This is a genomic window from Dermacoccus sp. SAI-028 (assembly GCF_004346775.1).
GTDB classification, from domain to species: Bacteria; Actinomycetota; Actinomycetes; order Actinomycetales; family Dermatophilaceae; genus Dermacoccus; species Dermacoccus nishinomiyaensis.
This window is the reverse complement of the sequence record NZ_SMFS01000001.1, coordinates 3,039,051-3,092,297: the sequence shown is the minus strand read 5'-3', so window position 1 is coordinate 3,092,297 and position 53,247 is coordinate 3,039,051. Positions and strand designations below refer to the sequence as shown.

Annotated in this window: 64 protein-coding genes and 1 pseudogene (2 of these 65 running past the window's edge); 24 read left to right on the top strand and 41 right to left on the bottom strand. The window is 66.6% G+C overall.

The genetic code is table 11. From position 1 onward, the window contains the following. Both EDC82_RS14160 and EDC82_RS14155 read left to right on the top strand, forming a co-directional pair. On the top strand, positions 1–794 hold the 3' portion of the coding sequence (locus EDC82_RS14160; protein WP_074041160.1) for a site-specific integrase. 493 nt of this gene lie to the left of the window's left edge; only the last 794 of its 1,287 coding nucleotides appear in the window; the start codon falls outside the window, past its left edge; it ends in the stop codon at positions 792–794. 19 nt (positions 795–813) lie between these two features. After that, positions 814–1,068 carry a helix-turn-helix domain-containing protein gene (locus EDC82_RS14155; protein WP_235006257.1) on the top strand — a complete coding sequence of 85 codons (255 nt, stop codon included), beginning with the start codon at positions 814–816 and terminating at the stop codon, positions 1,066–1,068. Between the two features lie 65 nt (positions 1,069–1,133). On the opposite strand, the gene EDC82_RS14150 is transcribed toward EDC82_RS14155, so the two are convergent. The 18 genes from EDC82_RS14150 to msrA (EDC82_RS14065) all read right to left on the bottom strand — a co-directional run bounded on the left by EDC82_RS14150 (position 1,134) and on the right by msrA (EDC82_RS14065) (position 17,887). After that, complete coding sequence (locus EDC82_RS14150) at positions 1,134–1,787, bottom strand: hypothetical protein (protein WP_235006256.1); 654 nt, start codon at positions 1,785–1,787, stop codon at positions 1,134–1,136. 21 nt (positions 1,788–1,808) lie between these two features. Beyond that, on the bottom strand, positions 1,809–2,318 hold the full coding sequence (locus EDC82_RS14145; protein WP_074041161.1) for a single-stranded DNA-binding protein: 510 nt from the start codon (positions 2,316–2,318) through the stop codon (positions 1,809–1,811). A 111-nt stretch (positions 2,319–2,429) separates the two neighbouring features. After that, positions 2,430–4,181 (bottom strand): type IV secretory system conjugative DNA transfer family protein, encoded by a 1,752-nt coding sequence (locus EDC82_RS14140; protein ID WP_074041162.1) that lies wholly within the window; start codon positions 4,179–4,181, stop codon positions 2,430–2,432. Continuing rightward, the gene (locus EDC82_RS14135) at positions 4,178–4,729 is read right to left on the bottom strand and encodes a hypothetical protein (protein ID WP_131941907.1); all 552 of its coding nucleotides are present in this window, start codon (positions 4,727–4,729) and stop codon (positions 4,178–4,180) included. Before EDC82_RS14135 ends, EDC82_RS14140 begins: the two co-directional genes overlap by 4 nt. After that, positions 4,726–6,216 (bottom strand): ATP-binding protein, encoded by a 1,491-nt coding sequence (locus EDC82_RS14130; RefSeq protein WP_074041163.1) that lies wholly within the window; start codon positions 6,214–6,216, stop codon positions 4,726–4,728. The genes EDC82_RS14135 and EDC82_RS14130 overlap by 4 nt, the downstream gene beginning before the upstream one ends. 72 nt (positions 6,217–6,288) lie before the next feature. Continuing rightward, entirely contained in the window at positions 6,289–7,758 is a 1,470-nt protein-coding gene (locus EDC82_RS14125) for an SCO6880 family protein (RefSeq protein ID WP_074041164.1), read from the bottom strand. Between the two features lie 3 nt (positions 7,759–7,761). Next, positions 7,762–9,231 (bottom strand): conjugal transfer protein TrbL, encoded by a 1,470-nt coding sequence (locus EDC82_RS14120; RefSeq protein WP_074041165.1) that lies wholly within the window; start codon positions 9,229–9,231, stop codon positions 7,762–7,764. Between the two features lie 43 nt (positions 9,232–9,274). Beyond that, positions 9,275–9,547 (bottom strand): DUF6112 family protein, encoded by a 273-nt coding sequence (locus tag EDC82_RS14115; RefSeq protein ID WP_074041176.1) that lies wholly within the window; start codon positions 9,545–9,547, stop codon positions 9,275–9,277. A gap of 213 nt (positions 9,548–9,760) precedes the next feature. Beyond that, positions 9,761–10,066, bottom strand: coding sequence for a DUF6112 family protein (locus EDC82_RS14110; RefSeq protein ID WP_074041166.1), 306 nt, complete (start codon positions 10,064–10,066; stop codon positions 9,761–9,763). A 6-nt stretch (positions 10,067–10,072) separates the two neighbouring features. After that, positions 10,073–11,692 (bottom strand): M23 family metallopeptidase, encoded by a 1,620-nt coding sequence (locus tag EDC82_RS14105; protein WP_235006255.1) that lies wholly within the window; start codon positions 11,690–11,692, stop codon positions 10,073–10,075. A gap of 15 nt (positions 11,693–11,707) precedes the next feature. Then, a complete protein-coding gene (locus EDC82_RS14100; RefSeq protein ID WP_074041167.1) occupies positions 11,708–12,397 on the bottom strand; it encodes a hypothetical protein in 690 nt (229 codons plus the stop codon). A gap of 84 nt (positions 12,398–12,481) precedes the next feature. Next, a complete protein-coding gene (locus tag EDC82_RS14095; RefSeq protein WP_160126274.1) occupies positions 12,482–13,624 on the bottom strand; it encodes a ParB N-terminal domain-containing protein in 1,143 nt (380 codons plus the stop codon). Between the two features lie 29 nt (positions 13,625–13,653). Further along, positions 13,654–14,457, bottom strand: a complete 804-nt coding sequence (locus EDC82_RS14090; protein WP_074041169.1) for a hypothetical protein — start codon at positions 14,455–14,457, stop codon at positions 13,654–13,656. Positions 14,458–15,040: 583 nt separating this feature from the next. Beyond that, complete coding sequence (locus EDC82_RS14085) at positions 15,041–15,814, bottom strand: AraC family transcriptional regulator (protein ID WP_160126273.1); 774 nt, start codon at positions 15,812–15,814, stop codon at positions 15,041–15,043. Positions 15,815–16,069: 255 nt separating this feature from the next. After that, positions 16,070–16,558, bottom strand: coding sequence for a carboxymuconolactone decarboxylase family protein (locus EDC82_RS14080; protein WP_074041171.1), 489 nt, complete (start codon positions 16,556–16,558; stop codon positions 16,070–16,072). Then, a complete protein-coding gene (locus EDC82_RS14075) occupies positions 16,558–16,938 on the bottom strand; it encodes a co-chaperone YbbN (protein WP_119217789.1) in 381 nt (126 codons plus the stop codon). The genes EDC82_RS14080 and EDC82_RS14075 overlap by 1 nt, the downstream gene beginning before the upstream one ends. Before the next feature lie 28 nt (positions 16,939–16,966). After that, positions 16,967–17,362, bottom strand: coding sequence for a GNAT family N-acetyltransferase (locus tag EDC82_RS14070; protein ID WP_083604036.1), 396 nt, complete (start codon positions 17,360–17,362; stop codon positions 16,967–16,969). 24 nt (positions 17,363–17,386) lie between these two features. Continuing rightward, a complete protein-coding gene (gene msrA / locus EDC82_RS14065) occupies positions 17,387–17,887 on the bottom strand; it encodes a peptide-methionine (S)-S-oxide reductase MsrA (RefSeq protein ID WP_074041179.1) in 501 nt (166 codons plus the stop codon). Positions 17,888–18,140: 253 nt separating this feature from the next. On the opposite strand from msrA (EDC82_RS14065), the gene EDC82_RS14060 reads away from it, so the two are divergent. The 4 genes from EDC82_RS14060 to EDC82_RS14045 are packed head-to-tail and all read left to right on the top strand — an operon-like array spanning position 18,141 to position 20,553. After that, positions 18,141–18,677, top strand: a complete 537-nt coding sequence (locus EDC82_RS14060) for a carboxymuconolactone decarboxylase family protein (RefSeq protein ID WP_235006254.1) — start codon at positions 18,141–18,143, stop codon at positions 18,675–18,677. Beyond that, positions 18,674–19,132: a DUF5709 domain-containing protein gene (locus EDC82_RS14055; RefSeq protein WP_074041172.1), complete on the top strand. Its 459-nt coding sequence runs from the start codon at positions 18,674–18,676 to the stop codon at positions 19,130–19,132. The genes EDC82_RS14060 and EDC82_RS14055 overlap by 4 nt, the downstream gene beginning before the upstream one ends. A 45-nt stretch (positions 19,133–19,177) precedes the next feature. Continuing rightward, a complete protein-coding gene (locus EDC82_RS14050) occupies positions 19,178–20,200 on the top strand; it encodes a helix-turn-helix domain-containing protein (RefSeq protein ID WP_131941905.1) in 1,023 nt (340 codons plus the stop codon). Next, positions 20,200–20,553 (top strand): hypothetical protein, encoded by a 354-nt coding sequence (locus EDC82_RS14045; RefSeq protein ID WP_074041318.1) that lies wholly within the window; start codon positions 20,200–20,202, stop codon positions 20,551–20,553. Before EDC82_RS14050 ends, EDC82_RS14045 begins: the two co-directional genes overlap by 1 nt. On the opposite strand, the gene EDC82_RS14040 is transcribed toward EDC82_RS14045, so the two are convergent. Then, on the bottom strand, positions 20,543–20,980 hold the full coding sequence (locus EDC82_RS14040; protein ID WP_074041316.1) for a MarR family winged helix-turn-helix transcriptional regulator: 438 nt from the start codon (positions 20,978–20,980) through the stop codon (positions 20,543–20,545). The two genes, EDC82_RS14045 and EDC82_RS14040, sit on opposite strands and share 11 nt — an antisense overlap. A gap of 77 nt (positions 20,981–21,057) precedes the next feature. Between EDC82_RS14040 and EDC82_RS14035 the strand changes: the two genes are divergently transcribed. The 6 genes from EDC82_RS14035 to EDC82_RS14010 all read left to right on the top strand — a co-directional run bounded on the left by EDC82_RS14035 (position 21,058) and on the right by EDC82_RS14010 (position 25,689). Continuing rightward, complete coding sequence (locus EDC82_RS14035) at positions 21,058–21,432, top strand: VOC family protein (protein ID WP_074041313.1); 375 nt, start codon at positions 21,058–21,060, stop codon at positions 21,430–21,432. 7 nt (positions 21,433–21,439) lie between these two features. Beyond that, the gene (locus EDC82_RS14030; RefSeq protein WP_074041311.1) at positions 21,440–22,303 is read left to right on the top strand and encodes a DNA-3-methyladenine glycosylase; all 864 of its coding nucleotides are present in this window, start codon (positions 21,440–21,442) and stop codon (positions 22,301–22,303) included. Positions 22,304–22,306: 3 nt separating this feature from the next. Beyond that, the gene (gene cysS, locus EDC82_RS14025; protein ID WP_074041310.1) at positions 22,307–23,755 is read left to right on the top strand and encodes a cysteine--tRNA ligase; all 1,449 of its coding nucleotides are present in this window, start codon (positions 22,307–22,309) and stop codon (positions 23,753–23,755) included. Between the two features lie 126 nt (positions 23,756–23,881). Then, positions 23,882–24,358 (top strand): peptide-methionine (R)-S-oxide reductase MsrB, encoded by a 477-nt coding sequence (msrB, locus tag EDC82_RS14020; RefSeq protein ID WP_020625393.1) that lies wholly within the window; start codon positions 23,882–23,884, stop codon positions 24,356–24,358. Beyond that, positions 24,355–24,918 (top strand): peptide-methionine (S)-S-oxide reductase MsrA, encoded by a 564-nt coding sequence (gene msrA / locus EDC82_RS14015; RefSeq protein WP_074041308.1) that lies wholly within the window; start codon positions 24,355–24,357, stop codon positions 24,916–24,918. Before msrB ends, msrA (EDC82_RS14015) begins: the two co-directional genes overlap by 4 nt. 84 nt (positions 24,919–25,002) lie before the next feature. After that, on the top strand, positions 25,003–25,689 hold the full coding sequence (locus tag EDC82_RS14010; protein WP_235006251.1) for an RraA family protein: 687 nt from the start codon (positions 25,003–25,005) through the stop codon (positions 25,687–25,689). Between the two features lie 2 nt (positions 25,690–25,691). Here the strand turns inward: EDC82_RS14010 and EDC82_RS14005 are convergent, their stop codons facing one another. Together EDC82_RS14005 and EDC82_RS14000 are read right to left on the bottom strand one after the other, a co-directional pair. Then, positions 25,692–26,444 carry a helix-turn-helix domain-containing protein gene (locus EDC82_RS14005; protein WP_131941903.1) on the bottom strand — a complete coding sequence of 251 codons (753 nt, stop codon included), beginning with the start codon at positions 26,442–26,444 and terminating at the stop codon, positions 25,692–25,694. Continuing rightward, positions 26,444–26,935, bottom strand: coding sequence for a hypothetical protein (locus tag EDC82_RS14000; RefSeq protein WP_074040882.1), 492 nt, complete (start codon positions 26,933–26,935; stop codon positions 26,444–26,446). Before EDC82_RS14000 ends, EDC82_RS14005 begins: the two co-directional genes overlap by 1 nt. Positions 26,936–27,426: 491 nt before the next feature. Between EDC82_RS14000 and EDC82_RS15325 the strand changes: the two are divergent. Continuing rightward, a pseudogene (locus tag EDC82_RS15325) lies at positions 27,427–27,477 on the top strand (hypothetical protein); the annotation flags it as partial. 121 nt (positions 27,478–27,598) lie between these two features. Continuing rightward, a complete protein-coding gene (locus tag EDC82_RS13995) occupies positions 27,599–27,979 on the top strand; it encodes a TetR family transcriptional regulator C-terminal domain-containing protein (protein WP_235006249.1) in 381 nt (126 codons plus the stop codon). Here EDC82_RS13995 and EDC82_RS13990 read toward each other — a convergent pair. From EDC82_RS13990 to EDC82_RS13980, 3 genes are read right to left on the bottom strand one after another with little or no spacing between them, the layout of a single operon-like run. Next, positions 27,949–28,236: a DUF6510 family protein gene (locus tag EDC82_RS13990; RefSeq protein WP_131941901.1), complete on the bottom strand. Its 288-nt coding sequence runs from the start codon at positions 28,234–28,236 to the stop codon at positions 27,949–27,951. The genes EDC82_RS13995 and EDC82_RS13990 overlap by 31 nt on opposite strands. Further along, positions 28,236–28,994 (bottom strand): FAD-binding oxidoreductase, encoded by a 759-nt coding sequence (locus tag EDC82_RS13985; RefSeq protein WP_074040881.1) that lies wholly within the window; start codon positions 28,992–28,994, stop codon positions 28,236–28,238. The genes EDC82_RS13990 and EDC82_RS13985 overlap by 1 nt, the downstream gene beginning before the upstream one ends. Further along, on the bottom strand, positions 28,994–29,587 hold the full coding sequence (locus EDC82_RS13980) for a molybdopterin-dependent oxidoreductase (protein WP_046454460.1): 594 nt from the start codon (positions 29,585–29,587) through the stop codon (positions 28,994–28,996). The genes EDC82_RS13985 and EDC82_RS13980 overlap by 1 nt, the downstream gene beginning before the upstream one ends. 211 nt (positions 29,588–29,798) lie before the next feature. Here EDC82_RS13980 and moaA point away from each other — a divergent pair, with 211 nt between their 5' ends. Further along, the gene (gene moaA, locus EDC82_RS13975; RefSeq protein WP_074040880.1) at positions 29,799–30,857 is read left to right on the top strand and encodes a GTP 3',8-cyclase MoaA; all 1,059 of its coding nucleotides are present in this window, start codon (positions 29,799–29,801) and stop codon (positions 30,855–30,857) included. A 2-nt stretch (positions 30,858–30,859) separates the two neighbouring features. Next, positions 30,860–31,096 (top strand): MoaD/ThiS family protein, encoded by a 237-nt coding sequence (locus EDC82_RS13970; RefSeq protein ID WP_074040879.1) that lies wholly within the window; start codon positions 30,860–30,862, stop codon positions 31,094–31,096. Between the two features lie 125 nt (positions 31,097–31,221). Here the strand turns inward: EDC82_RS13970 and EDC82_RS15095 are convergent, their stop codons facing one another. From EDC82_RS15095 to EDC82_RS13940, 6 genes are all read right to left on the bottom strand, one after another. Further along, complete coding sequence (locus EDC82_RS15095) at positions 31,222–31,734, bottom strand: hypothetical protein (protein WP_131941899.1); 513 nt, start codon at positions 31,732–31,734, stop codon at positions 31,222–31,224. A gap of 124 nt (positions 31,735–31,858) precedes the next feature. After that, positions 31,859–32,362, bottom strand: coding sequence for a peroxiredoxin (locus EDC82_RS13960; protein ID WP_074040877.1), 504 nt, complete (start codon positions 32,360–32,362; stop codon positions 31,859–31,861). Between the two features lie 136 nt (positions 32,363–32,498). Continuing rightward, a complete protein-coding gene (locus EDC82_RS13955) occupies positions 32,499–32,912 on the bottom strand; it encodes a molybdenum cofactor biosynthesis protein MoaE (protein WP_074040893.1) in 414 nt (137 codons plus the stop codon). Next, complete coding sequence (gene moaCB, locus EDC82_RS13950) at positions 32,905–33,861, bottom strand: bifunctional molybdenum cofactor biosynthesis protein MoaC/MoaB (RefSeq protein ID WP_074040876.1); 957 nt, start codon at positions 33,859–33,861, stop codon at positions 32,905–32,907. Before moaCB ends, EDC82_RS13955 begins: the two co-directional genes overlap by 8 nt. Next, entirely contained in the window at positions 33,858–35,048 is a 1,191-nt protein-coding gene (gene glp / locus EDC82_RS13945) for a gephyrin-like molybdotransferase Glp (RefSeq protein WP_074040875.1), read from the bottom strand. The genes moaCB and glp overlap by 4 nt, the downstream gene beginning before the upstream one ends. Before the next feature lies 1 nt (position 35,049). Then, positions 35,050–36,138, bottom strand: coding sequence for a ThiF family adenylyltransferase (locus EDC82_RS13940; RefSeq protein WP_074040874.1), 1,089 nt, complete (start codon positions 36,136–36,138; stop codon positions 35,050–35,052). 173 nt (positions 36,139–36,311) lie between these two features. Between EDC82_RS13940 and modA the strand changes: the two genes are divergently transcribed. Genes modA through EDC82_RS13920 form a run of 4 tightly spaced genes read left to right on the top strand, consistent with a single transcriptional unit; the run spans position 36,312 to position 39,168 of the window. Next, positions 36,312–37,100 (top strand): molybdate ABC transporter substrate-binding protein, encoded by a 789-nt coding sequence (gene modA / locus EDC82_RS13935; protein WP_074040873.1) that lies wholly within the window; start codon positions 36,312–36,314, stop codon positions 37,098–37,100. Next, complete coding sequence (locus tag EDC82_RS13930) at positions 37,078–37,884, top strand: ABC transporter permease (RefSeq protein ID WP_200829310.1); 807 nt, start codon at positions 37,078–37,080, stop codon at positions 37,882–37,884. Before modA ends, EDC82_RS13930 begins: the two co-directional genes overlap by 23 nt. Beyond that, on the top strand, positions 37,881–38,609 hold the full coding sequence (locus tag EDC82_RS13925; RefSeq protein ID WP_160126272.1) for an ABC transporter ATP-binding protein: 729 nt from the start codon (positions 37,881–37,883) through the stop codon (positions 38,607–38,609). Before EDC82_RS13930 ends, EDC82_RS13925 begins: the two co-directional genes overlap by 4 nt. After that, the gene (locus tag EDC82_RS13920; RefSeq protein ID WP_074040870.1) at positions 38,593–39,168 is read left to right on the top strand and encodes a hypothetical protein; all 576 of its coding nucleotides are present in this window, start codon (positions 38,593–38,595) and stop codon (positions 39,166–39,168) included. Before EDC82_RS13925 ends, EDC82_RS13920 begins: the two co-directional genes overlap by 17 nt. 43 nt (positions 39,169–39,211) lie before the next feature. On the opposite strand, the gene EDC82_RS13915 is transcribed toward EDC82_RS13920, so the two are convergent. Next, on the bottom strand, positions 39,212–39,586 hold the full coding sequence (locus EDC82_RS13915; RefSeq protein WP_074040869.1) for a helix-turn-helix domain-containing protein: 375 nt from the start codon (positions 39,584–39,586) through the stop codon (positions 39,212–39,214). A gap of 76 nt (positions 39,587–39,662) precedes the next feature. Here EDC82_RS13915 and EDC82_RS13910 point away from each other — a divergent pair, with 76 nt between their 5' ends. Then, a complete protein-coding gene (locus tag EDC82_RS13910) occupies positions 39,663–40,073 on the top strand; it encodes a RidA family protein (RefSeq protein WP_074040868.1) in 411 nt (136 codons plus the stop codon). A 79-nt stretch (positions 40,074–40,152) separates the two neighbouring features. On the opposite strand, the gene EDC82_RS13905 is transcribed toward EDC82_RS13910, so the two are convergent. The 6 genes from EDC82_RS13905 to EDC82_RS13880 all read right to left on the bottom strand — a co-directional run bounded on the left by EDC82_RS13905 (position 40,153) and on the right by EDC82_RS13880 (position 44,623). Beyond that, on the bottom strand, positions 40,153–40,638 hold the full coding sequence (locus tag EDC82_RS13905; protein WP_074040867.1) for a Dps family protein: 486 nt from the start codon (positions 40,636–40,638) through the stop codon (positions 40,153–40,155). Positions 40,639–40,685: 47 nt separating this feature from the next. Continuing rightward, complete coding sequence (locus EDC82_RS13900; protein WP_074040866.1) at positions 40,686–41,639, bottom strand: TIGR03571 family LLM class oxidoreductase; 954 nt, start codon at positions 41,637–41,639, stop codon at positions 40,686–40,688. 12 nt (positions 41,640–41,651) lie between these two features. Further along, entirely contained in the window at positions 41,652–42,293 is a 642-nt protein-coding gene (locus EDC82_RS13895) for an SDR family oxidoreductase (protein ID WP_074040865.1), read from the bottom strand. Between the two features lie 36 nt (positions 42,294–42,329). After that, complete coding sequence (locus EDC82_RS13890; RefSeq protein ID WP_074040892.1) at positions 42,330–43,313, bottom strand: MDR family oxidoreductase; 984 nt, start codon at positions 43,311–43,313, stop codon at positions 42,330–42,332. Then, positions 43,313–43,867, bottom strand: coding sequence for a TetR/AcrR family transcriptional regulator (locus EDC82_RS13885; protein ID WP_200829338.1), 555 nt, complete (start codon positions 43,865–43,867; stop codon positions 43,313–43,315). Before EDC82_RS13885 ends, EDC82_RS13890 begins: the two co-directional genes overlap by 1 nt. 198 nt (positions 43,868–44,065) lie before the next feature. Continuing rightward, entirely contained in the window at positions 44,066–44,623 is a 558-nt protein-coding gene (locus tag EDC82_RS13880) for a TetR family transcriptional regulator (protein ID WP_074040863.1), read from the bottom strand. A 141-nt stretch (positions 44,624–44,764) separates the two neighbouring features. Between EDC82_RS13880 and EDC82_RS13875 the strand changes: the two genes are divergently transcribed. Next, positions 44,765–45,598, top strand: coding sequence for an SDR family NAD(P)-dependent oxidoreductase (locus tag EDC82_RS13875; protein ID WP_074040862.1), 834 nt, complete (start codon positions 44,765–44,767; stop codon positions 45,596–45,598). A 91-nt stretch (positions 45,599–45,689) separates the two neighbouring features. Here EDC82_RS13875 and argS read toward each other — a convergent pair whose 3' ends face one another. The 4 genes from argS to EDC82_RS13850 all read right to left on the bottom strand — a co-directional run bounded on the left by argS (position 45,690) and on the right by EDC82_RS13850 (position 50,150). After that, positions 45,690–47,366 (bottom strand): arginine--tRNA ligase, encoded by a 1,677-nt coding sequence (gene argS / locus EDC82_RS13870; protein ID WP_074040890.1) that lies wholly within the window; start codon positions 47,364–47,366, stop codon positions 45,690–45,692. A gap of 569 nt (positions 47,367–47,935) precedes the next feature. After that, positions 47,936–48,370, bottom strand: a complete 435-nt coding sequence (locus EDC82_RS13860; protein WP_074040861.1) for a hypothetical protein — start codon at positions 48,368–48,370, stop codon at positions 47,936–47,938. Further along, complete coding sequence (locus EDC82_RS13855) at positions 48,367–49,095, bottom strand: DUF2637 domain-containing protein (protein ID WP_131941896.1); 729 nt, start codon at positions 49,093–49,095, stop codon at positions 48,367–48,369. Before EDC82_RS13855 ends, EDC82_RS13860 begins: the two co-directional genes overlap by 4 nt. Before the next feature lie 20 nt (positions 49,096–49,115). Next, positions 49,116–50,150 (bottom strand): ArdC-like ssDNA-binding domain-containing protein, encoded by a 1,035-nt coding sequence (locus EDC82_RS13850; RefSeq protein WP_235006247.1) that lies wholly within the window; start codon positions 50,148–50,150, stop codon positions 49,116–49,118. A gap of 619 nt (positions 50,151–50,769) precedes the next feature. Here EDC82_RS13850 and EDC82_RS13845 point away from each other — a divergent pair. Next, entirely contained in the window at positions 50,770–52,422 is a 1,653-nt protein-coding gene (locus EDC82_RS13845) for a ParB N-terminal domain-containing protein (protein ID WP_074040859.1), read from the top strand. Between the two features lie 97 nt (positions 52,423–52,519). Further along, positions 52,520–53,247, top strand: the 5' portion of a protein-coding gene (locus EDC82_RS13840; protein ID WP_074040858.1) for a DNA-processing protein DprA. Its footprint extends 157 nt past the window's final position; the window shows 728 of its 885 coding nt (coding positions 1–728); the start codon lies at positions 52,520–52,522; its stop codon lies off the right edge, out of view.

Here is a 53,247-nt window from a genome sequence, read left to right as displayed (position 1 = left end):
CGCCACTGAATCCGAGATCGAAGTTCAACGGCATCACGCGACCGGTGCTGATCGTCCTCATGATGATCCTCCGCCAGGCAGCTCGAGAAGGAGTTATCCCCGCTGCGCCGAACATCTCCATTCCGAAGCAGGAGCCCGTGCGGCACGACGCCGATCACGACGAGGACGAAGACGTCGCGAGTCCCGAGCAGGTCGAGGCTTTGTATGAGGCAACACCGGGGCACTGGGCGATCATGGTGCTCTTCGCGGCGTGGTGCCAGCTGCGGCGGGGGGAGTGCCTGGGCTTGCAGCGCAGGGACATCGAGTGGCACGACGACGGCACCGCGACCTTGCATGTGCGTCGGCAACTGAACGCGAACACCGGCGACTACTCGGAGAGGCTCAAGAGCGACGCCGGTAGGCGGACGCTCAGCATCCCGAAGCTCATGATCGACCGCCTCAAAGATCATCTGCGGGACAACGTCGCGGCCGAGGCCAAAGCGCCACTGATCCCCACCAACATCCGTGGCAGCGTCCCGCTGTCGAACACCCGATGGGGATACGTGTGGGCGGATGCTCGAGATGGTGTCGCTGACCTCCGGCCGCGATTCCGGTTCCACGATCTCCGTCACACGGGGCTGACGATCTTCGCCCAGGAGGGCGCAACACTCGCAGAGCTGATGCGCCGTGGCGGCCACGCCGATATCCGTGTCGTCCTCCGCTACCAGCACGCCACGATGGCCCGCGATCGTGAGCTCGCGGACCGTATGAGCGATCGCGTTCAGGAGCGGATCAACGCGGCCAGGACGGCATGAGAGTCGCCGTGGGACAGTCATGGACACCTATCAGGAGAAAGATTTCATCAACAAGGGAGGCACCACCATGGCCGTTCACGATCGTTCACAGTCCCCAGCGCTCAAGCTGATCTCGCTGGCCGTCGCCGCCGACACCTACGGAGTGTCGATCAAGACGCTGCGCCGCCGGATCTCGGATGGCACCGTGCACGGCTACCGGGTCGGCCGGCTGATCCGCGTCGACCCGGACGAACTCCGCGAGAAGCTGCTCATCGAGATCCCTTCAGCGAAGTAAGCGCAAGACCAAGAGTGGGGCGGGCCCGAAGAGGCCCGCCCCACTTGTTGCGGTTCACCGTCAACTCAGACCGGCAACGGCTCGTCCCGCAGGAACGCAGCTTCCGCTTCCGCGCGCCGGGTGACGTCTTCGACGACGAAGTCCACGAAGTCCTCGTCGCGGTCTGTGATGGGGGTCTCCTCACCTGCCGGGATGGGGTCTTCGCCGGGCCAGACGGTTTGCCGGGAGGGGCGGTCGCGGTCGAGGCGTGTGCCGGCGATCTGCACCCATTCGCGTAGCCGGGTCCGGGCGGCGGCGAAGTCGGTCATGAATGAGATGGGGCCGGCGGCGTCTTGTTCGGGGTCGTAGCAGCCCAGCCACCGGGTGTAGAGCGCGGACAGCTCCCACACGAGTTCACGGTGGCGGTGCCACATCGGTGGCACGATCTGTGCGGGCAGCGCGAACTCGTGTCGCAGCCAGTTGACCCATTCGTTGAGGTCGAGCCATTCGTGCTCAGCGTCGTCCGAGGACAGGGTGCGCCAGTTGATCGGGCGAGGCACGGGCGGGAGATCATCGCTCCCGCCCGTGCCCGCCTGGCTGCCGTCCCGTCTCTCGCCCTCGTCGAGCTCGTCGCCCTCGTCTTCGTCGAGTTCCTCGATGTCTGGTTCGTCGGACTCGGGCTCGAAGTCCACGTCCGGGTCGCCCAGTTCGGGATTCTGGGTCGGGTCGTTATCGGCCACGTCACTGTCCTCCGGTGGGGGTTATCGAGCGACGGCTTCCATCGCGGGCGCTTCGGCCTCCCGCGTGGTCGTGGGGGTGGGCGAGCCGAGTTGGGCTGCTCGGTCGGGCTCCTCACGCTCGGCCTCGCGTGTGACGTCGCGGTCGGCTTCGCGCTCGGCCTGGCGTTCGGCAGCAGGGCGGCGGTCGATCGTGAAGTCGGTGATGTTTGGGTCGGGGGCGATGCGCTTGGCGACGAACTGCTCGTCGGTTCGCTCTTCGCCGTTGACGTCGCGCGTGTACTCGCGGGTGTAACCCTGTGCGACGATGTCGTCGCCCTTGACGTACCTGTCCGCGGACATCTCGGCGGACTTCCCGAACTGGATCAGGTCGTGGTAGGTCGGGTCGAGCTTGCGGAAGGATCCGTCCTGCTGGGGCTCGTAGTGGTTGATGCCGACGCGGGCGTAGAAGCGTGCCTGCCCGGATTCGGAGAAGGTGAGGCGGGGATCGGCGGAGATGAAGCCGTTGATCGCCTGCGACGTCTTGATAGCCATGAGAGCTGAGGTCCTTCCTGATAACAATGAGCTGTCTGGTGCCCCCGCGGTTGAGTGGGAGGCACCAGACAGGTGCGCGGGTCAGACCCCAGACGACGGACAGAACCGGCTTCAGGACGTGTGCAGGAGCGCCTCGATCTCCTTCCGATCCGTCTTCAGCTGCGTGGCGTCCTTGCGGGCAGGCCAGGCGCGCAGGTCCGTGATGATGGGGCGGGCGGTTCGGAGCATCACGACCCCGATCCCGAACGGCAGCGTGCGGATCACGTCCGGAGGCATGATCGCCACCCGGCGGATCGAGCGTTGCGCGGAGCGGTGTCCTTGCTCCCCGATGGTGACGGAATCGGTGATCTCGTCCCTTTCCCCGATCAGCGCCGACAGGTCCTGCAAGTCCCGCGAGTTCGATGCGCCGCCGAGGATGACTTTCACGATCGATGCGTCCCACAGCGCGTTGGCGTTGTTCTCCCCCCACTTCTCCCGCGCCTGGGCGAGGGACTGCAGCACCGGCAGGGTGGTGATCCCCGTGCCACCGCCTTCGGCCATCAGCGTCGGCAGTGACGGCAGCGGGGCGAGGTTGCCGATCTCGTCGAGGGCGAGGAGCATCGGCGGGTCCAGCCGGGTGCCTGGTGAGGTGGCGGCGATCTTCCGGGCAGTCTCCACGAGGTCTTCGATGAACGCGGCCACCAGCGCCGAGGACGCCCCGGCCCCCGCACCGGTGGCGAGCAGGTAGAGGGTGCCGCGGTCCCGGATGAACGTCTCCGGGTCGAACCGGTCTCGCGGCCCCGGTGTCACCGCCGCCAGCACTCGCGGGTCGGCTAACGCGCTGAACGCGAGGGAGACGCCTTGCCAGATCGAATCGCGCGTCTTGGGGTCTGATTGCAGCATCGCATCCAGAGAGTCCGCCCAGCCTTGCGCTGCGTGCGGGTTGGACTGCAGGACGCGCACCGCGTCCGCGGCGGCGGCTGGGTTCAGCGCCCACTGGTACAAGGTGGCGGCGTCTCGCCCGTCCAGCGCAGCGGCGTGGAGGAGCCCTTGGATCGCGGCAGCGGTCTTTCCCTGCCAGAAGTCACCGCCGGACACGGAGCCGAAGTTCGTGGCCGTGGCGAGCCCGGTGGCGCGGATCATCGCTGTCAGGGGGTCCTCGCATCCGCGGACTGGGGACCACTTCATACCCGTGGGGAGTCCTTCAGCGAGATGCTGCGGATCGAACACCGCGACCGGCCCTACACGCTGTCGGGCCTTCAGCGTCGCGGTGAGGTTGTCGGGCCGGGTGGAGGTCGTGATGACGGCGCCGGGGGCGTCGAGGATCGCGTTGATCACGACGTGCAACCCTTTGCCCGACCGGGGCGGCCCGATCAGCAAGATGGAGTCCTCCACGGTCGCCCACACCTCCTGCCCTTTCGACCGACCGAGGAGGTATCCGACGTCCTCAGGGGCCGGGTCCTCCAGCGAGGGCCGGAACGTGCCTGCCCGTTTCGTGAGGGCTTTCGTCCCTGCGGCCTTGGCGACATCGCGTGCAGTGGCGATGCCTTGGAGCAGGCGCGGGTCCTGCGCACGGGTCTCCTTCCCGCGCGCGATGACCCGCCACGCCCACCACGCGATGACCCCGAGGATCGCGAGTGCGATGGCGAGGACCAGCCAGTACACGACCGGGCTCAGGCCCGGCGCGCCGATCGCCTCTCCCGGGGCCGCCGGGGTGAGCAGCACGCCGAGCCCCGTGGAGGGCCCGCCAGCGGGTTGCGGAAGGCCGGTGAGGAATGCGGCGGCACTTCCGGCGGCGCGGAGTAGCCCGGCCAGGACGGCGAATCCCGCCAGGGCCGCAAGGCCCAGGTTCGCGAGCACCTGGGAGGGCTGATGCGGGTTCATCCCAGGTCCCCGACGACGTGAGCGGTGCCGGAGATGCGGCCGAACAGCAGCACCTCGCCGCCCGTTGCGAGCTCGCGTTCCTCGATCAGGTGCCGCACATGCCCGTGCCCGTCGGCAGAGGAATGCCGGATGACGACAGCGAGGGCGACGTCCTCTCCAGGCACGTATCCGTCTCCGGTCGCCTCATACAGCACCGGCATCTCGCCCCTACGCGCTGATGCTTCGGTCTCCGGTGCGGCGGCGGGTGCGGCTATCGGTGCGGGCGGGGTGAGGACGTCGGTGTAGGTGGTGCCGTCGTGTTCGATGATCTCCACCCGAAGCGGTGCTTTCCTGCGGCGCAGGACCTCTTCGATCAGCCCACCGAGGGCGTGCCTGCCGATCGGCTCCCCGGTGACGCGTGCGCCGTCGAGGGTGACGCTGATCTGATCGTTCGCGTCTACCCGGACGACGAGGTGTGGGAGTACGATCGGCACCACGAGATCCCCCTCGGCGTCGCCCGTCGTCGCACGGTTGCGTCGGGATCGGCGTGAGGGTGCATGTTCGCTCATTTTTGCCGCCCGATCATCCGCGTGGTCGTATCGAACGTCGACAGCTCGTCCGGGTGCAGCTGGTGTTGCACGACGAAGGATCGTTCCTTGATCCGCCACAGTCCCTGCCCCGTGCCCAGGCCCGGGAGAAGGGACTGTTCGGTGCCGGTGAGGCCGAGCGTGGTCGCGGTGGTGCCGAGCTGGTCGGCTTCCTGCCGGTAGATGATCCGCGTCTCCGCGTTTGCCAGCAGCGACGAGGCGAGGGCGCGCATTGCGGACCCGCTGTCGCCGACGTTGTCGAGGTCGGTCAGCTTGTGGAAGATCAACATGTTCGCGATTCCGTAATGCCTCGCCAACCTCCACTGCGCGTCCATCCGCTTGAGCAGAGCGGGATGCGACATGAGACGCCACGCTTCGTCGTAAATCACCCACCGCTGCCCGCCTTCGGGGTCCAGAAGGGCCGATTCCATCCACGCCGACGAGCACGTCATCAGTACCGAGATGAGGGTGGAGTTCTCCGCCACCCGGGACAGATCCAGCGAAATCATCGGCAGGGACGGGTCGAACACGACCGTAGAGGGACCATCGAACAGCCCCTGCAGATCTCCGGCGACCAGGCGCCTCAGTGCGTGACCGACGAGCCGTCCGTCTTCGGCGAGCCGCTGGTCGACGTCACCAGCACGGTCCGGGGTGAGGATGCGGTCGACGACCATCGGGAGGATCGGGACGTCGTTGCTGGCGACGACCGCGGAGAGGGCGACATCGATCGACGTGTGCTCAAGCGGTGACAGCGACCGCTCGAGGACGGTCTCGGCCAGCGCCCCGATGAGTTCCCGGCGGCGGGAGGCGACCTGCGTAGTCCATTCGATGTCCGTCACACCTGACGGGCGGTGACCTTCGTCGAGCGGGTTCAGCCGGTTCCTCAGACCATGACCGAGGACGATCGCCTTGCCTCCGACAGCTTGGGCGACTGGCGTGTGCTCACCTTTCGGGTCTCCGGGGACGTAGACGCGACGCCCGAACGGAATCGACCGCGTGTACAGCGACTTCGCCAGCGACGACTTCCCCGAGCCGACGATGCCGGCCAGAACGATGTTCGGCGCGGTGATGACACCGCGCTTGTACAGCTCCCACGGGTCGTACACGAACGACCCGCCGGAGTACATGTCCTGTCCGACGAAAACGCCTTCGGGCCCGAGGCCACCTTCAGCGAGGAACGGGTACGCCCCAGCGAGAGCGGCGCTGGTGTCCTGATGGGAGGGCAAACGCAGCCCCCGATGGGTGCGCAACGCCGCGTGCCCGGGCTCGCCCGAGGCAGGCAGATAGGTCGTGGCGCGGCGCTCGGCCTGTTCAGCATCGCGTCGCGCACGGGCTTCGACTTTGCGGGCAGTGATGTCCTTCGCGTGGACTGCGGCGGCGGCCTTGCGCCGGGCTCGGCGCTGCTTGCGGTGCTCGGACTCCGGCCCGATCAGCACCGTCGAGTACACGCGACGTTTCGGGGTGCTCACAGCACGACTCCTTCCTGCGCCCGCCCGGGCGGGCGGACGCAGGAAGGAGGTACGGGACCGGCGCCCCAGGAGTCAGACGGTGCGCGCCAGGGGCAGCGCAGCCGCGGTGAACGCTTGGGCTTGCTGACCGACCAGCCGCCGCGTTTCGCAGGACGCTTGGATGGCGGCCTGCTCGATCTTCGACACCGCCGCCTCCAGCTCGTCCGGATTCGGGGCGCTGACGGCGATCAGCCCGGTGTATCGGAGGATGCCGTGCCCGCTGGTGAGGTCGGCTTCCTGCTGCAGCACGTCCTGGTACTCGGCGGTCTGCTGGGCGTCCTCGACCTGCCCGATCTTCTGGCGTTGCGCGGCGTCCGAGATGTATTCGACCTTCTTCTTGCGGATGTCGCGGGCGGCCTGATCGGACCGGATCGGAGTGCACAGCAGTGAGAACGACCGCCGCACCCCGGATGCCAGGAGCACCGGGGACAGGAACCCCGGATACACCAGTGACCGCGGCCACTCGCTCACCCACAGCACCGCATGGTGCGCGCTGTCCGAGCGCAGCCCCTCCCACGTCTCCTCCACGGCCACGGGACCTGCGGTGGCGAGGTCCTGTCCGAGGTTCCCGGAGCGCTCCAGCGTCGCCGCGATCGCAGGATCGTAGGCGGAGCGCAGGATCACCGCGAGCTGCCCCGGGGTGAGCCAATCCGTAGCCTTCAGGTCCGCGGAATGCAACGCCGCGGTGAGAGTGCTCATCTCCTGCCGCAGCACCGCCGCGGCGCCCTTCATCCCGCCGCCGGCGGTGCGGATCGGGCGGGCGGCGGTCTTCATATCCAGAGCGAGGGAGATCGTCGTCGCGTGCCGTTCACCGGCCGGGCCTGCGCGATTGATCAGCTCCGCGTAGGTGCGCGACGTCCATGACTCGTCCCCCGGGTTGCCGTGCTCCGCCCACCACTGCGCAAGACCCGTCCCGGAATCCGGGAGCGTGCGTTCGAGGATCTGGAGACGGGCGATGCGTCCGGAGCGGCAGCAGGTCGCCAGCACACGACCCCACCCGGAGACCCGGCGTTCCTGCTCGCCCGGGTCCAGCAGCACGAACGCAGGGTGGGTGACCTCGAGCAGCGCGGTCAGTGTCGCCGCGTGAGGATGGTGCACCATGACCGCCCCGGTGACGGGGTCTTCGTATTGACGCAGCGATGCCATATCGCCTGGGAGGGCGAGGGTGCCGGCTGGACGCGGCTTGACGACCCGCATCCGGTAGATCGTCTGCGTCACGCTGACCCGCCACAGCCAATGCGCCCCGACCGGCAGCCACTCGACCGCCTTCCGGCCCGCGATCGGGACCCAGGTGATCGCCAGGCAGGTCACCCAGATCGGAGCCGTGTAGGCGAGGATCATCCCGCCGCCGGCGTACAGCGACCCGATGAACGCCAGCCCGGCGATCGCGAGCGCGATCACCTGGGACAGCGACAGGCCCAGGATCAGTCCCCGCCTGGTGAGGCGGGAGAACTTCACCGGTGTGAGCGGGTAGTCGTCTTTCGTGCTCTGGTGTTTCGTCACGGGTCAGTCCTTCCCCTCGGGCGCCCTATTCGGCGGCGGCGGGTCCTTCGGTGGCGGCGTCGACGACGGACCAGACGATGCGGGCGGCGGGCTCGATGGCGGTGCCTGCGGCGCCGATGGATCCGAGGGCGGTGCCGCGTTCCCGGAAGGGGGCGGGGCGCTGTCCTGGCCAGCGGCAGCTGCCTGGGTCTCTGCGGCACCGCCGATCGCGCCGCCGAGCTTCGGGCCGGCCGTGGCGGCTTCCTTGACGGCCGCCGCCGCGATGACTGCGACCGCGGCGGGTCCGGCCGCGGCCGCACCTCCTGCAGCAGTACCGCCACCTGCAGCAGCCCCGCCGCCACCCGCTGCACCACCAGCCGCACCGCCAGCGGCGCCGCCACCAGCCGCAGCACCGCCTCCGGCTCCGCCGGTACCGGCAGCCGTCGCCCCGCTCCCGCCGTCCGGGGGCGGCGTACCACCGCCCCCACCACTGTTGCCGGGCGGTGGCCCGTCGCCTTGGCCTTTCCCGTCGAGGACTTTCTGCGGGCCGTCGCCGGCGGGCTTAGACGGGGATGGCACGGGCCGGTTCATCGACTGCTTGGCCTCTTGCTCCGCACTCATCGCGTGATACATGTCGAACCCGATGAACGAGATGAACTTATAGACCATGTAGGGCGCGAACGCGGCGACGAACATGAGCACTATCCCAGCGATGGGGTCGGCGATGGATGCCAGATCGAAGTCGATCGGCTGGGACACCTGGGTGATCGCGACGAGGAACACCACGACGAGGACGAGCTTGGACAGGATCAAGGCGATCACGAACGACACCCATTTCCCGAACCAGCCGCGGGTGACATCCCAGCTCGCGCCGCTGATCGCGATCGGACCGAGCACGATCGCGACGAGCAGCAGTGCTTTGCGGATCAGGAGCGAGAACCACACGATCGCCGCTGCGGTGATCGCGAGCCCGGCGAAGAAGATGGTGATGATCGCCCCGACACCGGGGGCGGTGAGGTTGATCGCAGTGAGCCCCGCGGCGAGCAGGGCGATCTTGTCGCCCATCGCTTCCATCGAGTTCCCGGTGGCTTGGATGATGCCGATGGTCAACTGGTCGGTGATCTCCAGCAGCGTCGCGGTGAGCGTGATGATGAGGAACGACCCGAGCACGCTCTTGCCCAGTCCGAGCGCCGCCCGAGAGAGGGCGGTCGGGTCGCGACGGATGAGGCCGGTGATCAGCTGCAGGCAGAAGAAGACGAGCATGATCAGCACGGCGACGCCGAAGAGGATGTTGTAGACGCCGACATATTCCGGGGACTGGACGTCGACGAGGGTGGTGGTGTCGAAGACGTACCAGACGCCCTCGAACAACCAGGCGGCAGCTTGTCCCATTGCTTGGGCGAGCCAGTCGAACGGGGCCGCGACGAGCGTCGCGGCCCCTTCTCCGACGGCATCGCACACGTTCGAGATGACCGGGACGTCGCACAGTGCCATGACGGGCCTCCTTCCGGGGCGGGGCGGTGGTGGAGGAGGCCGTTCAGACCGCCTGGCCGACGTTCCAGAAGAAGTTGATGAGCGTCACCGACGCGCCGCAGATGATCGCGGCACCGCAGGAGACGAGGACGCCGATCTTTCCCCGCCCGGCCAGATGCGGGTTGCTGCTGTTCGCGCCGAAACCCCAGATGATCGCCGAGATGATCAACGCCAGGACGCTGAGGATCAGGCCGATCGTCATCACGGCGCCGACGATGGTGCGCAGCTGCGCGATGCCGGGCAGCCCCGAACTGTTGGGGTCGATGTCGACCTCCATCGGGGCCAGAGCGGCCACGTGGGGCAAGACGGTGGTGGTGAGATCGAGAACGGCGGACACGGGTGCTCCTTCATGAACCAGGCGGATACCCGGCCAGGCGCCGGCCGGGTATCGCACAGGTGCGCACACCGGACCCCGCACGGCAGAAAGCGGGGCGGTGGAGCCTCGTCTCCTCCACCGCCCCGCCCCTGAGCTCTCGCCTCCCGACCCGGGTTAGAGCTGCCCGCCGATCGTGATGAGCCAGTTCATCCATGCGACCCCGGCCCCGGCAAGGGCGGCAGCACCGAGCGCCGTCCACACGCCGATGCGGGCTTTCGTGGCGACCTGGTGGTGGCCGTTCGCGGAGCCGATCGCCCACATGATCGCGCACACGATGAGCATGAGGACGGCGAGGATCAACACGACGGTCAGCAGCGCACCGATGATGCTCTCGAGCTCGTTCGATCCGCCGACGGCTCCGAAATCGGGGAACACACTCCCGGACAGCACGGGCTTCGTCGGGACGTGGGGATGCGGCATGAATGCTCACCCGTCTTTCACGGAGATGTGGATGTGGTCGAAGTGGCCGCCGGTGACGTCGCCGGGGTCGTGCATGCCGCCGCCGGTATAGTGCCGCCACCCCTCGTCCGCCTGCGCGGGCGACCAGATCGTGCCTTGCCAGATGAGGTAGGAGATCCCGAGGGGCTCGGCGTTGGCTTGAAGCCATTCGGTGACCTGCCACCCGTAGGCGACCTGCTCGCTGGTTGGGTAGTGGCCGATCTGATTGCCGACGGTGACATCGCACGCCCGCCCGAGAGGATGATCCGACCGTGTCCCTGGTCGTGGTGAGTAGCACGCCCACCCGGTGTCGGCGAACGCGTTGCGGGTCTGGACGACCATGTGCGCGGTGCGGGCGGTGATCTGCCCGCTGGTGCCGGTCGGGTCATCGACCATCTCGGTGCCGTCGCCGGTGAACTCTGCCGCTGGCGTAGTAGTGCCGGCGGGTGCGCAGCCGGGGCCGGGGGTGCTGGTGCCGTCCGGTTCGGCGGCGCCGTGGTCGATAAGCCACTGGTCGGCGTCGATCGATTCGGTGCCGGTGGAGCCAGGCCGGATCTCGAAGTGCAGGTGCGCGCCGGTGGAGCGGCCGGAGGAGCCGACATCGCCGATGTGAGTGCCGGCGGTGACGGTCTGTCCTTCTCGGACGTGGATGCCGTGTTCCCACATATGCGCGTACACGGAGCGGACGGCTTCGCCTTGCACGGTGTGCTCGATGATGATGAGGCCGCCGTAGCCGCCGTTGAACTCCGACCACACGACCCGCCCGTCAGCGGCCGCGTAGATCGGGGTGCCGTCGGCGGCGGCATAGTCGGTGCCTGCGTGGTAGGTGGTCTCGCCGGTGAACGGGTCGGACCGATACCCCCAGTCGCTGGTCTTCGTCCACGTCCCCTCGGGCAGCGGGAACAGGATGCGGCTGGTTTCCGGTACCGACCCGGTGCCCCCGCCGGTGCCGGAGGGTGCCGGCACGGTGAGGGCGGCGAGGATCGCTTCGGCGACGGGCTGGTAGTTCTGATATCGCTCCGGGAACGCGCTGACCTCGACCGCCTGGGCGACCTCGCCCATGTCCATGCTCTGCCAGCCGGGGATGTCGAGCATCCCCCGTGGGGAGGGGAAGTTCGGCCCCGACGGACCGCCGTAGAACGCGCGGGCCTGGTAGGTGGTGTCCATCAGCTCGGCGACGGTGCCCCACCCGGCCTGCGGTCGCATCTGGAACAACCCGAGGGAATCGTTGTCGCTGCCGTTGCCGTCGTTCGGGTAGTCCCCGGATTCGGGGTAAACGCCGGTGTTCGACAGTTGCCGTAGCACCGACTCGGTGAGAGCGGCCATGAGCGCGATCGTGACCCCGCGGACATCGACGCCGTCGGTCTGCCCGCCGACGGTGATGATGGTCGCGGCGTGCGTGAGTTGCTTCTTGTTCAGCGTGAACGTCTCACCGTCCCGCGTGGTCACTTCCAGCTCGTCCGGGATCGGCCCCACGGTCAGCGACGACCCGGGGCCGCAGCTCGCGTTCGCGGCGGGGTTCATCAGCACCCCGACGCCGACGAGCGCGGTCGCCGGTCCTACGCACAGGGCGAGGATCGCCAGCACGACGAGGATCTTCTTCAGCACGACAGCCCCCGGGGGTCAGCGCAGCGGGTTGTCGAGCTCGGACAGCCGCAACGTGTGACAGTCGTCGAACGTGGGCTCACATGCGAGGAACACGGTGAACGACACCGGGTGTTCACTGGTTGCTTCCTGCCCGGAGACTGTGCCGGTGCGATACCGGGTGGCGTCGATGGTGACCGCGATCATCCCGTCCACGATCGTGCCCGACCGGTCCTGCGCGACCGCGTCGGCCCAGGCGTCGGGCACGACCGCAGTCTCGATGGTGAGGTGCTGGGTAGTGGCGTGCCCGGTGAGCTGCCGCCAGGCGTCGGACGCCGGGAAGTAGCCGGCGATGTCGGAGGCAAGACCGGGGGTCTCGGTTCCGGTGGGATCGGCGTCGGAGAGCACGACCTGCCCGTAGTCGGCGGGCCCGAGCCCGGATGCCGTGTCCCACGTGAAGAGGGATACGGCGACGGCGCGTGCGTACCGGATCGGGTCGTTCGTGCGCGGCAGCGGCATCAGGTCAGATGGTCCGGAGGGCGTCGAAGCCGGTGGCCGCTGTTCGGAGGCGGTCGGGGCCGGGGCAGGCGTGTTCTCGTGCGGGCGGGCGATCAGTCCGTACACGCCCAGGCCGACCAGGACGAGAAGGATGATCGTTCCGGAGATACCGGCGATCAACAGGGCGCGGCCCCGCTTGCGCGGGGCCGCATCGGCGAAATCGGTCGACATGGCAGGGGGCGTCCTTTCACAGCAGATCCGTCAACGGTGTGTGCCATGTAGGTGCGGGCGTCTGACCCCACCCGGCCGGTCATCTCACGGCACCAGGCCCGTCCTGGTGGTGGTGCGGCGTGCATCGGCGGCGGTGTCGAGGAACGCGGTCGCCTGTTTACGGTGGCTGGTGATCGCCTCCCACTGCTCGTCGGTGGCGTACTGGCCGACGAGCGTGGCGTCGTTGATCTCCCACCACCCCTCCGCTTTCGCGAGGATGTCGACCAGCCGGCGGGCGTGGTAGCGGCCCCGGACCCCGTCCGCGGACATCCCCTCATCCTCCGCACCCGATTCGCCGTCCTCCTCGGTTGCCGCAGTGGAAGTTGGCGTGAGGGCGAGCTTGCGGACACGGGCGATGGCAGCGGCGACCGCCCGGGATCGTTCCACCGGTCGGTCGATCTGCCGCACCGCGCGGAGCTCGTCGTCGGCGGCTTCCCGGACGGCGGCAGTCGCGGACTCGTTCACCGCGGTCTTCTCCAGCCAGCACACCCCGCGCAGGGCGATGACCTCGTGGTAGCGGCCGTGGACCTTCGCGTCGCCGTTGATCTCCACGACCGCTTCGGCGGCTGCCCGCCGGACTCGTTCGTCTTCGTCCTCGTTGGTTGCCAGCCGTTCCAGCGCGAGGACCTGCTCGAGCTGTTGGGAGGAGTCCCGGCCGGTCACCGCGGTCGCGGCCTGCACGCGGGACTTCCGCTTCGCCGGTGGTTGTGAATCCCAACGGCCGCTGTCGCTACCCTGATAGGTCGCGACGATCATCACTTCCTTCTCCTCCGGGTCGCTGTCGTCGGCCTCGCCGTCGTCCGAGCCCGGGAGGGCGGCGGCGCCGAACCGAGTCGCGGCCTGACGGCGGGCGTTCTCCTCGGCCAGGAGCGTCTTGTACTCCGCGTACAGGGCCGCCTTCTCCGTCGTGGTGAAATGCTTGTGGAGCAGATTGTCGTCCTGGATCGCCAGCAGCGTGCGCAGCTTGTCGGACACCTCAGATGCGATCCACACCGGGACGGTCGCATGCCCGAGCTGCCGCATCGCTTCCAGGCGGCGCCTGCCGGAGATGAGGACCCCGTCGGAGGTGATCACGATCGGGCACAGCAGCCCGAGGGTTTGGATCGACGCGGTCAGATCGCTCAGATCACCCAGCTCACGCCGGAAGGAGCGACCCAGGACGATGTCGTCGATCGGGAACTGCGCCACCGGCTGCCCATCTGCGGGCACCCTCGCGTTCATGCGGCCGCCCCTCTCGTGAACTTGCGGGAAACAGCGGCAAGCTGATGATCAGCAAGAAGATCCTCGGTACGGTCACCGAGCAGCAGCCGCGCAAAGATCCCCAGACGTGCCGGATCGGCACCGGTGGCTTCCTTCTTCGACCGCGGCCCGAGCAGCAAACGCAACAGCCCGCTCCAATCGCGAGCGGAGAACCCGAGCCGTTGCCGCATCGCGTCGTCTTTGCGGAGCACGTCGATCCCGGATTGGGTGCTCGCCAGAGTCGTCAGCCGGTGGCAGATATATTCCACCGCGGTCTCGATGGTGCGGGGATGCCAGCCTGTGCTCACCAGGAACACCGACGCGGACCGCACTACCCGTTCCACGGCGACGGTCGGTGAGGCCGGCGGGCTCGCGGCGGCGAGCACATGGTAGAAGAATGTCTCGTAGTGGCCGGCCCGCATCGGGTACTCGTCGGGACGCTGATCGGGCCTGCGGGCCTTGTCCGTCGAGGTGAGCAGACGTTCGGCGTGCACCTCGGCCGCGATGCCGAGCTCCACAGCGCGGGTGATCGCCGCCCACGGGTCCGCGGCACGGCGGATCGCCGGCGTCCGCATCGCCATGAACGCCTCGTACGCGGCATCGGCGGGGTCGCGGTGCCAGGACCGTGCGAGCGGAAGGTACTTCTCCTGCGCATACTGCATCAACGCGCGGGCGGCGGGGTGTGTGCGCCAGAGATGCTCGGCGGTGAGCTGCTCCAGCAGGACACGGAGCCCTTCGCCGGTGGTGAAGTCCGGAAGTGGTTCAGATGAAGGTTCTCTCATGAGGTCAACTCCTTAGGACGAGGTGACCAATAGGTGTGTGAACGCGACCCCAAACCCTCGGCGCGGTCAGGAACCGATCCTGTGCACTCGGGCGGCGCGTCTGGCATGAGCGTTGCTCTTCGCTCACGCTCGACCAACACCACCTCTGCCAGTGGACATGCCGCAGCGAACTCGCGGCCCGCAGCATCGGCCGACCGCCGGGGGCATAAGTTGGTCATGACCTTCGCGAACCTGTTGCAGGCCTCGCGAGCTTCGCCTCGTATCCCCTCTATAGCCATGCGCTACTCCTTCCCAGGGACTCCCGCAAGACGCGGAACGCCTTGCGGCCATGAGCTGCGTCGGGAGGATTAACGGAGCGAGGACGGATAGCAGACGGAGTGCCGACCATCAGGCTCCACAGCGAACCCGACATGTCTGGTCCGGTCTACTGACCTGCGGCGTATCCGTCGAGATGCACGTGACGAACTTGGGTCATTCGTCGAGAGTCACGGTTCATGCGGCGAGTAGCGGTAAGGGAAGCCGAGGTGACCGTCGCATTCTCTGCGAACCTGATGGGCAAGTTCGTTGGGACGATGCCATCGCCTCACAGAGCTGAGTCATTGACAGCGACAGCCTTGCCTTGTCGATGATCAGGAACCGTGTGTGGTGTGCGTCGGTATTGTGTCGGCGTGATGCCGTAGCGACGGTGGAACCAGTGGGATGCGACGCGCGGGTCGCTCCACCCGACTTCGCTCGCGGCACGCATCACGGAGATGTCTGTTTCTTCGATGAGCCGCGCGAACTCGGTGAGCCGGAGTTCAGTGAGTAGGCGCATTGGGGCGGCGCCGGCGTGCTGTACGAACATGCGGGTCAGGTGGGTTCGTGAAAGTGAGAGTTCTCGTGAGAGTGCTCCAACGGTCCACGGCTCTGCGATCCGCCCGCGAAGCAACTGGATTGCTCGACCGATGTAGCCGATAGATCCGGTGTCGGTCAGTCGTCCATTGATGGGCGTCCACGGTGTTGTGGGGGTGTCCGATGCTTCATCAAGGAAAGTTGGCAGTATCAGCCTCATCCATCGTGCGAGAAGCTCGAGAGTGTGAGTCGCGACGACTTCGGGCGAATGGGTCCCGCTACGCAGGATGCTCATCTGTCGCCATAGCGGCTCGACCTGCCGCAGGGCAGCGATACCCGGTGCAAGGACGATCGCGCGGCCGTCCCACTCGAGGGGGTGCATTCCTGCGACCACTCGCTCTGCGTCGGGAAGGAACCATGCCATCTGGGTGCGCCAGAACCGTTCGTCGGCGTAGATGGCCCAGATGCGTACGGACGGTGATGGGCGCACGCGGCACCATTTGCCGGTGCCGAGGGCAAGAGACATGCCAGGACGCAGGACGTGCACGCTCTCAGCAGTCTCGAGGGCGCAAGAGCCTTCGACGACGTTGAGTATCTTCGCGTGCCGAAATACGGTACGGCTTGATGGAACCGTGCGCACCATCTCTATGGCCGCGATATCGCCTGGTGCCCGAACCGCTGCGTAGGGGCGCGTGAACCTGAGGGGCGCAGCGGGTGGCAAGTCATGTGCGGCCTCGAACGCGTCCTCTGGCGTAGCGGCCACGCTGCGCATGGCACGCTGTCAGCTCAGCTTGCCCTCCGAGTCGCGTGGCCGCACGCGGTGTTCGCTGAGGATGGAGACCCGATTGAACATATTGATGGCTGCGGCGACCCACTCCGCGGCCGCGAACTCCTCCTCGGCGAGGGTGTTTCGGGCCTGCGCGAGCTCGGCATTCACGGCGGCGTCGAGCGGGAGTCGGGTGGCTGCTTCAGCGATCGCGAGCAAGGCTCGCTCTCGATCGCTGAACAGAGTCGACTCGCGCCAGGCGGGCAAGACGTCGAGTACTTGCTGATTGACTCCTGCGCGCCTCGCCTGCCGTGAATGCAGATCAAGGCAGAAGACGCATCCGTTCAGCTGTGACGCCCGAACCTTGACCAACTCGCTCTCCGCGGGAGTGAGCCCACGTTGCGACGCGGCCTCAGACACAGCGGTCGCGAACGTAGAAGCGGCTTCCCATGCTTCAGGGACGGCCTTGTCCATGTATGGGCGCGGTTCATGCAAGGTGGACATCAGCGATCGTCCTTGGACGAGTCACCATCGGAGTCGAGGCCCTTTCTGACCTCGTCCATATCGAGTCCTCTGACGTTCTCTACGACTTCAGCCAAGGCAGTGGGCGGTAGGGCCCCCGCCTGGCTGAAGACGAGTAACCCCTCACGGAAGGCGAGCAGAGTCGGAATCGCGGTGATCTGGGCGGCCGCGGTGATGCGCTGCTCCGACTCCGTGTCGAGCTTCGCGTGGACGACGTCCGGATTGTCTAACGATGACTTCTCGAAGACCGGCGCAAACTGGTGGCATGGTGCGCACCAGTCCGCCCAGAAGTCGACGAGGACGATGTCGTTCTGATTGATCGTGACCTCGAAGTTGTCTTCGGTCAGTTCGACGGTTGCCATGCGAGTTCTCCTCTTGTACTCATGATGCTCAGTGGTGGTGTCCGTGGGGGTTGCCGGGGAATCGCGCGTCGACGATGTCGGCATACTCCGGATGAGCGCGGATGTACGCGGCGGCGAAGGGACATGAGACCGTCGCGGTCATGTTGTCCTTGCGGAGACTGTCCAGGGCGCCCCCGAGGAGCCGCGCAGCGACTCCCTTTCCACGGAACTCCGGGAACACCGAGGTTGCGAGGAGGAGCACCCGGTCGCCGGTTCTGCTGTAGAGCAGGCCTGCAGCGAGCTTGCCGTCCACGGTCGCTTCGTACAGCTCTGACTCGACGTTCTCCGTGATGACGAAGTCTTCCGCTGCGTCCGAGGAGACAGCCGGGAGGTCGGTGTCGGCGTCGGTCGCGGTCAAGCCGATCATTCCGTCGGGATGTTTCATGTCTCTCCTATCGCGAGATCTCGGTCAGCGGCCCGGTAGTACCCAGTCGGGCCGGATGAAATGGCACGAGTACCCATTGGGGTGCTTCTGCAGGTAGTCCTGGTGCTCGGGTTCGGCCTCCCAGAAAGGGCCGGCTTCGCCGACCTCGGTCAAGACTTCTCCTGGCCAGCGGCCCGAAGCGTTGATCGCTTCGATCACGTGGAAGGCGACTTTCATCTGTCCCTCGGTCGTCGTGAAGATCGCTGATCGGTAACTGCGCCCGATGTCGTTTCCCTGGCGGTTCCGAGTCGTGGGGTCGTGAATCTGAAAGAAGAACTCCAGCAGTATCTGGAATCGGATGATCGAGGGGTCATAGATCACTTCGAGCGCTTCGGCGTGATCCCCGTGATTACGGTAGGTCGCGTTGGGCGTGTCGTCGTCGCCGGAGTATCCGACACGGGTGCTCACCACGCCCGGGAGCGAGCGGAAGAGTTCCTGGGCTCCCCAGAAGCAGCCGCTGGCGAGGATCACTCTCGAGGTCGGCATCGTCTTCTCTCTCTTCGCGGCGGGCAACACGCCCCTTCGGGTCACGATACGGAGCGGAGTGCTGTCCAGGTGGCCTGGCTGTGCAGCGTAATGTCCGCGACCTGCGGCGTTCGGAAGCGGGACCGGCGGTTGCAGGGAGAAGACAGCTCTCTGCAGGAGCAGGCCACACGGGGCAGAGAAGCGGACCTACCGTCAGAGGAGGCGCCGGAACTCCGGCAAGCCAGCGAACCGTGCCCTACGGTGAGGAGAGATCGTGATATCAGAGCAGATCGATTTCGAGAATGTGCGCTTTGATCCGGATCTCTCTGACTTCCATGAGCTTGCGAAGCAGATGGCCACGGGGTTCGGGTACACCGCGAAGCTGTCGATCGGTGATCGCCTAGCCGCCCTTCTCCGATTGCGGGTTGCGCAGATCAATCCGTGCTCCTACTGCCTGATCCTGCACACGCGTATCGCCGTGGAAGTCGGCATCGGCGCGGCGATGGTCGCGCACCTGGCGAGCTGGCGGCAGAGCACGATGTTCTCCGGTTCCGAAGCACTCGCACTCGCGTACTGCGAAGCGCTGACACGTTACGAGCACGAGCACTTCGATGAGATGCATCAAGGGCTGACGGTGTTTTTCGATGAGCGTGAGATCGCCGAGATCGCAGCCGTCGTCATCAACATGAACGTGTGGACGAGGCTGAAGCTCGCGCAGGGCGCGGTGCCAGTCGTATTGCCCGGTGACGAAGAGCCTGCTCGTGAGACTGAGAGCCCAGGCGTCGGGGGAAAGAAAGGGAACCCATCATGACTGACGGATCGGTCAGCGGGCAGGAGATCGAGTTCGATCTGCTTCCGCCGGATGAGAGCCTCGACTCGGATCTTCTCGGCGAAGACTCCGACGACGACGGCCCGGGATACTCTCCGCCGGAGCGGCGGTCATCCGAACTGTCGTGGGGATTCACGGCGCGCGAAGCACGCACCCGAGAACCGCTGGCGGCTCGCTTGGCGCGTGAGGTGCCGGAGTACGAACCTGAAGAGCCGATGGGCGACGGGATCGGCGACATCATCGGCACGGACGGCGAGATCCTTGACGACCAGGTCGGATCGGTACGCGCTGGGCGGCTGATCTGGACCGAACCCGGCAACCCTGACCCGTCCTCCGACTTCTGGGCATCCGACATCGGCATCGACAATGGTGCCGCCTCCGCCGAGGAGGCGGCTATCCATGTCGTCATCGACGAGGGCGACTATGACCGGCAATAGTCTGGAATCAGACCGGGGAAGCCCGGAAGACCGGCGGAGGCTGTAATGATGCAGCAGACATGGGACTCGCGCAGCATTGATCCACGTGACCGCGTGGAGACGATCCGGACGATGCTCTGCGAGAACCTCGTCCAGACAGACCTGACTCTCGACCCGCAAGGCCGCGAGGCTCGCGTGAGCGTGTCTTACCAAGACATTGGGCAGCTGAGAGCCCTGTCCGTCCAGACGGTGCCCTCGCTGGCTGCCCTCGCTATGCGCCCCCAGCGGATGATCACAGCGGACAACGACGAGTCATTGTTCGTGGTCTTCCAGCGCGGCAACCGGTCGATGCTGCGCCGTGGGGATGACCAGACCGTGATGACTCCAGGCAGCATCGTCGTTTACCCGAGCACGAGCCCCTACGTCCACGCTTTCGACGAGGGGGTCATCGGGGACTTCTTCCGACTGCCGTTGGGTGTGGTGGGGTTGACGGCGGATCAGATCGGCGAGGTCTCTGGGGTGGATCTGCGTGAGCGGACCTCGCTGGCGGCGCTGCTGCAGTCCGTGCTCGGGGGCGTGATGGACTCCGAGCTCAGCCTGCGCGACGAGGTGGACGTGTTCGCGCCTGTCGCCGACCTGCTGAAAGTGACCCTGCTCAGCGCCCTCACTCCCGACCGCGCCACGACCCGGTATCCGCTGGCCGAGCAGATCGTCACCTACGTGCTCGACAACCTCACCGACCCTGGTCTCGGGGCCGCCCGGATCGCGAAGGACCTGCACGTGTCCGAGCGTCTGCTCTACGCAGAGATGTCCCGCGCCGACATCCGGCTCGCGCAACTGATCCAGTCCCAGCGCCTGCGCCGCGTCCGCGACGCCCTGACCGCACCGGCCACCATCGATGTCCCCATCGGCGTCCTCGCCCAGCAACACGGGTTCGTCTCAGCCAGCCACTTCAGCCGCATCTTCCGCGAAGAATTCGGCACCACACCCCGCCAATGGCGCAACAACACCACACCTCGCCCCGATGAGACCCAGGACGAGAGCCGACTGGACCGCCCGCAGCAGATCAGGCCAGAGGAGACGTACTGATGAACGAGCCGCTATCTGACCTCACCGTCATCGACGCGGAGGAAGTTCGAGCACCGGATATCCCTCGCGCGCTGACGGCCGCATCGATCCTGTACGAGGACGGGGCAACGCAGGCATTCGCCGAGGACGGCAAGACCGTGTACGTCGAGAACGGAAGACCCACGTTGGGGGAGTGGTATGTGGATGCAGAGGGGCAGTTCTGTTCCTTCTGGCCGCCGGACTACCGCGCGTGCTATGAACTGCGCTGGCTCGTCGAAGACGGGCGGATCGCTGGTCTCCGCTTCCGCCGCGGGTCCTACAGCGCCATCGGCCGGTATCAGCTCCCCGGGCCTGACAATGCCGTCAAGGAATGAGCAGGGCGTCGCGGCAACGAGCCAGAAGCTCGTAAAGACGGACGCGCTCCACCGGCTCAACCTCCACGGTCATGCGATGAACGACCGAGGAGACTTCCTCATGTGCGCGTTCGAGGAGGAGTTCTGCGGCATCGTTCAGCACCACGCTCCGTTCCCGCCTGGGCCCAGGATCACTCGAGCGGGTGACCAGTCCCCGCTTCTCCAGCCCCTGAAGCAGCACGTTCATCGACTGGCGAGACACGAACGCGCGCCGGGCGAGTTCGGAGCTCGTGATGCCTGGCGTGTCCTGCAAGGCGGTCAAGCACGCGTACTGCGGCACACTCAGCGCCAGCGGGCGAAGCCGATCGTCCATTCGCTGGTTCAGGAGCGACTGCGTCTCCTTGATCAGCACCCCCAGCGACTCCGGGCTCCGGTCCAATGCATCCATGTCAATAGTTTGACACACACTCCAACGAGTGTCAGGATATTGACACTGGCGATATTGAACAGAACAGGAGCCTGCTCATGGCAGCAACAACCACCGGCCCGGACTTCGTCTCTTTCCAGGTGCGGGACCGCGCCGTCTCCGCGAAGTTCTACGAGGAGCTCGTCGGACTCACACGCCTCCCAGACTCGAACCCCGCGGCGACCGTCTTCTCCGCAGGAGGAGCCGCGTTCGCCGTCCGCGACCCGTTCCCCGGTGTGGATCTCGACGCGATGCCTCAGCTCGGCGCCGGCGCCGGAGTCTGGTTCCACAACGACGACGCGGAAGGCGTGCATGCACGCCTGGTCGACGCGGGAGTGGCGATCGCGCAGGAACCGTTCGAGGGGCCGTTCGGACTGCAGTTCTCATTCCGTGACCCCGACGGCTACGTCGTCACCATTCACGCCCGCGCCTAATGCCACCATGGCGCAGCACACCCTCTCGGTCCAGGTCCTCGGGCCGTGGTCCTTGCGCACCAGCAAGCGGTTCTGGGAAGAATTCACCCCTACCGCGATCGCGGCCGGCGGCGACCCGGACGTCCTCTCTGCGCGCTTTATGAGCGAGCATGACTGGACGCCCGTGTCCGCCCGCGTCACCCAGCGCGGGGAGAGCGCCCAGATCAGCCTGTCCGGCACTGGCGATCTGGCCGCAGCAGCTGAGCAGGTGTGCCGCTTCCTCTCTCTTGATGTGGACGCGCGGGCCTGGGCGGCTGTCGGCGATCGCGACCCGATCATCGCCACCGCCCAAAGGGCTCTCCCCGGATATCGCCCGTGCGGCTTCCATTCGCCCTACGAAGCCGCAGCCTGGTGCGTCTTGTCGCAGCGCACTCGCGTCCCGGTTGCTGCCCGAGTCCGCCGCGACCTTATCGTCGCGCACGGGGACGACGGGGCCTTTCCCGCGCCCGATGCGCTCATCCGCGCCATCGACGCCGGAGAACTGGACCTACCCGGTCGGAAGCCAGACTATCTCCGGGCTGTCGCCGAGGCTGCGCTCACCGGACTGCTCAACGGTCCCCGGCTCCGAACTACGCCCGAAGAATCTGCTCGCCGCGAGCTCCTCACGGTGACAGGCATCGGACCGTTCGCCGCGGACCTCGTCCTTATCCGCGGCGCCAACGCCCAGGACGTCCTTCCGCGCGCGGAACGCCGCCTTTACGCCGAGATCTCCTACCAGTACGGGCCCGAATCGCTGCTTGAGGAGGTCGCAGAACGCTGGCGCCCCTTCCGCTCCTGGGCCGCGGTCCACCTCCGTGCGCTCCGAGAGCAGCGCACCCGTGAGATGAGCTGATCGATGACGTTACGGCTCTTCGACAGCGGAACATCATCGTTGTGCACGTTCGCGCCCCTGCGACCGGGTCGCGTCGGCATCTATCTGTGCGGTCCGACCGTTCAGGCTCCGCCACACGTCGGCCATCTCCGCTCGGCAGTGGTCTTCGACCAGTTGCGACGATGGCTCCAGATCGGCCACGAGCTCGACGTGACCCTGGTCCGAAACATCACCGACCTGGACGACAAGATTCTTGCTGCGAGCAACACGGCGGGCGTTCCATGGTGGGCGTGGGCTGCTCGCCAGGAGAGGGCGTTCGCCGACGCCTATCGCATGATCGGTATCTTGCCGCCGACGATCGAGCCGCGCGCGACGGGGCATACCGCCGAGATGCTTGCGTTCATCGACCGGCTGATCAAACGAGGCCACGCGTACCGAGCGGGAGACGATGAGAGAGACGTCTACTTCGACGTCTCATCATGGCCTGACTACGGTTCTCTGACCTCACAGGAGACCGGCACTCTCCCCGGAGACGAACATGCCGATCAGGCGACGGGGAAACGCGACCCTCGCGACTTCGCGCTCTGGAAATCCGTTCCCTCAGATGTGGCGGTAGGAGAGGCGAGTGCCGCGGGCGCGGCATGGGATTCGCCTTACGGGCCGGGACGCCCGGGATGGCATCTGAGCTGCTCGACGATGATCCTCCGCTACCTGGGAGAGAGCTTCGACATCCACGGTGGAGGGCTCGACCTGCGTTTTCCTCATCATGAGAATGAGCAGGCGCAGTCCCGTGCCGCCGGATACGGATTCGCGCGCTACTGGATGCACAATGGCTGGGTCACGTCCGGCGGCGACAAGATCAGCAAGTCCCTCGGCAACGCGACACCCGTCGACGATCTTCTGCAGGGGATACGTCCTATCGACCTGCGCTACTACCTCGGATCGGCCCATTACCGGTCGAACCTGGAGCTGACCGAATCCGCCCTGCGATCCGCCGCGGCGGCGATGCGCAGAATCGAAGACTTCATCGCCCGGAGCGCGAACGACTCGAGGCAGACGGCGGATGCGAGCAAGCTGCCGGTCGCATTCAGAAACGCCTTGGATGACGACCTCAACATCCCCATGGCCCTCGCCGTCCTCCACGACGAGGTCAGGCGCGGCAATACCGCCCTCACCCAGCACGACGCGCGGGCCGGTGCCGACGCACGGGACGCCGTGCTCGCCATGACGGGCGTCCTCGGCATCAATCCGCACGAGATGCCGTGGGGCAAATCAACCGCTGGACCCCTGCGCGTCGAGCGGGCGTTGGAGATTCTGATCGCCCAGGCGCTCGACCAGCGAGCCCAGGCCCGCACGGTCGGGGACTTCCGCACGGCAGACCGTATCCGTGACGAACTCGACGCCGCCGGCATCGTGCTCAGCGACAGTCAGTCGAGCACGACATGGGTCTTCGGTGAAGCAAATAGCGCATGATCCGAAATAGCAACAGGAGGGTTCTTCAAGTCACAGCCTATTCCCAGATTAGCGGGACCAAACCGCGTCACCCCGGCGTTATCAACAGTGACGCCGCAGCCAGCGGCGCCGGACAAGGAGGAAATCGTGTCGCACGACTACAGCAAGACTTCTGAGGCCCTGAGCCGCCTCAACGACCAGCAGTACCGCGTCACCCAGAAGGACGGCACCGAGCCGGCTTTCCGCAACGAGTACTGGGACAACCACGAGGACGGCCTGTACGTGGACGTCGTTTCCGGGCAGCCCCTGTTCTCATCCACCGACAAGTACGACAGTGGAACCGGATGGCCCAGCTTCACCAAGCCGGTCGTCGCGGACGCCGTCCACACGAAGACGGACCGATCCCTCTGGATGCCCCGCACCGAGGTCCGCTCCACCGGGGCGGACAGCCACCTCGGACACGTCTTCGACGACGGCCCCGCGAACGCTGGCGGCCTGCGCTACTGCATGAACTCCGCCGCGCTGCGGTTCATCCCCGTCTCCGACCTGGAGGCCGAGGGGTATGGCGAGTTCCGCTCACTGTTCGAGACCACCACCACGACCACGAAGGAGCACGCATCATGACCAGTGGAATTCACGACACCGGAGAGGTCACCCGCACACCAGGCACCGAGACGGCCGTCCTCGCCGGCGGCTGCTTCTGGGGCGTCGACGAGCTCATCCGCAAGCAGCCGGGCGTGATCAGCACCCGTGCCGGATACACCGGCGGACAGAACGATCACGCCACCTACCGCAACCACCCCGGCCACGCCGAGGCTGTGGAGATCGTCTTCGATCCGTCGAAGACGACGTACCGGGACATCCTGGCGTTCTTCTTCCAGATCCACGACCCGTCGACCCTGAACCGTCAGGGCAACGACATCGGCACGAGCTACCGCTCGACGATCTTCCCGCTCACCCCCGAGCAGGAGCAGATCGCCAAGGAGACGATCGCCGACGTCGACGCCTCCGGCCTGTGGCCAGGCTCGGCCGTCACCACGATCGAGCCCGCCGGCCCGTTCTGGGAGGCCGAGCCTGAGCACCAGGACTACCTGCAGCGGTATCCGAACGGCTACAACTGCCACTACCCTCGCGCCGGCTGGGTCCTGCCCCGCCGCATCGAGACGACGGAGGCTTCCGTCTGACCATGTACTCGTGGGGGCGTGCCACCGCTGAGCCGGTGGCACGCCCTCGCGTCATCAGTGACTGAGAAATGATGCGGAGTGACCGTGAACAACGATGAAGACAACACGGTGGAGCGGCGTCGCGCAGCATCAGCCGCAGGCCTGACGTGTGCCGATCTGACCGACGCGCTCGGCCGGAAGCATCGTCACCGTGCCCATGTCACCGGGCTGGTCAGTCCGACACCCGAACGCACCCTGTTCGGTCGGGTCGCGACGATCTCCTTCTTCCCAACGTGCCATGCCGTACTCGACCCGGAGCAATACACGTTCGGACGGCTGTTCCACCAGGCCGTCGACGGATCACCTGCCGATCCCGCCAACACGGTCCTCGTGATGGCCAGCAACGGCCACAGCTCGACGTCTCTCGCCGGTGGGACGAAGCTCTCCCGTGCGACCAACGTCGGCCTCGCCGGCGTCCTGACCGACGGCCGCCTTCGCGACTTCGACGAGCTGGCCGAGGAACCTTTCGCAGCCTGGTGCTCGGGAGAGGCCGTCGCCTGGGGTGGAGCTGTCGTCACGCCGTTTCAGGCGAACATCCCCGTCGTCATCGACGGAGTGGGCATCTATCCGGGCCAGTACATCTTCTGCGACTCATCGGGAGCCGTCGTCATTCCCGACAGCGACATCGACGATGTGCTCGAGACCGCCCATCGGGTCCGTGCCGACGACGCCGCGTCCCGTGACCTGATCGCGCGGGAAGCCCGCAGCGGCGACCTGGCGCACGAGCGGTGACCTCACACTCCTGGCGGTGTGGTGTTGTTGCGCCATTGGCGGGGTGTGGTGCCGAATTCTTCGCGGAAGATGCGGCTGAAGTGGCTGGCTGAGACGAACCCGTGTTGCTGGGCGAGGACGCCGATGGGGACATCGATGGTGGCCGGTGCGGTCAGGGCGTCGCGGACGCGGCGCAGGCGCTGGGACTGGATCAGTTGCGCGAGCCGGATGTCGGCGCGGGACATCTCTGCGTAGAGCAGACGCTCGGACACGTGCAGGTCCTTCGCGATCCGGGCGGCCCCGAGACCAGGGTCGGTGAGGTTGTCGAGCACGTAGGTGACGATCTGCTCGGCCAGCGGATACCGGGTCGTGGCGCGGTCGGGAGTGAGGGCGCTGAGCAGGGTCACTTTCAGCAGGTCGGCGACAGGCGCGAACACGTCCACCTCGTCGCGCAGGCTGAGCTCGGAGTCCATCACGCCCCCGAGCACGGACTGCAGCAGCGCCGCCAGCGAGGTCCGCTCACGCAGATCCACCCCAGAGACCTCGCCGATCTGATCCGCCGTCAACCCCACCACACCCAACGGCAGCTCGACGATCATGCGATCGGCGTCCTCGGCGGGCATTGCACTCCCCACCGTTGAGCGGGGGACAACGACGATGCTCCCCGGAGTCAGCTCGGTGTCCCGCCCCTGCAGCGACAGGACCGAGGCATTCCGACGCTGGTAGATGACTAACAGGTAGTCTTCGCCGTGACCACGCGGAGAGCTGACCGACATCACAGGACTGCTTCCTCGATCAGTTCGTAGATGTTTGCCCGGCGGAGATCGCTGGCGTGAAAGACGAGCCCGTCGCCCCGGTGCGGTGGCTGCGCTGCGACATGCCGCACGCACGCGGCGGCGAGATCTCGCTCGGCCGGCGACATCACCACGACTCCAATCACAGTCGTGTCCACGCCGACGAGATTGGTGGCGCTCCTGCTCACCTCACCGACCACACCGCTCGCCAACCTGTGTACACGGGCCCGAGACATCGTGCCGGCACCGTCGAAGGCCACCACCACCGTTCCAGGCCGAACGATGTGCAGCGCGGCGGTCACCTCATGCTCGATCCGTGAAGCCAGCGCCCGGCGGGCCCGGATGCCCAGGCCCCGACGAAACCGATAGGCCGCCACGACCAGACGCTCGTCCTCAGCCACCCGCTCCGCAAGAGGGGAAGGAACGAGCATCAGAAACTCTTGTGCGTCACCGAGCTTGACAGGCAGGTCCACCGAACGCCCCTCTCCTGCGGAGCACGCAACGTTCTCGCGGACGGGCGCGCGCGGGCGCCGGCATCGAGCCCTTGGCTCGGACGTTCTCGCGCACACGGAAGATCCGTGAACCGCGTGGCTTCCCGCACATCATGACCACCAGCCTACGACGACAGAAAAGGACTCGCCAGACCAAAGCGCGAACCGAGTGTCGAACGAGGAGAGGTTCTAGAAGCATGAAAACGCAGGCGGCGCGGATTGCTTCACATGATCCGGGTCGACTTGGAGAAGGACTCAAAGGTCCATTATTATGAGGGCATGCGATGCGAGCCTCCCGCTCCGCGGGGCTTGACTGGACCGGCCGGGCTGGCATCGCGTGACGGACGACTTCGATCCCTGCGGACGGGGGAGACTACCCTGGAGGCGTGACTGCCGACGGAACGAGTGCACGCCGGTTGACGCCGAAAGGGGCGGCAACGAGGGCACGTATCGTCGACGCAGCGAACCAGCTGATGTATGAGCGAGGTGTCGCCGCGACGACCCTCGCCGACGTCCGAGCCGCCAGTGCGACATCGAAGTCTCAGGTTTATCAGCACTTCGCCGACAAGGACGCACTCGTGAAAGGAAGTCATCGAGACCCGGGCAGAGGACGTCCTGACGCAGCAGCGCCGACGCCTTCGACGAGTGGAGTCCCTGCGCGGGTTCGAGCTGTGGCGGGACGAGCTCGTCGAACGGAACGCGCTACGCAACGGCGCATACGGGTGCCCGCTCGGGTCTCTGGCGAACGAGATCGCAGACCACAACGAGGATGCCCGCCGCGCGATCGCTGCCCACTTCGATGAGTGGCTGGAGATGCTGATCGATGCCGTGGAGAGGCTGAAGACACGCGGCGTGTTGCGCAGCGATGCGGACTCGCGAGCGCTTGCCAGTGGGCTGCTGTCGGCACTCCAGGGAGGCTATCTTCTGGCGAAGGCGAGCCGAGACATCTATCCGATGCGTGCTGCTCTCGACATGGCTATCGCACAGCTCAGGGCCTACGCGACAGAGACCGGCTCCTCAACCTGATCCCTCTTCATCGCGAACGCGGTCAGCCCCGCAAAGCTGAGGAAGAGTCGTTCACCGGCGTCGATGATCGTCGCCAGCACATGGCTGCACGTGTTGCAGCGTACGACCAGCCCCGGAGCGTCCGGATACACGACTGATTCGCCAAGGGGCGCGATATGCCCGCAACCTCCGCAGCGTCCCTCGATCATCGTTGCGTCTGGAACGAGGAACTCGGCGAGAGTCCCGGAGAGGATGTTGCCGTCAAGATGGCTGGTCATCATAGGCCTCCGAATCGTTCGGTGAGGATGTCTTGCGGCGCATGACCGAGCTTCACGAGCCACGGCGCGACGGCTTCGACGAAGCCTGTCGAACCGCACACGAAAATGCGCGGACGGTCTTCCGGGGGGAGCGTCCGCGCGGCGACAGTCGACTCTGTGAGCCGTCCGACGGGCTCCTGCCATCCGGCTGGCGCTCGTCGCGTATACACGAGGTCCATGGCGAACGACCCGTCCGACAGTTCGAGGAGCTCATGGTGGAAATAGATGTCTTCGGGCGTACGCACCGAGTACAGCAGCCGGAACGGAACGGGATCGGACGCGGCCGCATGGGAGGCTGCCATCGCGTAGAGGGGAACGACGCCTGACCCGCCGGCGATGAGCTGCACGGGGCGCTGGCTCTGTCCCGGGCGCCAGAGGAAGAACGATCCCAGCGGTCCGTGGACCTCGATCTGATCACCGGCGCGCAGTTCGCGGACGAGGAACGGTGACACCTCGCCATCGGGCAGCTCATCGACCGCGAGGACGATCGTTCCGCCCGGCTCTGAGGATGCGATCGAGTACGACCGCGTCGCTTGGTAGCCGTCCGGAGCGGTCAGGCGTAGATCGAGATGACTTCCCGCCTCGCTCCCTGGCCAGCCCGGAACATCGAGCACCAGCCGCACCGCGGTCGGCGTCTCCGGGCGGACCTCTGAAACCGTGGCGACGAACCACGCCGGCCTCACGCGGGGGCGAGGCGGAGCGAGCCGGGTCTGCTCCATCACCAGTAGCGTTCTTCCTTCCACGGATCACCGTAGATGTGATAGCCGCTCTGCTCCCAGAACCCAGGGTCGTTCGTCGGCATCATCGTCAGCGCACGGACCCATTTCGCGCTCTTCCAGAAGTACAGATGCGGGATGAGAAGACGTGCCGGCCCGCCGTGCTCCGCGTCGAGGGGAGCGCCTTCGGCCTCGGTCGCGATCCAGGCTTTGCCGTCCAGGAGATCCTCGAGCGGCACATTCGTGGTGTACCCGCCGTAGGAGTGCGCCATGACGTAATCATGGGACGTCTCGACGTTCTCGAACAGCTTGTCCAGGCTCACCCCGCGCCAGGCCATGTCGAGCTTGGACCAGTGCGTGACGCAGTGGATGTCGACCGTGATGTCCTCGGCACCGAGCGCCAGAAACTGCTCCCAGTTCCAGTGATGCTCGGTACCGGTTTCATCGAGGATCGCGAAATCCCACGTCTCGGTATCGACATAGGGCGTGGGACCGGCAGTGAGCACCGGCCAGTTCTCGAACAGCGTCTGTCCCGGAGGGAGCTGATCATCGGGACCACGCCGACGTCCCGCGAATCCGCGAGTAGTGAACGACATACATCGCCCCTTCCGTGTCGTCTGGCTGTACACAACCGACGATATTGCGGGAGCTCTCTCGCTGATCGCCTAGTCCTGCGCGGAACTTGCCCATGACTGCAGGTGATGAGCCCAGGGGTGAAAACAGGCGATTGCGCCGACCACACTGTGGAACAGGACGCCCCACTAGGCGGCCTCGGTTCCCGCAAACATCGAGAAGAAGTCTGTGACCATGTGCCCTGTTGCGCTCGGCATGCCGACCGTTCGCAATCGCGCGCGCTCAACGATCGGCCGACCCGAGACACCTCTTCTCGTAGACAGGTTCGGGCGCATCGCGCGAGACCTGCGTGTATCGATCACCAGCGCCTGCTCACTGCGTTGCACATACTGCATGCCGGCGGAAGGCCTGCCCGTAGTCCCTCGCGGGGAGTTGCTGACTCCGGAAGAGATCGCGCGCCTGGTCACAATAGCCGTCCACGATCTCGGAGTACGCGAGGTGCGTTTCACCGGCGGCGAGCCGCTTACGCGACCGGATCTGGTCGAGATCGTGCGCCGGACGACCACAGTCGTGCCGGGCGTGCCCGTGTCGATGACGACCAATGGGATCGGCCTCGATCGCAAGGCGCCGCAGCTTGTGGAGGCCGGACTGACGCGGATCAACGTGTCGCTGGACACGATCGACCGCGAGCATTTCGCCGCCGTCACCCGACGCGATCGCCTGCCAGCCGTGCTCAGGGGGATCGAGTCGGCACAGCACGCAGGGCTCAGCCCGATCAAGATCAACGCGGTGGCGCTGCGCGAGACCCTCGCGGATGCTCCCGACCTGCTGGCGTGGGCGCTTGCCAACGGTGTGCGGTTGCGGTTCATCGAACAGATGCCGCTGGATGCTGATCAGACCTGGCGCAGAGACCACCTCGTCTCCGCCGAAGAGCTTCTCTCCGTGCTCGGACGCCGTTATCGACTGACCCCGGCCGGCCGTGAAGACCCGTCCGCTCCTGCAGAGGAGTGGCTCGTCGAGGGTGGCCCGGCGACCGTCGGCATCATCGGATCCGTGACGCGCAGCTTCTGCGAAGCGTGCGACCGTACACGGCTGACAGCCGAAGGCTCGGTACGTTCATGTCTATTCGGTGACGACGAGACGGACCTGCGCACGATGCTGCGCAGTGGAGCAGACGATGCCGCCATCGCCGACGCGTGGCGGGCGACGATGTGGGATAAACAGGCTGGGCACGGGATGGATGAGAAGAGCTTCCGTCGACCGGCCCGTTCTATGGGAGCGATCGGAGGCTGACGATGCCGTGCATACTCGTCCGATACTTCGCAGCCGCCGCTGAAGCGGCCGGCTGCGAAGAAGAACACGTCGAGGCGAGGTCCCTCGGAGAGGCGAAGGACGCGCTCCTCACAGCTCACCCGGCACTCGAAGCGGTCGTCGCAAAGGGGACATTCCTCGTCGACGGCATCGCCTCACGCGATCCCGCGCGACCGGTCTCCGCGCAGGTGGACGTGCTGCCCCCGTTCTCCGGCGGCTGAGCGATACGGTGGACGGTTGAGACTCGATCCATAGCGAGGCTTCCGCGTATCGAGGACCGCGTTCGTCTCGTGCGCCGTCATCTTTCTGCGTGAGACGATCGTGCCGTATTGCCCCGATCCTCGCGTCAGCAGGAGTCGAAGTACAAGCGCTGGGGATGCATACCGTCGCTCACGTCGTACACGGCATCGGACGCTTCGCGTGGAGTGTCCTCGCGCATGTAGCGCAGATGCCGTTCACGGGTGTCTGGATGGGCCGGCCCGCCGCCGTCGAGGAAGACGGTGAAGTGCCACGCCGAACGCAGACTGGAGCGCAGCAGCGACCAGCCGTCGACAATCAGCACCGTGTGCTCAGACGCGTCAGTGAACCCGCTCTCAGGTCCGTTGAGGCGGAACATGCGCAGCATGGTTCGGACCGTATCGTCGTCCGTGAACGGTGCTGCGGTGAGACGAGTCGCGTTACGTCCCACTGCGCGCAGCGCTGCCGCTAGCGTGTTGGCGAAGTGCGTGCGGGCTGCAGCGTCCACGCCGTCGATGGCGACGAGTATTCGGCCGCGTGGGTTTCTGTGAAGCACCTCCTGAGCGAGCTCCTCCCAGACGGCGGTACCAGCGGCACCTGAGGCGTTGGGAGACGTGGCCATCGTCACTCCTGCCGTGGAATGGTCAAGAGGGGGCGCTCTGGAATGCCGTTCTGGCCACGCTCATCCTTGCCGTCGGCGCTCGCTGTGGGTTGCGTTCGCGCTCTCGAGACGCCATCGATCGGTTTCATCTCTCCGCCTCTTGCCGAGTCGCATCCGCATGCTGGGGCAACTCCCGGACGAGTTCGAGGACGTCGTCGGGAAGGAGCTGTCCTAACGTTCCACAGGAGTACACGCTGATCACGACCTTCCCGTCGGGATCCAGCACGAATCCGGTTGTCTGCAGCTGGGGCGGGTCCATGGTGACGAACGCTCCGGTCGTGGCGGCGATCTGCCCCACATCGGTGCTGTGTCCGATCGGAAAGGTCAGGCCATAGCGCGACACGAGCTCCGTGATCATTGGCTCCTCGTCCGCAGTCAGCGCGACGACGGCGATATCCACGGCGGACAGGCGCCGTAGGCCGCGCTGGAACGCACGCAGCTGCTCTACGCAGGACCTGCAGCTTGCCCCGCGTGAGAAGAGGACCACGCTGTACTGCCCGGCGAATTCGGCAGGGATCGTTCGGCGTGGTCCTCCCACCTCGACCAGTTCAAGAGGGGGGAACGCATCACCGCCACGCAGCAATGACATCAGCGGACGACTCCTGACGGGGCCAGTCCGTTGCCATGGAAGCTGTCTGGTTCAATCTCAATGCCGGTCATCTGGCGGCCTCTTTTCGTCGGTGATTGCGTCTTCAGCGTTTCGCGCTTGAGTGCTTCTTGCGTATCTACAACCCCACCCACTCCGATCTGCCGTCGGTGAAGTGCTGGTGCTTCCAGATCGGAACCTCTGCCTTGATCGCGTCGACGAGCTTCCCGCACGCGGCGAAGGCCTCCGCCCGGTGTGGAGCGGCGACGACCGCGACCAGTGCGACGTCGCCGATCTCGAGGTGCCCGATGCGGTGAGCGGCGACGACATCGCAGTTCGTGGCTTGCGCGATCCTCGCGCACACGTCGATGAGGACTCGTTCTGCGTCGGGGTGCGCCTCGTAGTCGAGAGACCCGACATCCTCTCCGTGGTCATGGTCGCGCACGATGCCTTCGAAGGTGACCACCGCCCCGTTCTTCCTGCTGCGTATCCGTGTCTCCAGCCACGTCTTGTCCAGTGGTGCGGTGGTGACGGAACCGATCGGCTCAGGCATGTCCGCCACCGGCCAGCTGGTCGTGCAGGTGCGGCAGGAGCGGTTCCAGCGCGAGGAGGCCGTCTTGTACGCCGCGTGGCGATCCGGGCAGATTGATGACGATTGTGCGTCCGGCGATCCCCGCAAGCGCTCTGCTGAGCGAGGCTGTCGGAGTCGTCGTACGGCCCGCTGCCCGAATGGCCTCGGCGACGCCGGGAAGTGCTCTCTGGATCACCGCGCTCGTTGCCTCGGGCGTGCGGTCCTCGGGATGCACACCGGTGCCGCCGGTCGTGATGATCAATGCCGGCTCGCGGGTGAGAGCATCCGCGAGCGCCCGATGGATATCCGCGTCAGCGACGACCACGGGTTCGTCTGCCTCATACCCGCGGTCGCGAAGCCAACCTGAGATCGCCGGCCCGGTGAGGTCATCGCGCGATCCGGCCGCGGTGCTCGTGGACGAGACGATCACGACCGCGTGTCCGCGCTCTGTGGGCTCAGGTGCGTCTGCAACCCAATGCCCGCGCTTGCCCCCGGTCTTCTCGATGAGGCGGATGTCTCCGAGTACTGCGGCCGGATCGACGGATTTGATCATGTCGTGCAGGGCGAGACCGGCGACGGCGACAGCGGTGAGGGCTTCCATCTCGGCGCCGGTCTTCGCCGTAGCTGCGACCGCGGCCCGAATCTGCACCGATGAGGTGCTGAGCTCGAAATCGACGGTGACGGACTCCAGGGGCAGCGTGTGCGCGAGGGGCACGAGCTCGCTGGTGCGTTTGGCGCCCTGGATGCCCGCGATCCGCGCTGTCGGGAGCGCGTCTGCTTTGCTTAGTTGGTTGGTGGCGAGCAGCTCCAGCACTGCCGGTGTCGTGTCGAGACGGCCGGTCGCGATCGCCGTGCGACGAGTGATCGCCTTCCCGCCGATGTCGATCATCCGCGACCGGCCTTGATCGTCGAGGTGCGGCAGTTCGTTCATAGATTCCAGGTCTCCACGCGTGTCCCGATGTCGAGGGTGACGGCATCGATCGGGACATCGATGAGCACGTCGGATGCCGCCATGGCGGCGACAAGGTGCGAGGAGGCTCCGCCCAGCGGTGCGACCCGGCCTTCAGGCAACGCCACGCCGCGGCGGAACTGCCGTTTGCCGGTGACAGAGGTGAGAGGTTCGGCCAGGGTCCGTGGCTCGGGTCGGCGTGCAGGCAAGCCTGCTGTCTCGCGGAGGATCGGCTCGATGAAGAGCATGAATGACAGCTGCGCGGACACGGGGTTGCCGGGGAAGCACACCACGGGAACGTCTTTGTAGAGGGCGGTGGCCTGCGGGCCTCCGGGCTGCATTGCGAGGGTATCGATGTGTGCCCCGAGGGGCTCCAGGAACTCCCTCACAACTTCGTAGCTGCCTGCCGAGATGCCTCCGCTGGTGAGCACGATCTCGGCTCCCGCCGCGTACGAGGCGTCCAGGGCGCGCGCGAAGGCGGCCGTGTCGTCGACGACACGATGCTCATCGGCCAGGAAGGCACCGGCGGACCGCACCGCTGCGGCGAGCGCGGGGCCGTTGGCGTCGTAGATCTGGCCGGGAGCCAGAGGTTCACCGGGGGTGGCCAGTTCGCTTCCTGTCGAGATCACCGCGACACGAACTTGCGAGCGAACGGGGATGGAGTCCAGTCCGGCGGCTGCGAGTGCCGCGAGGTGGCGGGGAGCGAGCCGGAGGCCGGAAGGCAGTAGAGGATCACCGGCGGCGAGGTCAGAGCCGGCTTCTCGTACGAACTCTCCGGCGTCCGGTTTCCGCGTGAACGTCACTGTCGCGTCGTGGACGGTGGCATGTTCGACAGGGACGACCGCGTCGGCATCGTCCGGGATCGGCGCACCGGTCATGACCCGGACGGCATGGCCGGGGTCAAGCGGCGCAGGTGTTCCGGGGGCGGCGGGGATCTCACCCCGCAGCGGCAGACTGCGTGGTGTCCGCGCAAGGTCGGTCACACGGACGGCGAAGCCGTCCATCTGTGAGTTCCGGAACGGGGGCAGAGCTATCGGAGTCCGTACGGGGTGGGCGAGCACCCGATCCAGTGCACGAGTCAGGGCGACCTGCTCGACGGTGCGCTGACTCACGGCGCTCAGGAGCGCGCGGACTCGGGCTGTGTGTGCGGCGACCGGTGTGCGGAGCATGTCAATACCTGCTCGCCGTGGGATCGACGCGGACTGCCCAGGCGTCGACTCCTCCGGTGAGATGCCGCACATCAGAGAATCCGAGTTGGAGAAGCAGATCGAGCGCCTGACGCGAGCGTCCGCCGCGGTGACAGTACAGCACCACCGGATTACCGGTGCCGAGTTCTCGAGTCCGACTGGCAAGCTCGCCCAGGGGGATCAGCACGCTCCCCGGGATCGACGTGATCTCGGCTTCCCACGGTTCTCGCACATCGACGAGCAGCGGCGGTTCGGACGTCATGAGCAGGTCGCGCAGTTCTTCGGGGGAGACATCATTCTGATCCGAGGGCTGCGGAGCGGGCGTCGCGGTCTGCACTGCGGCGCGCGTGGATTCGTCACGCCGGTAGACGATCTCGCGGGTGCGACCGGTGCGGGCGTCGTACGCAGCGACCCGACCGATCAACGGGTCTCCGATGCCGGTGAGCAGCTTGAGCGCCTCGGTCGCCATGAAGGCCCCGATGACGGCGCAGACGCTCGGCAGCACGCCGATCACGTCGCAGGTGTCCGCATCGGAATCGGAGCCGTGCGGGAACAAGTCGCGGTAATCGGTGCCCCTGGCATCCCACGCCACTCCGGCCTGACCGGCGTATCCCAGCGCCGATCCCCACACCAGCGGGATGCCGCATTCAGCGGCAACACGGTCTGCCAGCAGCACCGTCGCGGGATTGTCGCTGGCATCGACGAGGACATCCACACCGTGCAGCAGATCCTCAGCTGTCACAGCGTCGAAACGCCTATCAACGGCGCGCACCTCAGCATCAGGAGCAAGCGCCGCGAGCCTCGTGGCGGCCGAGGCAGCTTTGCCGCGGCCGACGTCACCCGGCGTGTGCATCGTCTGCCGGTGCAGATTGGATTCGGCAACAGTGTCGTCATCGACGATCGTGAGCGTGCCGACGCCGGCAGCAGCAAGGACCGGCAATAGGGTGCTCGCCAAGCCGCCCGCGCCTATCACGAGCACATGCGCTCTCGCCAGGCGCTCCTGAGCGGGCACACCGAACTCCGCGAGGACGCGCTGCCTCTGAAAGATCGGCGAGAGCGGATCGACTGGCATGTCCTCAGGCTAGGGAGCCGGCCCCAGCAGACGAGGCCGGGAGCGTCGAGACAGCAGGGAGCAGACAAACTCCCGCAGTCGCAGACCATTCCCACGAGCTCGGCTGCGGGAGGGTTGAGACAGGTCGCGGACTTCGTTCGCCTGACCAGCCGATTCCCAGAGGAGTTCCTGTCTTGCGCGCCCCTTCTCTTCTTGCCGCGTTCGCCGCCATCCTTCTGCTCGCCGGCTGCTCATCGCCCGGCGCAATAGACGATGAGTCCGATGCCGGAGCGGGCGATGATGACATGATCTCCGGAACGGTGACGGTGTTGGCCGCCGCGTCCTTGACCGACGTGATGGACGTCCTCGCGGAGAGATTCGAGGATGCGAACGCGGATGTCGACATCGCCGCTAGCTACGGCGGGTCGTCGGCGCTTGCCGAGCAGATCATCTCTGGTGCTCCGACTGACGTGTTCTTCTCGGCGAATGAGGCGACGATGCAGTCCGTCGTTGATGCTGGCTTGGCGGTCGACCCGGGAGTGCTGGTCACCAACACACTGCAGATCGCGGTTCCCGTGGGAAATCCCGCCGGGATCACCGGTCTCGCCGACTTCGCCCGGCCCGAACTGACGATCGCATTGTGCGATACCGCAGTGCCGTGCGGGTCTGCAGCGCAGTCGCTGCTCGACCTATCCGGAGTCCAGGCCCAACCGGACACTCTCGAGGAGGATGTCCGCGCCGCTCTGACGAAAGTCTCTCTCGGTGAGGTCGACGCCGCGCTGGTCTACGTGACCGACGTCGTCGCAGCAGGAAGTGCCGTAGAGGGCATCGACGTGCCCGAGGCGCAGCAGGTGATCAACAAGTACCCGCTCACCCTTCTCGCCGAGGCGACGAACCCGGACGCCGCGCAGGCATTCATCGACTTCCTCCGCTCGGATGAGGCACGTCAGGTCTTCGAGGATGCCGGCTTCGCGGCCCCGTGAACGGCTGCAGCCGGTCGTCCTCGCTCTCGGCGTAGTCGGTCTCGCGCTGCTCGTTCTGCCGCTGCTCGGACTGATCCTGCGCGCACCCTGGGGTGATCTCGCCGGGCTGTTCGTCCGACAGGAGGTTCTGCAGGCTCTGGGGCTGTCGTTGCTCACGGCGACGTTGTCGACCGGCCTCAGCCTCGTCCTCGGTATCCCGCTGGCGGTGCTGCTGAGCCGTTCCGTTCGCTGGCGGGTGTTGCCGCGGCGCCTCTTGCGTGCGGCGATCACCGTCCCGCTGGTGCTGCCTCCCGTCGTCGGCGGCATCGCTTTGCTTCTCCTGCTGGGTCGGCGCGGACTCCTCGGGCAATGGCTCACGCAGGTTGGCGTCACCATCCCTTTCACCACCGGCGCCGTCGTGCTCGCGCAGACGTTCGTGGCTATGCCCTTCCTCGTTTTCGCCGTCGAAGGCGCGCTGCGATCGGCAGACCGTCGCAGCGAGACTGCGGCTGCTTCGCTGGGTGCCAGCCCGTGGCAGATCTTTCGTCTCGTGACCGTACCGCTGACGGCACCCGGGATCGCGGCCGGTGCCGTGCTCTGCTTCGCCCGCGCGCTTGGCGAGTTCGGCGCGACCATCACGTTCGCGGGCTCCTTCCCGGGTGTGACGCGCACACTCCCGATTGCTTCCTATCTCGCGATGAACTCCGACCCCGACACCGCGATCGCACTCGCCCTCGTGCTGCTTGCCGTATCGCTGAGCGTTCTCCTCGCGCTCCGCGACCGATGGCTGCCAGGAACCGTATGACTGCACAGCTGACGATCTCCGCACGTATTCGACGCCCCGCTTTCGACGTGATCATCGAACTCAGAGCAGAGCCCGGCCGTGTACTCGCGGTTGTCGGTCCGAACGGGGCCGGAAAAACCAGCATCCTCGCAGCGATCGCGGGTTTCACGGAGGTGGACGGGGCAGTGCGGCTCGGAGACAGGGACCTGGCATCCCTTCCCGCCGCGCAGCGTGGAATCGGCGTCATGTTCCAAGACCTGCTCCTCTTCCCGCACCTGACGGTGCGCGAGAACGTCGCCTTCTCCGCCAGAGCCCGCGGCAGCAGGTGGCCCGCGGCCCGGCGCAGCGCAGATCGTTGGCTGTCCCGCTTCGGCTTGATCGACCTGGCGGAGAGATACCCGGGCGCACTCTCCGGCGGGCAGGCACAGCGCGTAGCGCTGGCTCGTGCCCTCGCATCCGAACCGAAAGCACTGCTCCTCGACGAACCGCTCGCGGCTCTGGACGTGGAGTTCCGCGACGAGGTGCGTGCCGACCTCGGCGTGCATCTGCGTGAGTTCGGCGGACCGACGATCCTCGTCACTCATGACCGCGAAGACGTCGATGCGCTTGCCGACGAGATCGTCGTCCTCGATGCAGGGCGCATCGTGCAGCAAGGAGCTCTCGCCGACGTGACTCGAAAACCTGCCACAGCATGGGCTGCTCGATTCGTGGGAAAGAGGGACGCAGATGATGCCGAACGCGGATAACGACTTCCTCTTGGGGCTGGCCGGAGTATCGGGCACGATGCTCGGCACGTTCATCGTGGGCGTGTTCTTCTACATCGACTCGGAGATGCATCGTCGGCTGGCGGCATCGGAGGCCGCGGACCGGTACTTTCGCTCATCGATTCGCTGGGTGTTCACGGCGTACTCCATCCCTCTGCTCGTCCCGCTCGCGCTCGCGTCACTTGATGCTCTCTGGGGCGCGCTGAGCTTCATCGCCCTCGGCATCCTCTTGGTCGCGATGACCGTCGAAACGGGGCGGCGCATCCTCGCGAGAGGCGGGGCCGGCTCCTCTCGCTCTCTCGTAGTGAACGAATGGGCCTCGAGCTTCGGCATCGTCATCGCCATGGTCCTGCCGTGGACACTGGGCGGCTGGGTGCCCGCACCGGATGACTTCGTGCCCTCACTGCTCATCCTTCTCGCATGCGGTTTCGCGAGCACCGCGGCGCTGGTCATGACGCAGTTCGATGCGACGATGGGCATGGTTGACGCCGGGATGAGAGACAGGGACGGCGCAGAACCGGACGATCCGGCAGATCGCTGAGTCGGATTACTGCCGAGCCTCGATGGGAGAGGTGTTCTGACGTCTACTGCTCGTCTTCGTCGAAGGCTATGCGTGCTCGTTCGATGGCCGGCAGTTGCTCATCCGCCCAGGCGATGAGCGCGTCAACTGGCGCCCGTAACGTCTTGCCCAGCGTCGTGATCCGGTACTCGACGGACACCGGACGTGTGCTGATGACCCGACGTTGCACGACACCGTTCCGCTCCAGCCTTCGCAACGTCGCCGTGAGGGATTTCTGCGTCACGCCGGGTATGGCACGTCGTAAAGCGTTGAATCGAGACGGCCGTTCGCACAATTCGTTGAGGACGCTGAGCGACCACTTATCGAGCACCTGGTCGAGCAACTCGCGGTGCGGCGCTGCGATACGCAGCTCGTCCTCGCGCACGGCGGTATCGCCCATGTAACCAGGTCTCCTTGAAGTGTCTTTCGCCTACCAGGTATCAATGGTAAACCACTACGGACGAACAGGACCTTCCATGTCAGTTGCACGCTTCAGCCCTGCCGGCCTTCAGCCCGGCACGCCCTACGATCATGTCGCCGTCGGCACCGGTACGCGCCATCTGCACATCAGCGGGCAGGTCGCCCGCAGCGCAGAGGGAGAGCCCCTCGCGGCCGGGGACCTCGCAGGCCAGGTCGCGGAGGTGCTGCGCAACACCGCTCGCGCGCTCACCGGCGCGGGCGCGTCCTTCGAGGATGTGCTTCGGATGACGTTCTACGTCACCGACTGGGCACCTGAGAGGATCGCGCCCTTCATGGACGGGATCGCGCGCGTCGCTGAGGAGCTGGAACTGCCGCAGCCCCTGCCGCCTGCGTCCCTCATCGGGGTCGACTACCTCTTCGAGCCCGACGTTCTCGTCGAGCTCGAAGTCACCGCGATTCTCGACTAGCTCGTCTCGTTCGCTGGCACGGCGTAACACTCGGGGCGCCTCTCACCGGATCGGTGAGAGGCGCCCCTCGGGACATCGGTCAGGCGGCGACGTGTGACACGAGGAACCAGCGGTCCTTGTCGAGTCCGCGCTGGATCTCGATCGCGACGTCCTGGCTGGTCAGGTCGATGCCGTCGAGGCCATCGACCGCTGCGCGGACATCGGCGAGGAGACTGTCGATGTCCGCGATCACGGCATGCACGAGGTCGTCTGAGCTCGCGAATCCCGCCGGGACGCTTGTGACGGCGCCCTTCTCGGCGACAGCGCTCACACGGGCGTCGAGCGGGAGCCCGAGCGCGACGATGCGTTCCGCCGCCGCGTCGGCGAAATCGCCCGCGTTGCTCGCGATGGTGTCCAGCAACTCGTGGACGCCGACGAAGTTCGCGCCGCGCACGTGCCAGTGCGCCTGCTTGGCGTTGATCGTCAGTGCCTGAAGGCCGAGCACGACGGGCGTGAGGAACTGCGCGGTCGCGACAACCGCCGTCGGGTCGCTCGCGGTCGTGGCGATGGTGTCTGTGCTGCTCATATCAATCGTTCTCCCTGCTCGTTGGTTTCTTGATTCGGTGGACTCGGTCACGATCGGATGTCTGCGCCGGCTGGCTCTGATGCGGTTCGGGCTCGGAGGGCGGGGATGACGTCTTGTCCGATCTCTTCCATGACGTCCTCGACATCTCTGCGTCCCGGCCGCAGCACCAGGTTGATGTGCGCGATCCCTGCCGAGGCCAGTCCCGTGAGGTAATCGGTGAGACCGGTGGTGCCGACCCGCGCGCCGAGGCGGATGGGCTCGAAGGGTGCATCCGGGTTCTCAGCGAGGTCGAGGTAGAGGTTCGTCATGAACGGCTTGAGCGATATCGCCCGCCACTGCGCGGCGACGGCGCGCATCTGCGGGCCTGCACGGTGGTAGGTCATGTGCGCGTCGAGATTCTCGGCCGCCCACGCCGGGGACTGCTGCGCGCCACCGATCCCGATCAGTGGAATCGTCCCGTCCACAGGGGCGGGCAGGAACGAGTCCTGATCGATCCGGCCCTGCGCCGCCTGCTCCCAGATCTCACGCATGACACGCACGCCTTCGCGGTAGGTCTCTCCACGGCGATCGAAATCGGCTCCGAAGAACGGGTACTCGCCCGGCCTGTCGCCCGAGGCGAGGCCGAGCAGCAGCCGCCCACCGGAGAGAGCGTCGACGGTGGCGGCCTCCTTTGCCAGCGTCACAGGGTGCCGCAGCGGGAGCACAATCCCTGCCGTGCCGAGCAATATGCGCTCGGTCGATGCGGCGAGGTAGCCGAGGTAGGGGATGGGGTCGAAGATCTGTCCGGCATCGCCGAAGTCACGCGGTCGCCACATCGGCACGTCCCGGAGCCAAAGGGCCTGGAATCCGAGCCGGTCGGCGAGCTGTGCCCTCTCCTGATGCCGGGTCAGATCAGGGAAGAGACCCTGACCCGAGACATCTCGTCGAGCGAGGTCGTTGTCCAGGGGCAGCTCGATCCCGAGGGACAAGCCGTCCTTGGTGAGTGAGTCTAGAGCGGTCATGGCATGGTCCGTTCAGTACCAGGAGGGCTTGTCGCCGTCGGTGCCGGGCTTGTTCACGCCGAGCGAGGCGCCGACGCTGTCGGCCGGGTTCTTGGCGAGTTCGGCGACGAGCGCGCCGACGCTCTTGCGGGACACCTCGGTGCCCTGGAAGGGCTCATCCTTCTGGGTCAGCTCGTAGTCGACCTCGTCGTCATCTGACAGCCAGGCGGGACGGATGATCGTGTAGTCGAGGTCGGACTCCTCGATCACTTTCGCGGCGGCGCTGTAGGTCTGCAGGTATCCGCCGTCGAGCATCCGGTGGTTCCACTTGCCGTACTCGCCGGGCACCTCGTCGTAGATGCCGAGGGTGGATATCCAGATCAACCGTCGCGTTCCCGCGGCGGTCAGCGCTGCGACGACGGCGCGGGCCTGAGCTTCGATGTCGCCCCCGCCGAGGTTCGCGTACACGATGTCTTGCCCCGTGACGGTACGCGTGAGGAGGTCTTCATCGAGGACGTCGCCCTCGATCACCTGGACGCGGTCGGCGGGCACGTCAGCCAGGCTCCCCGGGCGACGCAGGTACAGGGTCAGCTCGTTGGCAGGCTCTTCCAGCAGTGCGGCGATGGCGTGTCTTGCGATACGTCCGCCGGCTCCGAGCACGGTGATCTTCGTCATGATCTTCTTCTTTCGTTTGTGTGGTCTTGGGGATGGTCAGCGGTTCACGTCGACGACGATCCGGCCGCGGACGCGCCCGTCCAGAAGGTCATCGGCAACGGAGAGGGCCTCGCTCAGGCCAACCTCGCGGCTCATAGCGGGCAGCAGGTCCAGGTCAAGCTCTGCGGCCAGGCGGTTCCACGCTGCGACGCGCTTGTCGTGAGGTTGGGTGACGCTGTTGATGCCGAGCAGACGCACCCCGCGTAGAATGAACGGCGCGACGGTGGCGGGTAGATCCATGCCCTGTGCGTTCCCGCATGCGGCGACGGCGCCGCCCGCCTTCGTCCCGGCACAGGCATTGGCGAGGGTATGGCTGCCGACGGAGTCGATCGCAGCCGCCCAGCGCTCTTTGCCGAGCGGCCGGCCGGGCTCGGATAGCTCTGTCCGGTCGATGATCGTCGTAGCGCCGAGGCGGCGCAGGTAGTCGGCTTCAGCGGGACGGCCGGTCGACGCGACGACCGAGTAGCCGCCGCATGCCAGCAGCGCGATCGCGAACCCGCCGACCCCACCGTTCGCGCCCGTGACGAGGACGTCACCCGAATCAGTGGTGAGGCCATGCGATTCGAGGGTCATGAGGGAGAGCATCGCCGTGTATCCGGCCGTGCCGATCGACATCGCCTGCCGCTCCGAGATCGCATCAGGAACCGGCACGAGCCAGTCCGCACTCACGCGAGCTCGCTGGGCGAGGCCGCCCCAGTGCGTCTCGCCGATGCCCCACCCATTCACCAGCACCCGGTCACCAGGCGCATAGGAGGGACTGTCGCTGTGTTCCACGACCCCGGCGAGGTCGATCCCGGGCACCATCGGGAAGCGACGCACGACCGGCGCCTTCCCCGTGATCGCGAGGGCATCCTTGTAGTTCAGACCGCTGTACGACACGCGAACCGTGACGTCCCCGTCGGGTAGCTCGCTGTCGTCGAGTTCGCGCAGCGTTGCCTGGTATCCGGCGTCGGCCTTGGCGATGGAGATTGCGCTGAACATCATGCTCCCTCGGGACGGAAACGGATGGATGCGAGGAAGCCGGCGAAGAAGACGCCCATCGGTCGGACGTCGCGGGTCAGGCGGGCGCGAAGGATCGCGCCTTCCCAGCCCACCCAGAAGAAGGACGCCAGCTCGTCGCAGTCGGAGCCGGGCGGGATCTCGTCTGCGTCTGCGGCCAGTCGCAGGCACGCCGCGACGCGACGCTCCCAGTCGCGCAGCACGTCTTCGAGCGCTTCACGGTAGCCCTCGGGAAGGGTGGAGACCTCTTGGCCGAGATTGCCGACCAGGCAACCTCGTTCGAAGTCATGTCGCACCATGCCGGCCTTGGCGTCGTTCACAAACCGCGCCAGGCGTTCCAGCGGAGATGGGCCCTCTTCGAGCAGCCATCGGTCGAGCTTGCGGGCGAAGTAGCCCGCATACCGGTGCAGCACCTCGAACCCGAACGCGTCCTTGCTGTCGAAGTAGTGGTAGAAGGAGCCCTTCGGCACGCCGACGCGCTTCAGGACCGTGTCGATGCCGGTCGCGCTGATGCCCTGCATCGTCAGCACCGCCATGCCGCAACGCAGCAGCGCCTCGCGCGTGTCCCCGTGCTCGCGAGGGATCTTCGGGGGGCGTCCCCGGCGGGGTCGAGCTGCGATGTCGGTCATGACAGCGAATTTAGACCGACCGTCTCTAAATATCTACGAGTGAGCGCAGAGCATGCAGAGATCGGCTAATCGGGGCAGGGATCGGCCACTGGCTGGCGGGGCGCGTCAGGTGGGATCGCTGCCGATGGCCGCCATGGCGTGATCGAGGACGGCTGCGAGTGGCAGGGCTCCGTCTCCTTGAGCCCACGCGGCGATCGCGGCGTCGAGATATCCGAACGTCGCGGCGATCAAAGCCCCCGGGCGGGGGTCGCGGGGGTCGTCCGACTGGTTGCCCAGTCGGCGTGAGACCTCGGGGCCGAGCGTGTCGCGCCAACTCGCGACCTTTGTCGCGTGGTGCACGGCGAGAGCCTGCGTGCCGGTGAGCATCTGTGCGACGCGCATCGCGCGGTCGGGGTCCGTGCTGTAGATCGCGAGCAGTGGATCGAGCGAACGGCGCAGTGCGGTCCACGGCGTCTCAACCTCGGGGCGCTTCTCCAGTGCCTCGCGCATCTCCTCGCCGAAGCCGATTACTCGCCTGAGCAGTGCCTGTTCCTTCGTCGGGAAGTAGCGGAAGAACGAGCTGCGGGAGACTCCTGCAGCAATGCAGATGTCGTCAACTGTCGTGCTCTCGTATCCGCGGTCCGCGAAGAGCTCGAAGGCTGTCTCCGCGACATGGTTCGCCACCGCGCTTCGCGCAAGAGCCCGAGCGGTCGGTCGAACAGGTGGGCGAGGATCCTCAAGCATGCCACTCATGCTACTGTCATCCCGAAACTGAAACTACAGTGTCATGTAGGGGACTACAGTCCCGGGAAGGCGGGCTGCAGGATGCCCACACGAAAAGTCATCGTCATCACGGGAGCCAGTGACGGCATCGGCGCGGCAGCGGCCCGCGCCCTCTCCGCACGGGGCCATCGGATCGTTCTCGTGGGACGCAGCCGCGAGAAGACGCAGCGGATTGCGCAAGAGCTCGAGCAGGAGTTCCACGTGGCAGACTTCGCAGAACTCGAGCAGGTGCGCGCGCTTGCGCACCTGCTCCTCGAACGTCACCCGCGCATCGATGTCCTGGCCAACAACGCCGGTGGCGTGTTCGGCAGGAACCGGCAACTGACCATCGACGGGCATGAAGTTACCTTCCAGGTGAACTATCTCGCACCATTCCTTTTGACGAGCCTGCTCATGGAGAGGCTGATCGAATCCCGCGCTTCGGTCATCAACACCTCGAGCGTCGCGAACCGCGCTTATGGGCGCATCGACCTCGCGAACCTGAACGGTCAGAAGCGGTACAGCCCCGTTACCGCGTACGGCAACGCAAAGCTCGCGCAGATCCTGTTCACCAGGGAACTGCACCACCGCTACGCAGACCGCGGCCTGGCCAGTGCCGCGTTCCACCCAGGCAACATCGCGACCAGTTTCTCCACCGAGGCCGGCGCCGGCCTCCGTCTCGTCTACCAGACCTGGATCGGACGGCGCATCCTCCAGACCCCGGACAAAGGCGCCGACACGCTCGTCTGGCTCGCAGACGCTGAAGCCGGAACCGACTACCCATCCGGCGAGTACTTCGTACGGCGTCGCGTCCGCCGAGCCAACCGCCAGGCCTACGACGAGACACTCGCGCGCGACCTCTGGGCGGCGAGCGAGCGCCTCCTTCACTCCCGATAGAGGAGGGGTGCAGGAGAGCGCGGCCTCACGTCAGAGGGAGCTGATCGATCACCCGGCGGCCCCTCTGGGCGGGCATCTTCCGCGCAAGCACTCAGGTAGTCGGCCACATCCGCTCGGGCGCCGAAACACCCAGCAGGCCGAGGCCGTTGCGCAGCACCTGTCCGGTGGCGTCGTTCAGCCACAGACGCGTGCGGTGCACGCTCTCGATCGGGTCATCGCCGAGCGGAGTGATGCGGCAGTTGTCGTACCAGCGGTGGTACAGGCCGGCGAGCTCCTCCAGGTAGCGGGCAACGCGGTGCGGCTCGCGCACCTCGGCGGCGAACGCCACGACGCGCGGGAACTCCTGCAGAGCGCCGAGCAGCGCCGACTCGGTCTCGTGCGTGAGCAGCTCGGGGGCGAACTTGGAGCGGTCGACGCCCGCGTCGGCGGCGTTGCGGGCCACGTTGTGCGTGCGGGCGTGCGCGTACTGCACGTAGAACACGGGGTTGTCGTTCGTGCGCTTGCGCAGCAGGTCGGGGTCGAGCGACAGCGGCGAGTCGGCCGGGTAGCGCGCGAGCGAGTAGCGCAGCGCGTCGGTGCCGAGCCACTCGCGCAGGTCATCGAGCTCGATGATGTTGCCCGCGCGCTTCGAGAGCTTGGCACCGCCGATCGAGACGAGCTGGCCGATCAGGATCTCGACGTCCTTCTCGGGGTCCTCGCCCACCGCACCCGCGAGCGCCTTGAGGCGGTGCACATAGCCGTGGTGATCGGCGCCGAGCAGGTAGATCTTGTGCGCGAACCCCCGGTCGCCCTTGTTCAGGTAGTACGCGGCGTCGGCGGCGAAGTAGGTGTACTCGCCGCTGGAGCGGCGGATGACGCGATCCTTGTCGTCGCCGAAGTCCGTCGTGCGCACCCACACCGCGCCGTCCCGGTCGAAGACGTAGCCCTGCGCGCGCAGCCGGTCCACGGCGCGGTCGACGAGGCCCGGCCCTCCCGCCTCGCCCGCGGCATGCAGCACGCGCTCCGAGAACCACACGTCGAAGTGCACGTTGAATTTCGCGAGCGAGCCTTCGATCTCCGTCAGCTGCAGCGCGTACGCGTCATCGCGCGCGGCGACGAGCTGCTCGTCGGCCGGCAGGCTCAGGATGTCCGGACGCGCCTCGAGCACGCGACGACCGAGCTCCGTCACGTACTCGCCCGGGTAACCGCCCTCGGGCGTGGACTCGCCCTTTATCGCGGCCAGCACGGAGGCGCCGAAGCGGTCCATCTGCACGCCGGCATCGTTGATGTAGAACTCGCGCGCCAGCGTCGCGCCCGAGAACTGCAGCACCCGGCCGATGCTGTCGCCCAGCGCGGCCCAGCGGGTGTGGCCGATGTGCAGCGGGCCCGTGGGGTTCGCGCTCACGAACTCGAGGTTGATCGTGTTGCCGATCTGCGTGTCGTTGCGGCCGTAGTCGACGCCCGCCTCGACGATCGTCTTCGCGAGAGCGCCCGCGGCTCCCGCCTCGACGCGGATGTTGATGAAGCCAGGTCCCGCCACCTGGACCGACGCGATGCCGTCGGCCGAGGCGAGCTCCTCGGCGATCTCCCGCGCCAGCTCGTACGGGTCCGCACCGAGACGCTTGGCGATCTTCATGGCGATGCTGCTGGCCCAGTCACCATGATCGCGGTTCCGTGGACGTTCCAGCACAATGTCGGTGGCGCTGAGAACGAGCGCTTTCTCCGGGCATCGCCGCGCGGCGATCGGCGCGACGACGGCGAGGAGAGCGGCGGCGAGACCCTTTGTCACCCCGGGGACCACCCGCGTAGGAATGCGAGAACCTTTGCGTCAGGCATCTCACAGGCCCGGAGGCAGTCAGCGTCCTGAGTCCGGTACACATTGGCGCTGACTAGATCATTTCCCCCTAGTTCCTCGGCGTAGATGCTGACGCTTCGTCCGCCTGCGTGCTCCGTTCGAGCTAGTCCGTAGGGACGTCCGTTGTAGACAACACGGGTCCAGCCTATTGGCACCCGGTCGAGCAGCGTGGAAAGGGGCTCACTGCAACGCTCGCCGCGCTGTGGTCGAGTGAGAGCATCCGTGTTGCTTCGCTCGCTGGGGCTTCGCCTGCTTTGCGAATTCAGATTCCCGGTTACGTGGCCCGGGCTAGTCACGTTCAATGTGTCCACCGTCCTCACGGCCTCGCCGGACAGCGTAGGGCCGCCCTGTAGACCACCCTAGACGCAGACTGGACCCCAAAGACCAAAAGTTGCGTATGTCGCGTCTGACCTCCCGCACATCAGCGAACTCGACGCGCCCGCCGGATCGACTGGCCCTCCGCTGCGCAGTGCACAAGGCGTCGGTCTCCGACGCGGTGCCGCTCAGATGCTCTGACGAGTCACCACAGGTTCGCTCTGCTGCGGTCGCCCGATGACGGGGCGGGGCGTGCCCAACTCTCGTACCCGCTCGCCGACGGCCTGCGCCACCTTCCTTGTACCGGCTACCGTGGCGTCCCGCACAGCCCGGTGCAGTCTCTCCTGCCCGTGACTGATCGCGTCCGCGGCACGTTGGCTGCTGTGTCGCATCAGTTCCGATGCGGGCATCCACGTCAGCCGCGAACGATCCTTCACCTGAGCGGCGATGCGCTCCCGACGCGCCGCCAACGCCGGGTCCGACAAGCGAGCCAGCGCGTCCGAATCCCTTTGCGCCGTCTCCACATGCTCCGGCCCGGCCGTTCGTTCAGACGCCACAGTCACTACTGAATCCCTGCCATCCTGCTTCAGCGGGATGTACCGCTCGTCGTCAGCCGTGTTCATGATTCCTCCTCTTTCTCCACTGCGGTCTCGGACCGCTTCTCGACTGATTTCAGCCACCGTCCGACGGTCGTCGGATGGACACCGAGCTCGAACGCGATCTGTCGGTTCGACAGACCCCGCTTGCTCAATCGGATCGCCTCTTCAGGCCCGCCCATATCCGCGGGCGCCCGGCTCGGCGTAGATGATGCCGCGTGCGTGTCTTCCGCTGTGACTGCTGTGCTCACTGTTCCGGACGCCAACGCTCGAACCGGCGTACGCTCCAACCTCCCTTCCTGCATCAGGGTCGTGGCCGGGACGACATCGGCATCCTCACCGACGGTCGGCACGGCGCGGCGGTAGCGGCCCAGCTCCACGGTCAAGTGCGTGGCCGCAAGCAGTACGATCGGTGGCACCGATGCCACGAGTGCCGCCACTATGCCGGGCACGGTGTCGTCAGCGGCGACCAGTGCGTGCGTGATGTTCGCCGTGATCGACACCAGCGCCGCCCCGGCCAACAGCAGCCATGGATACCGGGTCGCCGCCCGCCCATACGGTGACAAGGCGACCACCGACATCGTCGCGATGACGATTACCCCGTCCACGATCAACGGCCATACCCACGCGAGCCCCACCGCGGTGCCCGCGCGGGACGCGAGGTCCGCGAGCGCGGTGAACGATAGCCAGAACGCGCCGACTCCCAGCAGCACCGTGCCGATGATCGAGGCACCGACGACCCAGGCACCCATCCGACGCTGCGGCATACCCGTCACAGCGCCGGCACGGAGACGTCGACCGTCGCCGTCGTGCGCACCGGAGTCGCCGTACCCAACTCCACCGTCCGGGCCCGCGACGTCTCCCGTTCAGCGTCGGGGCCGGTGCGGTCAAGCCCGGGCGGGTACCCATCGCCGATGCCCGCATCCGGCAGCTTGTCGAGGATTTCCAGTGCCACGCGACGCACCCGCTCGCCGGTCTCGCGCACCACGTCCACCGGTTCCTTGTCCGCCACCGACTGCGCCCACGTCGCGACGTAGGGAATCGTGTAGTCGCTGGTGTCCATGCCGTGCGCCGCGCCGATCATCATCGCCACCGACTCCGCTTCTACCTCTCGGATGCCTCGATGATGGGTGACGGCCTCAGCCGGGTCGTGCATGCGGACGTGCCCGAGTTCGTGCGCCAGCGTCTTCACCCGCGCTGCATCGTCCATGTCCGCGCGAACTGCGACAACCTTCGTGTCGTAGATCGTCACGCCATTCGCTCCCCAGATGGAAGTCGCATCCACCGCGTCCTGCAACTCGAATCCCTCCGTCGCGACCTGGGCGGCGAGCCCCGCCCACAGCCCGGCCGGCGCCTCTCCTTCGAGCAGCCGCGGCATTGGCCGCTCCGGGATCTCCGACCCGCTGGTCTGCGTCACATCCCACACGTAGGCGGGCTTCACGTTGACGATCCTCGAACGCACCACCTCGCCTGCTGCAGGTTTCTCCCGGGCTTGCAGTCTGCGCCACGACATCGGATCGGAGGGATCTTTCGACGCGAATCGCCCCATCACCGGGGCGTAGATCATGTACCCGGATTGGCCCTTGTCGACCGACCGGTCGAGTTGTTTCCACTGGTTGAACCCCGCTACGTACGTCGGCACCGGCGTCGATACTCGTCCCTGTTCGTATGCGTCGGTGTGCTGGGCGTAGATCAGCAGTGTGTTCCGAAAACTCCGAGATCTGAACCGGGCCGCGAACTCGATTGCCCTCTTCCAATCCTCACCCGTCGTCAGCCCCGCGACGGCAGTCTCGAGCTTCTCCGCCATCTCGTCGAGCTTGGCTTCACGCGCCGCCTGCACCTCGGCCGGTGAACGTCTCATTCGGGCCACTCAGACCACCGCCTTCACGTCCGCACCGACCACGCTCGGATCGGCTATTCGTGAGGACAGGTGCGCGCGTCACACCCCACAAGTCCGTGCTGGAGGTGACCTCGGGAACCTGCTGCTGTCCCGCGAGTAACCATCCCGGGTGCCCGGCACTCCCGAGCCGCCATCGCCCTCTCGCTACTCTCCGCCGCTCATCCTGTTCGCCGTCGCGTGTCCAGATTCCTCCCGAGTTGCGGGCTGGCGCTGTCGCCGCTTCTGCACGGAAAGTCAGGCGGTCACCGCTGACGCGGTGGCAGCACTGGTTGGGCAATCCTGCGGATTGCCTTTCGGCTGCTTGATTGTGCGGGACCATTCCCTTCTGCGCAAGGCACGCAAAAAATCTCCCCGATAGTAGATCTCCTTCCCCTGGCGTGGGGGAGGAGATTTTTTGACTCTTCGGCCTTGCGCATTCATTCCTGGCCCCTTTTCTCGGCATGTGCCGAAAGGCAATGGCAGGGAGGGAACAGCCACACCACCGGGTGTGACGGCCCTCCGGGATTCAGGAAAGGAACCGAAAGCCATGACCATCATCGACACCACCCCGACCCAGGCCGCAGACCTCACCCCCGCCCAGGAGGCCGTGCAAGGACCGGAGGTTCGCCGGATCAGCCCCCACGCCCTCGTCGTGGAGGACAACATCCGCTCACAGGTCGACCTCGACCGGGCATTCGTCAACTCGATCAAGCTCCACGGCGTGATCGTGCCCATCCTCGCTCACCCCGACCAGGACGGAAACATCATCGTCCGCGACGGCCAGCGCCGCACCCTCGCCGCCCGCGAGGCAGACGCCGAGGACGTGCCCGTCTACGTCGTGGACGCCTCCGACGAGAAGCGCATCCGCATCATCCAGCAGTACATCACCAATGAACACCGCGCAGGCCTCACCGACACCGACCGGGCCGAGGCATGGCGGCAGTTGGCGCTGGACGGGATGAGCGTCACCGCGATCGCCAAGCAGACCGGCACCAAGCGCACCACCGTCAAGACCGGTCTTGCCGTCGCCGAAAGCGACATCGCCAAGACCGCCGTCACCCAGCACGCCCTCACCCTCGACCAGGCACTCATACTCACCGAGTTCGAGGACGACCCGGACGCGCTGGCCGAACTCACCAGCATCGCCGCACGCGACCCGGAATCGTTCGACCACTACGCCCAGCGGCACCTGGACGACAAGGCCACCAAGGAGGAAATCGCGGCCCTGCGCGCCCAGTACGAAGCAGACGGATACATCGTCGTGGACTACCCGGCATGGGGCGACGAGGACGTGGCGTTCTTCCATGACCTCCTCACCGCCGACGGCGAGCGCGTCACCGAGGAGAACTACGCCGGGAAGGACGGGCACGCCGTCGCTATCGGGGAGCGGTGGGGGAGCATCGACGTCGCGCACGTCGTTGTGAACTGGCGTGAGCACGGCCTGACCTCCATCCGGCACAGCCAGCCCACCACCCGATCCGGGGCGATGACCGAGGAGGAGAAGGCCGAACGTCGCCGCGTCGTCGCGAACAACAAGGCATGGGTCAGCGCGGAGAAGGTGCGCCGCGCATGGGTGACCAAGTTGCTCGGCCGGAAGCGTCTGCCCTCTCAGGCGCTCGCGTTCGCGGCAACCGTGATCGCGGACAGCCGTTACGAGGTCGCCCGCGCCGCAAACGACGGGCACGACATGGCCGCGACCCTCCTGGGCCTCGACGGTCAGCGCCACTACGGGCAGCCGCACCCCATCGCCGCGATGACCCAGGCCACCCCGACCAAGGCCGGACACGCACTGCTCGCCGTCGCACTCGGCGCTATGGAAGCGGCAACCGACAAGAACAGTTGGCGCAACCCCAACGAGTCCATCCGCCAGTACCTCGACCAGCTCGCCGCATGGGGATACACCCTCTCCGACGTCGAAACCCTCATCACCGACCCCGACAGCGCCACCCCCGGCGAGGACGCTCCGACCCCCACCGAGGAAACGGATGCCGCCGACGAGGAGAGCGGCACGGACGAGGACGAGGCAACCAGTGACGCCGACGACGAGGAGAACGGGCCGGAGGACGTGACCGCGCTCGAGAACCCCGCCGACGACGAGGAGCCGTCCACCGAGACGGACGCCGCCGACGCCACCGAGGCACGCGGCACAGACGAGGACAACGCGACCGACGCTGGGGCCGAGGTCGCAGACGCCGCCTGACCCGCCGTCAATAACCACAGGGGCCGGCCATCGCATCGCCGTCGGTGACCGGCCCCGCTCCCTCTTTCCGTTTCGCGACCTCACAGGAGCAGACATCATGAGCACCCAGATTCTCGACCGCATCACCGCCGACCCCGACCAGCAGGAACGCTACGCACGCATCGCGCTGGCCTGTCTGACCATCCCCGGCGAACCGAACCCGCCCGCCGTCCGTCTCACCGGCACCAACGGCCCCGCCGTCGTCCAGCACACCCTCGATACGCTCCCGCCCGCCATCGCAGAACAGACCGTGATCGACGCCCTCGACAGCGCCGCAGACGGCACCCACCGGGTACTCATCCCCACGGACCCGGAATGGCCCACCGGGCTCGACGACCTCGGCACGGAACGCCCCGTCGCTCTCTGGGCATCCGGAGACCTCGACCTCCTCACCGGCACCCCCGCCCGAGCCGTGACGATCACCGGAGCCAGAGCCGCCACGAGCTACGGCGACCACGCCGCCGCCGAACTCGCCCACGACCTCACCAGTACCGGGCGCAGCATCATCACCGGAGGCGCGTACGGGATCGACGCCGTCGCCACCCGCGCAACCCTCGCCGCATCCGGACACCCCATCGTCGTCCTCGCATCCGGCATCGACCGCCCCTACCCGGCAGGCAACACCGGCCTGCTACATCAGGTCACCGAGCAGGGCCTCGTGCTCACCGAGACCCCGCCGAGTGTTGCACCGACCCGCTCCCGGTTCGTTGCACGCACCCGCATCCTTGCAGCGCTCGCCGCTGCAACCGTGATCGTGGAAGCCGGAGCGCGCTCGGGCGCACCCCA

What these genes read in the sequence shown, in the direction of transcription:
- EDC82_RS13930 (WP_200829310.1), top strand. Translation starts at nt 37,078, where the DNA reads ATGCCGGCTTCGCGGCCCCGTGAACGGCTGCAGCCGGTCGTCCTCGCT.
- EDC82_RS13920 (WP_074040870.1), top strand. Translation starts at nt 38,593, where the DNA reads ATGCCGAACGCGGATAACGACTTCCTCTTGGGGCTGGCCGGAGTATCG.
- EDC82_RS14075 (WP_119217789.1), bottom strand. Translation starts at nt 16,938, where the DNA reads ATGGCAACCGTCGAACTGACCGAAGACAACTTCGAGGTCACGATCAAT.
- EDC82_RS14135 (WP_131941907.1), bottom strand. Translation starts at nt 4,729, where the DNA reads ATGAGCGAACATGCACCCTCACGCCGATCCCGACGCAACCGTGCGACG.
- EDC82_RS13860 (WP_074040861.1), bottom strand. Translation starts at nt 48,370, where the DNA reads ATGAACACGGCTGACGACGAGCGGTACATCCCGCTGAAGCAGGATGGC.
- EDC82_RS14090 (WP_074041169.1), bottom strand. Translation starts at nt 14,457, where the DNA reads ATGAGAGAACCTTCATCTGAACCACTTCCGGACTTCACCACCGGCGAA.
- EDC82_RS13875 (WP_074040862.1), top strand. Translation starts at nt 44,765, where the DNA reads ATGCCCACACGAAAAGTCATCGTCATCACGGGAGCCAGTGACGGCATC.
- EDC82_RS14045 (WP_074041318.1), top strand. Translation starts at nt 20,200, where the DNA reads ATGAACGAGCCGCTATCTGACCTCACCGTCATCGACGCGGAGGAAGTT.
- EDC82_RS13970 (WP_074040879.1), top strand. Translation starts at nt 30,860, where the DNA reads ATGCCGTGCATACTCGTCCGATACTTCGCAGCCGCCGCTGAAGCGGCC.
- EDC82_RS14070 (WP_083604036.1), bottom strand. Translation starts at nt 17,362, where the DNA reads ATGAAACATCCCGACGGAATGATCGGCTTGACCGCGACCGACGCCGAC.
- EDC82_RS13850 (WP_235006247.1), bottom strand. Translation starts at nt 50,150, where the DNA reads ATGGCGGAGAAGCTCGAGACTGCCGTCGCGGGGCTGACGACGGGTGAG.
- EDC82_RS13895 (WP_074040865.1), bottom strand. Translation starts at nt 42,293, where the DNA reads ATGACGAAGATCACCGTGCTCGGAGCCGGCGGACGTATCGCAAGACAC.
- moaA (WP_074040880.1), top strand. Translation starts at nt 29,799, where the DNA reads ATGTGCCCTGTTGCGCTCGGCATGCCGACCGTTCGCAATCGCGCGCGC.
- msrA (WP_074041179.1), bottom strand. Translation starts at nt 17,887, where the DNA reads ATGCCGACCTCGAGAGTGATCCTCGCCAGCGGCTGCTTCTGGGGAGCC.
- EDC82_RS14080 (WP_074041171.1), bottom strand. Translation starts at nt 16,558, where the DNA reads ATGTCCACCTTGCATGAACCGCGCCCATACATGGACAAGGCCGTCCCT.
- EDC82_RS14140 (WP_074041162.1), bottom strand. Translation starts at nt 4,181, where the DNA reads ATGAACCCGCATCAGCCCTCCCAGGTGCTCGCGAACCTGGGCCTTGCG.
- EDC82_RS13985 (WP_074040881.1), bottom strand. Translation starts at nt 28,994, where the DNA reads ATGGAGCAGACCCGGCTCGCTCCGCCTCGCCCCCGCGTGAGGCCGGCG.
- EDC82_RS13960 (WP_074040877.1), bottom strand. Translation starts at nt 32,362, where the DNA reads ATGTCATTGCTGCGTGGCGGTGATGCGTTCCCCCCTCTTGAACTGGTC.
- EDC82_RS13855 (WP_131941896.1), bottom strand. Translation starts at nt 49,095, where the DNA reads ATGGGTGCCTGGGTCGTCGGTGCCTCGATCATCGGCACGGTGCTGCTG.
- EDC82_RS13910 (WP_074040868.1), top strand. Translation starts at nt 39,663, where the DNA reads ATGTCAGTTGCACGCTTCAGCCCTGCCGGCCTTCAGCCCGGCACGCCC.
- EDC82_RS13845 (WP_074040859.1), top strand. Translation starts at nt 50,770, where the DNA reads ATGACCATCATCGACACCACCCCGACCCAGGCCGCAGACCTCACCCCC.
- EDC82_RS14085 (WP_160126273.1), bottom strand. Translation starts at nt 15,814, where the DNA reads ATGTCTCTTGCCCTCGGCACCGGCAAATGGTGCCGCGTGCGCCCATCA.
- glp (WP_074040875.1), bottom strand. Translation starts at nt 35,048, where the DNA reads ATGCTCCGCACACCGGTCGCCGCACACACAGCCCGAGTCCGCGCGCTC.
- EDC82_RS13885 (WP_200829338.1), bottom strand. Translation starts at nt 43,867, where the DNA reads ATGGCGGTGCTGACGATGCAGGGCATCAGCGCGACCGGCATCGACACG.
- EDC82_RS14120 (WP_074041165.1), bottom strand. Translation starts at nt 9,231, where the DNA reads ATGGCACTGTGCGACGTCCCGGTCATCTCGAACGTGTGCGATGCCGTC.
- EDC82_RS14040 (WP_074041316.1), bottom strand. Translation starts at nt 20,980, where the DNA reads ATGGATGCATTGGACCGGAGCCCGGAGTCGCTGGGGGTGCTGATCAAG.
- EDC82_RS14050 (WP_131941905.1), top strand. Translation starts at nt 19,178, where the DNA reads ATGATGCAGCAGACATGGGACTCGCGCAGCATTGATCCACGTGACCGC.
- EDC82_RS13915 (WP_074040869.1), bottom strand. Translation starts at nt 39,586, where the DNA reads ATGGGCGATACCGCCGTGCGCGAGGACGAGCTGCGTATCGCAGCGCCG.
- EDC82_RS14115 (WP_074041176.1), bottom strand. Translation starts at nt 9,547, where the DNA reads ATGGAGGTCGACATCGACCCCAACAGTTCGGGGCTGCCCGGCATCGCG.
- EDC82_RS13890 (WP_074040892.1), bottom strand. Translation starts at nt 43,313, where the DNA reads ATGTTCAGCGCAATCTCCATCGCCAAGGCCGACGCCGGATACCAGGCA.
- moaCB (WP_074040876.1), bottom strand. Translation starts at nt 33,861, where the DNA reads ATGAACGAACTGCCGCACCTCGACGATCAAGGCCGGTCGCGGATGATC.
- msrA (WP_074041308.1), top strand. Translation starts at nt 24,355, where the DNA reads ATGACCAGTGGAATTCACGACACCGGAGAGGTCACCCGCACACCAGGC.
- EDC82_RS13980 (WP_046454460.1), bottom strand. Translation starts at nt 29,587, where the DNA reads ATGTCGTTCACTACTCGCGGATTCGCGGGACGTCGGCGTGGTCCCGAT.
- EDC82_RS13955 (WP_074040893.1), bottom strand. Translation starts at nt 32,912, where the DNA reads ATGCCTGAGCCGATCGGTTCCGTCACCACCGCACCACTGGACAAGACG.
- EDC82_RS14035 (WP_074041313.1), top strand. Translation starts at nt 21,058, where the DNA reads ATGGCAGCAACAACCACCGGCCCGGACTTCGTCTCTTTCCAGGTGCGG.
- EDC82_RS14100 (WP_074041167.1), bottom strand. Translation starts at nt 12,397, where the DNA reads ATGTCGACCGATTTCGCCGATGCGGCCCCGCGCAAGCGGGGCCGCGCC.
- EDC82_RS15095 (WP_131941899.1), bottom strand. Translation starts at nt 31,734, where the DNA reads ATGGCCACGTCTCCCAACGCCTCAGGTGCCGCTGGTACCGCCGTCTGG.
- EDC82_RS13940 (WP_074040874.1), bottom strand. Translation starts at nt 36,138, where the DNA reads ATGCCAGTCGATCCGCTCTCGCCGATCTTTCAGAGGCAGCGCGTCCTC.
- EDC82_RS13905 (WP_074040867.1), bottom strand. Translation starts at nt 40,638, where the DNA reads ATGAGCAGCACAGACACCATCGCCACGACCGCGAGCGACCCGACGGCG.
- EDC82_RS14030 (WP_074041311.1), top strand. Translation starts at nt 21,440, where the DNA reads ATGGCGCAGCACACCCTCTCGGTCCAGGTCCTCGGGCCGTGGTCCTTG.
- EDC82_RS14055 (WP_074041172.1), top strand. Translation starts at nt 18,674, where the DNA reads ATGACTGACGGATCGGTCAGCGGGCAGGAGATCGAGTTCGATCTGCTT.
- EDC82_RS13900 (WP_074040866.1), bottom strand. Translation starts at nt 41,639, where the DNA reads ATGACCGCTCTAGACTCACTCACCAAGGACGGCTTGTCCCTCGGGATC.
- EDC82_RS14005 (WP_131941903.1), bottom strand. Translation starts at nt 26,444, where the DNA reads ATGTCGGTCAGCTCTCCGCGTGGTCACGGCGAAGACTACCTGTTAGTC.
- EDC82_RS13990 (WP_131941901.1), bottom strand. Translation starts at nt 28,236, where the DNA reads ATGACCAGCCATCTTGACGGCAACATCCTCTCCGGGACTCTCGCCGAG.
- EDC82_RS14145 (WP_074041161.1), bottom strand. Translation starts at nt 2,318, where the DNA reads ATGGCTATCAAGACGTCGCAGGCGATCAACGGCTTCATCTCCGCCGAT.
- EDC82_RS14110 (WP_074041166.1), bottom strand. Translation starts at nt 10,066, where the DNA reads ATGCCGCATCCCCACGTCCCGACGAAGCCCGTGCTGTCCGGGAGTGTG.
- EDC82_RS14155 (WP_235006257.1), top strand. Translation starts at nt 814, where the DNA reads ATGGACACCTATCAGGAGAAAGATTTCATCAACAAGGGAGGCACCACC.
- EDC82_RS13925 (WP_160126272.1), top strand. Translation starts at nt 37,881, where the DNA reads ATGACTGCACAGCTGACGATCTCCGCACGTATTCGACGCCCCGCTTTC.
- cysS (WP_074041310.1), top strand. Translation starts at nt 22,307, where the DNA reads ATGACGTTACGGCTCTTCGACAGCGGAACATCATCGTTGTGCACGTTC.